Raw genomic sequence first — 55687 nt, forward strand, 5'->3', positions numbered from 1 at the left:
GCTCGACTTGCATGTATTAGGCATGCCGCCAGCGTTCGTCCTGAGCCAGGATCAAACTCTCCATTAAAGTTGCGAATACTTTCGCGACCGCGACTCTAAATGTGAACCCCTGCAGGCACTCATTTAGACCAAGCGATCACTACCGGTCTTCGCTTTAAAAGAAAGCACCATGTGCTCGTTTAAAACGTGGCGGTCCTTAATTGCTCAAGAACCTTTATTTCTTACGACAACCGAAGCTATCGTAACTCCTCATTCACTATCCAGTTTTCAAAGAACAAACTCGGTATTTGATGTTTCTTTCGTTCATCACCGCATCTCAGCGGCGACTTTTATATCCTATCACAGTCTCAAGCAGTTCGTCAAGCACTTTTTTTAACTTCTTTTTCAGCGCTTATTTTCTTATGAACTTCTTTCGAACGTACCGGCCTTCTCTCGAAGAGCCGTTTATTAATGTATCATAAGCCCAGTCAGCGAGTCAACACTTTTTTCACGATTAAATCCTCGGGTTTTTCTTGGATGGCATTTAGGCGGTTGATGCATCAAAAGCGGTCCGGTTGATACCACCGGCCGCTTCTACATCATACTATATGACAGGCTGCGCGTTTGCCAAAGGTTATCTTTCTCCCGTACTCCGTTTATCGCGAACATACTTGGATAACTCCTTAGAAGGCGCAACTCTCGCATACATTTGAAAGATCGTCTGGTAGCGTTTAGAAATGGCGATGCGCATATCCTGGTCCAGGCGCTTGTCGCCCAGATCGAACAGCATTTCATCCAGCTCTTTGCGCAGCACATAACCGAATTCCTTACACTCCATCTCGTTGAACATCATGCCGAGCATTACAGTCCCTCCCTTCCTGCGGCCGTCTTCATTGAATGCCGTATTCTCATTTCAAGTTTGATTAACCCAAAATGCGTCGGAAGTAACTGTTCTGCCTATAAAACTTTAGGTTTTCTATCCCAGCAGATAAAGAGTAAGGGTACTTTCGATCACGGCCGCGACCAGCAAAAGAATCACAACCCAGAAAGCCGCCCCCAGCATTTGCAGCATCCCATTCTCCCAACGGACGCCCAGAGCGGCTCTTTTCGAAGCATTCCCGAGACTGAACAAACTGCCCAGTACAAGCATACCGAACTTGAGTCCGTAGGCGCAGGCGATCACGATTGCCGGGATCTCGATAATGCCGTGCGGAAGCAGGCCCTGAAAAATAAGCTTCGATACATCCTGTCCCTGGTCTCCATACAGCATGACGATAAAGCCGATCACGCCTCCGTTGATAACCAGGAACACAAAAGGCGCGATTCCGAAAAAGGCCCCCAGTAGCATCACCATAACGGCTTTGATCGCATTGTTCAGAAAAATGAACCGGAAAAAGCCGAACTGCGCGTTATCCGTTTGTTGAATGGACTGCGCGACCGTTTGCAGACCTTCAAGCTGCGAGGAAAGAAGACGCTGTAAAGATCCCGCATTCAGCGTTCCCAGCACGATCCCCGCCACAAACAGCAGCGAGGCTGCCAGCATATATCTTTTGTTCTCCGCCAAGCCTCTCATAAAACGTCCGAACGACAGCGTCTTCATACTCCGCCTCCTTTAATTGGCATACGGCCGTTTCCGTGCTTTCTTCTTAACGAACGGACGTTTTGTCGATAAGCGCCCGCGCCACTTCGTTGTACATCGCTCCGGTTTCGGTACGCTCTTTATATACCGACGGCGAGAAATCCGGTTCCGAAATGTGGTTGTCCGGCACGCCCAGCGGAATCTGCGCCAGCAGCTCGGTATGCAGAGTCTCCGCCAGCCGGCCTCCGCCTCCGCGCCCAAATACGTAATCGCGTTCGCCGTTTTTCTCGTAGTACGCCATGTTTTCGATTACGCCGAGAATCTCGTGCCCGGTCTGCAGCGCCATTGCGCCCGCTCTCGCCGCGACAAAAGCCGCCGTGCCGTGCGGGGTGGTCACTATGATCTGTTTGCTCTGCGGCAGCATCTGATGCACGTCCAGCGCCATATCGCCGGTTCCCGGCGGAAGGTCGAGCAGCATGTAATCGAGTTCGCCCCATTCGGTTTCCTCGAAGAACTGTCTCAGCATTCTCCCCAGCAGGGGACCGCGCCAGACGACCGGATTATTTTCGCGGATGAAAAAGCCCATCGACATGACTTTGACGCCGAAACGCTCCACCGGCCGCAGCAGTCCGTCCACCACTTCCGGTCCTTCTTCGATCCCCATCATATCCGGCACGCTGAATCCGTAGATGTCCGCGTCGATCAAGCCGACCTTTTTGCCCAGCCGCGCCAGCGCGACCGCCAGGTTGACCGCAGCCGTGGATTTGCCGACACCGCCTTTGCCGCTCGCGATCGAGATGAATACCGTCGGCGAATCGGGACTCAGCAGCGGCAGATTTTCCAGGCCGGCCGCATGACCTTTGACGAGGACCGGGTCCGGTTCCTCTTCTTCGGGAACGCCGCCGCGGTTGTCTTCGATAATGGCCCGGCTGCGTTCCCTCTCCAGCTCCGTCGCTTCCTTGAAGCGGATATGGACGTCCTCGACGGCCAGCGACTGCAAAATGGACCGAACCTGCGTCTCCAGGCCGTTCCGGCTTTCTTCCTCCGTATCCAGGCACACCACCGTCAGCGATACCCGGTTCTCCCGAATCACGACGTCGCGAATCAATCGCAGGTCGGACAAACGCACACGGTATACGGGATCCATCACCGCTTCAAGCGCTTCCACAACTTCCTCTCTCGTTACCATGCTATACTGTTCATCCTCTCTCCCTCTAGAGCGTACGCGCCCTAGTAACGGGGAATCTTCCTTCATTATACATGCGCCGCTATCCGTCCACAAAAAAAACGTCGAATCCCGTCCGCATGGCGCGGCGATTCGACGTTTATTTATTGCAGTAAAAGGGGCGGTCCGGTTTATACCTGTTCCGCCACGCGGTCCCGCATCCCTTCGATTAACACCTCCGCCACTTCCGGTCGCGTAAACTGCGGAGGCGGACATTCGCCGCTGCGCAGCAGAGCGCGTACTTTGGTGCCGGACAGGGTCAGATGCTTTTCTTTGTCGTGCGGGCACGTCTTGCTGGTCGCCATATTGCCGCAGTGCGTGCAGAAGAAGCTGTGTTCGAAAAAGAGCGGCGTAATCTCCAGTTCTTCCGGCCGGAAGTTGGAGAAGATCTCCTGCGCCTCGTACGTGCCGTAGTAATCGCCTACGCCGGCATGGTCGCGCCCCACGATAAAGTGGGTGCAGCCATAGTTTTTACGCACAATCGCATGGAAAATCGCTTCGCGCGGTCCCGCATAGCGCATCGCCGCCGGAAATACGCCGAGGAACGTGCGTTTGGACGGGTAGTAATTCTCCAGCAGTACCAGGTAGCTCTTCATCCGGATATCGGCCGGCACATCGTCGGATTTGGTTTCGCCGACGAGCGGGTTCAGGAACAGCGCATCGACCGTCTCCATCGCGGATTTCTGAATGTACTCGTGGGCGCGGTGCACCGGGTTGCGCGTTTGGAAGCCGACTACGGTTTTCCAGCCTTTTTCCGCAAACAATCGTCTCGTCTCCGCCGGATCGAAGTAAAATTCGTCAAAACGTTCCGGCTGCGGACGGTTCAGCACCTGTACAGGGCCGCCGATCCGCTCCAGCGGACGCTCGTACAGCTTCTTTACGCCGGGATGCTCGGAGTCGTCCGTTTTGAACACATTGACGGCTTCTTCGCGGCGATCGACGCTGTAGACGCTCTGAACGTCCAGCACCGCGTAAACGACGCCGTCCGCCTCGCCCACAAGCGCCACGCGTTCGCCGACCAGCGAAGGATCCGCCCCTTCCAGCGGCAGCGTGATCGGAATACTCCATACCGTACCGTCTGCAAGGCGCATTCCGCTTACAACGCTTTTATAATCGTCTTCGTTCATGAATCCGGTCAAAGGAGAAAAAGCGCCTACCGCGATCAGATCGAGGTCGGATACCGTCCAGGTGTTAATCGGGATCCGGCGCAGCCCTTTCGCTTCTTGAAGCAGTTGCTCTCTTTGCTCGCCCTCGGCGAGAAGGTTGATCAAAGTGCCGCCGTGCGGCTTAATGGAAGTCATAGTCGGCAGTCGCTCCTTTAGTCGATTGGTCGATAGATGCGCGTTCTTTTACTTATGCAGTCCGCATTCGGTCTTGTCGTTGCCCGACCAGCGCCCGGCCCGTGGATCTTCGCCCGGCATCACTTCACGCGTGCACTGTTGGCAGCCGATACTCGGAAAGTTGCGGTCGTGCAGCGGGTTGTAAATAATGTCGTTGTCGCGGATATACTTCCAAACGTCTTCGCTGGTCCAGTCCGCAAGCGGGTTGAACTTCATCAGGCCGAACTTGTAGTCGTATTCGACTTTCTTGGAGTTTGCCCGCGTCGGAGCCTGGTCGCGCCGAATCCCGGTGATCCACGCATCGTAACGGGACAGATTGCGGGTCAGAGGCTCGACTTTGCGGATATTGCAGCACAGATTCGGATCGGAGGTCCACAGCTGAGGCGCATGCTGTTTCTCCTGCGCTTCAGGCGACAGCAGCGGGGAGACTTTCACAAAGTCCAGGCCGTAACGGTCCGCCATCCGATCGCGCGTCTCGTAGGTTTCTTTGAAATGAAAATCGGTGTCCAGATAAAAAATGTCGGTCGACGGACTGATTGTTTGCAGCATATCGACGATGACCACGTCTTCCGCCCCGAAGCTGCAGGCAAACGTCAGGCTCGAATATTGTTCGGTCGCAAAACGAATCACTTCTTCCGCCGTCAGGCTTTCCAGCTCTTCCGCTTTCGAGCGGGCAAATTCTTCTTTCTCCAGCAGGTTCATGTTTGTGCACTCCCTATCTCCCGATATAAGTAAGAAACCGGTTCTCAACATACTAAAGCCGACTATTCAAATAAGAATTATACATAAGTATAAAACTTCCCGCGTCCGGTTTCAACACTTAATTTCAAAATGAGATAAACATTTCACCGTTGTAAAGAAAATAAAGCGATAAACGCAAAAAAGCCTCCGGCCAAAAGGCCGAAGGCTTGATTCCTGAAAAGCAGGAATTAACGTTTCGAGAACTGTGGAGCGCGACGTGCGGCTTTGAGACCGTACTTTTTACGTTCCTTCATGCGTGGGTCACGCGTCAGGAAGCCCGCTTTTTTGAGCGAACCGCGCAGCTCAGGGTCTGCTTTGAGCAGAGCGCGAGCGATGCCGTGACGGATTGCGCCGGCTTGGCCCGAAGTGCCGCCGCCGTGTGCCAGTACGATTACATCGTACTTGCCAACCGTTTCAGTCAGGTTCAGCGGTTGGTTGACGATCAGTTTGAGCGTCTCCAGACCGAAGTATTCGTCGATTTCACGTTTGTTGATGACGATGCGTCCTTCACCCGGTACGAGGCGAACACGAGCTACCGAATGTTTACGACGACCAGTCCCATAGTATTGTACAGTTGCCATGAAAGGGTCCTCCTTTTAATTAGCCGCGAAGTTCGTAAACTTCAGGTTTTTGTGCTGCATGTGGATGTTCTGCTCCGGCGTATGCTTTGAGTCTCAGCTTCATTCTGTCGCCCATGCGAGTCTTAGGCAGCATGCCCGCAACCGCGAGTTCCAGAAGGCGCTCAGGCTTGTTCTTGATCATTTCGCCTGCACTCGTAACTTTCAGGCCGCCCGGGTGCATCGAGTGACGGTAGTATTTCTTGTCCTGCAGTTTTTTGCCTGTCAGGTGGATCTTCTCCGCATTGATAACGACAACGAAGTCGCCGCCGTCAACGTGTGGAGTGAATTGAGTTTTGTGCTTGCCGCGGATCAGCGCAGCCGCTTCGCTGGCCAGACGGCCCAGCGTTTTGCCTTCAGCGTCGATGATGTACCAGTTGCGCTCAACTTCGCTCGGCTTAGCCATGTAGGTAGTACGCATGAGTAAGTGCCTCCTTCTAATCATTGCAATAAAATTTCGTTTTCGGTGTCAAGAGCACTCCCGCCTCCGGGCTAAGAACCGTGGCCGATCGGAGTGCGTTTATGTTTGCGATCATGAATGGTAAAAGTTTAAATCCGTTGGTACGGTGCGTTTTTCTTGATTGGGGGCCGTGGGAAGCCTTCAAGAAAACACAACTTTTATTCTACATGATCGAAGATCAAACTGCAATACATTTTTAAAGCATTTCCACAAGAACTTTTCGTTATTCCGGCAGCAGATCGCCATAGTCCACATTCCACAGCGCGAGCCCCTTGCCTACGGCCGTCGGTCCGGCCGCCGCGCGGTCGCATGCGAGCAGAATAGTCTTCATTTCCCCCGGGTCCCGCTTCCCTTCTCCCACCTGAAGCAGCGTCCCTGTGATAATGCGGACCATATGCTGAAGAAAGCCGGTCCCGGTCAGGAAGATATGGATAAAGCCCTGGTCGGCCGTTCCCGGCCGGCAGGTGCTGCGGTCCACTTCGATCCGGGCTTCGAGCAGCGTACGTACGTGGTTGGTCTTCTGCGAATGCCTGGAAGCGAACGACGTGAAGTCGTAAGTGCCCACCAGATGCCGAAGACCTTCGCTCATCGCTTCGATATCGAGCTTTGGCGCCGGATGATGAAACTGCATATGACGCTGAAACACATCCGGATAGCGGTTGGCGTTAATCGTATAGCGATACGTTTTGCGTTTGGCCGCATGCCGGGAATTGAATTCCGGAGGCACCTCCCAGGAACGGGTAAGCACAATGTCCTGCGGCAGCCGCGCATTGAGCGCCAGCGGCCAGCGGTCTGCCGGAATGAACGAAGCCGTATGGAAGTTGAATACCTGGGCATACGCGTGCACGCCGGCGTCCGTACGGCCCGAGGCGATGATCTTCGGCTTCTCGCCGGTTAATGCCAGAATGGAAGCCTCCAGCTCGTCCTGAACGGTCTTGCCGATCGGCTGAGTCTGGAAGCCGTTGTAGTTTGTGCCGTCGTAAGCGACGGTCATGCATAGATTGCGCAGGGAAATCACCTCCATAGGCTTGATCGGCTCAAATCGGATAACGCAAGTTCCAAAAAAAAAGAAACGGCTCTGCCGCCCCGTTAAAAGGCGGCATACGTTTCTTGGAAATCCAGGTAAGCGGGATCAGATCCCGACCGGATGGCCGACGCGACTAGGCGCGGTCAACCAGTTCCAGATAGACCATAGGCGCTGCGTCGCCGCGGCGAGGTCCCAGTTTGAGGATACGAGTGTATCCGCCCGGACGATCCGCGTAGCGCGGTGCCAGATCGGCAAACAGCTTTTGGATTGCATCCTGTTCACCGTCAACCGTTTCGCGACGAACGTATGCAGCCACTTGGCGGCGTGCATGCAGATCTCCGCGTTTGGAAAGGGTGATCAGTTTTTCGGCAACGGAGCGGGCTTCTTTCGCTTTCGCTTCCGTCGTTTCGATGCGCTCATACAGGAACAGGTCGGTTACCAGGTCGCGAAGCAATGCTTTACGAGCGCTGGAGTTACGTCCCAACTTTTGGTATGCCATTGTTTTCCCTCCTTCACAGAATGCTCTTCGTTCTTAGTCTTCCTGACGAAGACCGAGTCCGAGCTCTTCGAGCTTTTCCTGAACTTCTTCCAAAGACTTGCGGCCCAGGTTGCGGACCTTCATCATGTCTTCTTCCGACTTCGTGGTCAGCTCTTGCACCGTATTGATACCGGCACGCTTCAGACAGTTATAGGAACGTACGGAGAGATCGAGTTCTTCGATCGTCATCTCCAGCACTTTTTCCTTTTTGTCTTCTTCTTTTTCGACCATGATCTCCGCGTCGCGAGCTTCGTCGGTCAGACCTACGAAGAGCAGCACGTGCTCGGTCAAAATTTTGGCGCCCAGGCTGACCGCTTCTTCCGGACGGATGCTGCCATCGGTCCAGACTTCAAGCGTCAGCTTGTCGTAGTTCGTGACTTGTCCGACCCGTGTGTTTTCCACGGCGTAGTTTACGCGGGAAATCGGGGTGTAGATCGAATCGATCGGAATGACGCCGATCGGCTGATCGTCACGTTTATTTTTGACGGACTGAACATATCCGCGGCCGCGGCCTGCGAAGATGCGCATGTGCAGTCTCGATCCCGGTGCCAGAGTGGCGATATGCAGATCCGGGTTAAGGATCTCCACATCGCTGTCGGCGCGAATGTCGCCGGCCGTTACCAGGCCGTCGCCTTCCGCGTCGATCTCCAGAACCTTTTCTTCGTCGGAATGAATCTTCAGCGAGAGAGCTTTCAGATTCAGAATGATTTCCGTTACGTCTTCCGTAACGCCGGGGATCGTCGAGAATTCGTGCAGAACGCCGTCGATTTGAACCGATGTAACCGCTGCGCCGGGAAGCGACGACAGCAGGATGCGGCGAAGCGAGTTCCCAAGCGTCGTACCGTATCCGCGTTCCAGAGGCTCAACGACGAATTTACCATAAGTGCCTCCGTCGTTGATGTCCACGGTCTCAATTTTCGGCTTTTCGATTTCTATCACTACAATACCCCTCCTTCAAAACGTCGCTTCCATAAAACCAAGCATACTGAATGCACAATGCTTATGATTACTATACGCGGCGACGTTTAGGAGGACGGCATCCGTTGTGAGGAACCGGAGTTACGTCCTTGATCAGGTTGATTTCCAGACCTGTTGCTTGCAGCGAGCGGATTGCCGCTTCACGGCCTGCGCCAGGACCTTTAACCATAACTTCAACGGTTTTCAGACCGTGTTCCATTGCGGCTTTCGCAGCCGTTTCAGCAGCGAGCTGAGCGGCAAACGGAGTCGATTTACGGGAACCTCTGAAACCGAGACCGCCCGAGCTTGCCCAGGAGATCGCGTTTCCGTGCGGGTCCGTAATCGTGACGATCGTATTGTTAAACGTGGAGCGGATGTGCGCCACGCCGGATTCGATATTTTTACGGTCGCGACGTTTCGTACGTACGACTTTTTTCGGTTTAGCCATTGTGAGTTATCCCCCTCTCTTACTTCTTCTTGTTCGCTACAGTACGACGAGGACCCTTACGAGTACGAGCATTCGTTTTCGTACGTTGTCCGCGTACCGGCAATCCACGACGATGACGGATACCGCGATAAGAGCCGATCTCGATCAGACGTTTGATGTTCAGAGAAACTTCGCGACGCAGGTCGCCTTCTACCTTAACATTAGCGTCAATCGCTTCACGCAGTTTGCTAACCTCATCCTCAGTCAGATCGCGAACACGAGTTTCGGAGCTGATTCCTGTTTGGCTCAGGAGTTTTTGGGAAGTCGTTCTACCGATTCCGAAAATATAAGTCAAGGCGATCTCAACGCGTTTGTCGCGTGGTAAGTCAACACCAGCAATACGAGCCATTACGCTACACCCCCTTCAATTATCCTTGTTTTTGTTTGTGTTTCGGATTTTCGCAGATTACCATGACATTCCCTTTGCGACGAATGACTTTGCATTTTTCGCACATTGGTTTGACCGACGGTCTAACCTTCATGATTATTCCCTCCTCAAAAGCATTCGGTTTGATATCATGCAGAAGAACGACCGCTGACCGGTTCGACTCTGCACCAGAACATTGTATATCCAAAAAGCGTCGTATCCTTATTTACGGTAAGTGATACGGCCGCGAGTCAGATCGTAAGGCGATAACTGTACGACCACTTTGTCTCCCGTCAGAATACGGATAAAGTGCATACGCAGCTTTCCGGAAACATGAGCGAGAATTTGATGACCGTTCTCGAGTTCCACCTTGAACATCGCATTCGGCAGCGGTTCGATAACCACGCCTTCGATTTCAATGACATCTTCCTTGGCCACAATTAGTCTCCTTTCTGCTTAGCGTCTTGTGCGTCGGATTCCATAAATACGTTCACTGCGTGACGCAGCTTTGCATTTGTAACCCTGCCGCTCTCCTGCAAACTGTTTACAACTTCGCTGCTGATCGCCGTCTGGGGTTCGAGATGAAGAGGATTCTTCTTCTTAGGGCGGTCAAACTTGCGTTTATTCCCATCCGCGATCCAGATACCCTGTTCTTCGTCAAGTCTTACGACCACCGCAGCCTGCCCGGCATTGCGGCCTTTCCGGATCTTCACGACTTGACCGATCTGCAGGGGATGTTCCTTTTTCAAGTGTATCACCTACGCGCTCAATTTTGTGAAAATTTCCAGTCCGTCCTGCGTAACGGCAACTGTATGCTCGAAGTGAGCGCACAGCGATCCGTCCATCGTCACGACGGTCCAGTTGTCCTCGAGCGTCCGCACACGGGGGCCGCCGAGGTTGACCATCGGTTCGATCGCCAATGCCATACCGGGTTTAAGCTGCGGGCCGCGACCTTCGATGCCGTAATTCGGGATATTCGGTTCTTCGTGCAGATCCCGGCCGATGCCGTGACCGACGAATTCCCGAACGACCGACATGCCGGCATTTTCGATATGTCGCTGTATCGCATGCGAAATGGTAAACAGACGCACATCCGGCTTCACCAGAGCCAGTCCTGCGTACAGAGAGCCTTCCGTAACGTCCAGCAGCCGCTGCGCTTCGGACGAGATGCGCCCTACGGGATACGTCCAGGCGGAATCGCCATGGAAGCCTCCGTACTGTGCTCCGATATCGAAAGTTACGATATCGCCTTCCCGAAGCCTGCGCGCGCCGGGGAATCCGTGAACCAGCTGGTCGTTGACCGACGCACATATGCTGGCCGGAAAACCATTATAGCCTTTGAAAGACGGCACCGCATCCTGGCTGCGGATGTATTTGTCGGCAAGTCCGTCGAGTTCGGCCGTCGTAACGCCCGGTTCGATGTGCTGCGCCAACAAACGGTGAGTCTCAGCCACAATCCGTCCCGCTTCCCGCATAAAGCCGAGTTCCGTTTCGGACTTACAAATGATCATTACAGTTAACCTCGCAGCACGGACAGGATTCCTTCCGATACCGTACCGATCTCCTGGTCTCCGTCGATCTGCCGCAGCAAGCCTTTGTTTGCATAGTAATCGATCAGAGGCGCCGTTTTGCTTGAGTATTCCCCAAGCCGCGTGCGTACGCTCTCTTCATTGTCGTCCGGACGTTGGTAAAGTTCACCGCCGTCTTTGTCACACACGCCTTCTTGTTTCGGCGGGTTAAAGATTACATGATAAGTCGTTCCGCAAGTTTTGCAGATCCGGCGTCCTGTAATTCGGACAAGCAGCTTTTCCGGGTCGACGTTCAGATTGATCACATGATCAAGCTGGCGTCCCGTTTCGAGCAAAAGTGCATCCAAAGCTTCGGCCTGCAGAAGAGTTCTCGGAAAACCGTCGAGCAAGAAACCTTTTTCGCAATCCGGCTGGCTCAGCCGTTCGCGGACGATACCGTTCGTTACGTCATCCGGTACGAGCAGTCCCTGGTCGATGTATTCTTTGGCTTTGACTCCGATCGGAGTTCCTTCTTTGATCGCCAGACGAAACGCGTCGCCTGTCGAGATATGAGGAATGCCGAATGCATCGACGATGACCTGCGCCTGTGTTCCTTTACCTGCCCCGGGAGGCCCCATGAATAGAATGTTCACGTATGTCCCACTCCTTACGTCTTACCCATGCACGAAACAGCACAAAAGGCGCCGGGCGAGCGCATGGAGTCGGACCCGTCCGGAACCTGAGCTATTTATTGATAAAACCTTTATAGTGACGTTTGATCAACTGGCTTTCGATCGTTTTCATCGTATCAAGCGCAACCCCGACGACGATCAGCAGCGATGTGCCGCCGATTTGAACCGACTGGGGAAGACCCGACAGCGAACCGAATGCGATCGGCAGCAGAGAGATGACCGTCAGGAACAGCGCGCCGGTAACCGTCAACCGCGACATCACGCGAGTGATATACTTCTCGGTTGCTTTACCCGGACGCACGCCCGGAATATAACCGCCGTTTTTCTTCATGTTCTCCGCCATCTGCTGCGGATTAATCTGCACGAAGGTGTAGAAGAACGTGAATCCGATGATCATGACCGCATAAAGCACCATGCCCAGCGGCTGGCTGTAGTTCAGGTTGTTCTGCACCCAGGTGGCCCAAGCGTGGGTCGACCAGAAGTTTGCCAGAATAACCGGGAACTGCAGCAGGGATACGGCGAAGATAACCGGAATGACACCCGCCGCGTTAACTTTCAGCGGAATATGGGTGTTTTGACCGCCATACATTTTGTTGCCGACGACTCTTTTCGCATATTGAACCGGAACTTTCCGGATCCCCTGCTGAATAAAGATAACACCGACAATAATCAGAATCAAGACAAGAGCGATAATCACGGTCTTCATCGCGTTCAAGAACGTTTGTCCCTCTTGAATGAAATCCGACTGAATGGTAGTCGTGATATAACCCGGGATGTTGGCTACGATCCCGGCAAAGATAATGATCGAGATCCCGTTGCCGATGCCCTTTTCCGTGATCTGCTCGCCCATCCACATCAGGAGGGAAGTACCCGCGGTCAGAACAATCGCAATCAGGATATAGTCGACGATCGTTGCGTTCGGAATCATTTCCGCATTATAAATACGGTTGAAGCCGATCGCCGTGGCGAACGCCTGAATCAAACCCAGAACAATGGTGCCGTACCTTGTAACCTGCGCCAGCTTTTTCTTTCCGTGTTCCCCTTGCTTCGACCATTCGGTGAATTTCGGGATAACGTCCATCGACAGCAGCTGTACGATAATGGACGCCGTTACATACGGATAGATGCTCAGTGCGAAGATCGAGAACTGCTTCAGCGCTCCCCCGGAGAAAGTGTTCAGCAGTCCCATCAATTGGTTGCCGGCCTGGTTAGTCGACTCCAGTACCGATTTGTCCACGCCCGGAACGGGAATGAAAGCACCGATACGGTAGATAACCAGAACCATCAGCGTAAACAAAATCCGTTTACGCAGGTCTTCGACCCGCCATATATTCTTCAGGGTGTTGAACATTAGATCACCTCGGTTTTACCGCCGGCAGCCTCGATTTTCTCCACCGCAGATTGAGAGAACTTATTTGCTTTGACAGTCAGTTTCACCGTCACATCGCCATTGCCGAGGATCTTGATACCGCTCTTGGCATCTTTGATGATGCCTTGTTCCTTCAGCAGTTCAGGAGTGATTTCGGTGTTTTCTGCAAAGTTGTTCAGTTCTTCGATGTTCACGATGGCATATTCTTTACGAGTCGGATTAACAAATCCGCGTTTTGGCAAGCGACGATACAGCGGGTTCTGACCGCCTTCGAAGCCTGGACGAACACCGCCGCCGGAACGAGAGTTTTGGCCTTTATGACCGCGTCCGGAAGTTTTCCCCGTACCGCTACTCGTACCGCGACCGATGCGTTTCCGCTCTTTAGTCGAACCCGGAGCTGGAGAAAGCTCATGTAACTTCATCGTTCGTTGCACCTCCTTGATTTATTCTATTGGTTCGCTCCTGTCGGAGCGCTGGATTAAGCTTCGATTTCTTTGACGGAAACCAGGTGCTTGACTTGGTTTACCATACCGCGGATCGCGGCATTGTCGTTTTGAACAACGACTTGGTTCGTTTTACGCAGTCCCAGCGTGTTGACGGTCGTGCGTTGGTTTTTCGGACGTCCGATCAGGCTGCGTACGAGGGTGATTTCCAATTTAGCCATTGCTTTTCCCTCCTTAGCCTCTCAGTTCTTCGACGGTTTTGCCGCGAAGCTTCGCCACATCTTCGGCACGCTTCAAACGGTTCAAACCTTCCAAAGTCGCATTGACCATGTTCATGGAGTTCGAAGAACCCAGGGATTTTGTCAAAATGTCGCCTACGCCTGCAAGTTCCAGTACTGCACGTACCGGACCGCCGGCGATAACGCCGGTACCTTCGGATGCCGGTTTCAGCAGCACGCTGCCCGCTCCGAATTTACCTGTGATCAGGTGAGGAATCGTAGTGCCGACCAGCGGCACGCGGATCAGGTTTTTCTTGGCATCTTCGATGCCTTTGCGGATCGCGTCCGGCACTTCGCCGGCTTTACCAATCCCTGCTCCGACGTTGCCGTTGCCGTCGCCCACGACAACCAGTGCGCTAAAGCTAAAGCGGCGTCCGCCCTTTACAACTTTAGCTACGCGGTTGATGTGTACAACGCGTTCTGTCAGTTCTCCTACAGTGCTCATATCTACACGCAAGTCGTTAACCTCCTTTGTCGATGTTTAGAATTCCAGACCGGCTTCGCGAGCTGCGTCGGCCAGTGCTTGAATGCGTCCATGGTACAGGTATCCTCCGCGGTCGAATACGATAACCGCGTAACCTTTTTCCTTGGCGCGGTTTGCAACCAGCGTGCCGACTTTACGGGCAGCTTCTACGTTTCCGCCGTTCGTGATTTCGCTCTTCAGATCTTTGTCCATAGTCGATGCGGAAACGATAGTTACACCGTTTACGTCGTCGATCAGTTGGGCATAGATGTGTTTTTCCGAACGGTACACGTTCAGACGAGGACGTTCTACCGTACCCTGAATTTTCTTGCGCACGCGCAAGTGTCTTTTCAGGCGGCCTTTATTTTTATCACCTTTGGTAATCATGAGTACTTTCACTCCTTCCCATCTGCTTATTAAGCAGCTTCACATGAGCAAGCTAAGGGTAATGCGAAGGAAAGCGGCTTATTTCTTCTTGCCGGCTTTACCTTCCTTGCGGATGATGCGTTCGCCTTCGTACTTGATGCCTTTGCCTTTATACGGCTCAGGTTCACGTACCGAACGGATCTGTGCCGCATACGCGCCTACGCGTTCTTTGTCGATGCCGCGAACGATGATCTTCGTGTTCGAAGGAACTTCGAATTCGATGCCCGCTTCCGGAGTGATTTCCACCGGGTGGGAGTAACCTACGTTCAGAACGATCTTATCTCCCGATTTGCTGGCACGGTATCCGACCCCGACCAGTTCGAGCGACTTCGAAAAGCCCTCAGTTACACCACTTACCATATTGTTGACAACGCTGCGTGTCGTTCCGTGCAGGGAACGGTGCGTTTTGTTATCGGAAGGACGTTCTACCGTAATCGTGCTGCCTTCAACCGTTACTTTCATATCGCGATGAAGAGCACGGGAAAGCGTACCTTTCGGTCCTTTGACCGTGATTTGCGTATCGTTGACGCTGACCTCTACGCCGCTTGGTACTTCAATTGGTTTGCGACCAATACGAGACATGTGTGTTGCACCTCCTTATGTTCTGACGTGATTACCAAACGTAGCAGACAACTTCGCCGCCGGCTTTCGCCTGACGAGCTTCTTTGTCGGTCATAACTCCCTTGGACGTGGAGATAATCGCGATACCCAGGCCGCCCAGTACGCGAGGAACTTCATTGCTCTTCGTGTATACGCGCAGGCCCGGCTTGCTGATTCTTTTCAGTCCGGTGATAACGCGTTCGTTATCTTGACCGTATTTCAAGAAGATACGGATGATGCCCTGCTTGTTATCCTGTACGAATTCCGCGTCGCGGATAAAACCTTCGCGTTTCAGGATCTCAGCAATTTGCTTTTTCATCGCCGAAGCCGGCATTTCAACCTTCTCGTGACGCACCACGTTCGCGTTGCGAATGCGTGTAAGCATATCTGCAATCGGATCAGACATAGTCATAGTGTGTGAACCTCCTTCCTTGTTATGCGGTAATTACCAGCTTGCTTTTTTAACGCCAGGAATCTGACCTTTATAAGCCAATTCGCGGAAGCAAATACGGCAGACTTTGAACTTTTGCAATACCGAGTGTGGACGACCACAACGCTCGCAGCGCGTATATGCACGCACTTTGAATTTCGGTGTGCGTTGTTGTTTAACTTTCATCGAAGTTTTTGCCACTTTAGCCTGACACCTCCTGGATAGTTTCGGAAGAACAGGGTCATAGAACATGGCCCCAGATACTGGCCGATATTATTTTGCGAAAGGCATTCCGAGTCCGGCGAGCAGTTCGCGGCCTTCTTCGTCCGATTTCGCTGTTGTTACGATAACGATATCCATACCGCGGACTTTGTCCACTTGATCGTATTGGATTTCAGGGAAGATCAGCTGTTCTTTCAGACCCAATGTGTAGTTTCCCCGGCCGTCGAAAGCCTTGTTGGATACACCTTGGAAGTCACGTACGCGCGGCAGCGCCACGTTGAACAGCTTGTCGAGGAATTGGTACATGCGCTCGCCGCGAAGAGTAACCTTCGTTCCGATCGGCATGTTCTCACGCAGTTTGAAACCTGCGATCGATTTTTTAGCACGAGTGATAACCGGTTTTTGACCGGCAATCTGTTCGAGCTCCGCTACGGCAGTGTCCAGAACTTTCGAGTTGGATACGGCTTCGCCGACACCCATGTTGATGACAACCTTCTCCAGCTTAGGAACTTGCATCACTGTCGTATAGTTGAACTTCTGCATCAATGCAGGAGTGCTTTCGTTCAAATAACGTTCTTTCAGTCTTGTTACCATGAAAGATGAACCTCCTTTCCGTAAAGATGATATTATTCGATAACTTCTCCGGATCTTTTCGCAACGCGCACTTTTTTGCCGTTGTCCAGCGTCTTGTAACCTACGCGGGTTACTTTGCCGCCGTCTTTCGGGTCAACGTGCATTACGTTGGATACGTGGATCGAAGCTTCTTGCTCAACGATTCCGCCCTGCGGATTCACTTGGCTAGGCTTCTGGTGTTTTTTCACCATGTTCACGCCTTCGACGAGTACACGGTTCTCACGCGGATAAGCAGCGATGATCCGACCTTTTTTGCCTTTGTCTTTACCGCTGATTACGATGACGACGTCATCTTTTTTCACGTGAAGTTTATTGTTATGGGATTCCAGAACTTTTTTCACTCTTGCCATCAGGTACACCTCCTATAACTTACCGGCCGGGCAGGCCGACAAGAAAATCGCGCAACGATATATTAGATAACTTCCGGTGCCAAGGAAACGATTTTCATGAAGTCCTTGTCGCGAAGTTCGCGGGCTACTGGTCCGAAGATACGCGTACCGCGCGGGCCGCGATCGTCTCTTACGACTACTGCCGCGTTTTCGTCGAATGCGATGTACGATCCGTCTTTACGACGTACCGAACGCTTCGTGCGAACGACTACCGCTTTTACTACGTCGCCTTTTTTGACAACGCCCCCTGGTGTTGCTTGTTTTACCGAGCAAACGATCAGATCGCCGATGTTAGCTGTACGACGTCCCGTACCACCGAGTACGCGGATACACATCAGTTCCTTCGCACCGGAGTTATCGGCTACAGCCAAACGTGTAAATGGTTGAATCATTACGAATGTCCTCCTTTCGGACGAGCTTTATGAGTCAATTAGATGATGATTGCTTTGTCAGTGACTGCTGCCAGTCTCCAGCGCTTGTCTTTGGACAGCGGACGAGTTTCAACGATTCTTACCGTATCGCCGATTTTCGCTTCGTTGTTCTCATCATGCGCTTTGAACTTGTTCGTGGATTTGATGCGTTTGTGGTAGAGATCATGTTTTTTGTAAGTTTCTACAGCAACGACGATCGTCTTGTCCATTTTATCGCTCACGACTTTACCTACCAGCACTTTACGCGAGTTGCGTTGTTCGGTCATGGTTAGCCTCCTTCCTGAATAACGGGTTCACCACCCTAAAGGTTCAAAGGAATTACGAAGTAATTCCGAGTTCTCTTTGACGCAGAACCGTTTTGGCACGAGCGATTTCCTTGCGGACTGCGCTGATGCGTGTCGGGTTATCGAGCTGACCGGTAGCGAGCTGAAAGCGCAGATTAAAGAGTTCTTCTTTAAATCCGGAAACCTTCTGTTCGATTTCAGCAGTGGTCAGGTCACGCAGTTCCTTAGCCTTCATTTGCTTCACCACCCACTTCTTCACGTTTCACAAACTTGGTTTTGACAGGCAGTTTGTGAGCAGCGAGGCGCATCGCTTCGCGAGCGATTTCTTCCGATACACCGGAAAGTTCGAACATGATCTTACCCGGTTTTACGACTGCTACCCATTTCTCAACGTTACCTTTACCGCTACCCATCCGAACCTCGAGAGGCTTTTGGGTGATCGGCTTGTCAGGGAAAATTTTGATCCAGACTTTACCGCCCCGTTTGATGTAACGGGTCATGGCGATACGTGCCGCTTCGATCTGACGGTTCGTGATCCACGAAGGTTCAGTCGCTTGCAGGCCGAATTCGCCGAAGTTCAGTTCAGTACCGCCTTTAGCACGACCGGCCATGCTGCCGCGTTGCTGTTTACGGTGTTTTACACGTTTAGGTACCAACATGATTAGTTGCCTCCTTCCTGAGCAGCTTGTTGTTTCTTAGCTGGGGGAAGAATCTCTCCACGATAGATCCATACTTTAACGCCGATACGACCGTAAGTCGTGTGCGCTTCAGCTGTACCGTAGTCGATGTCGGCACGCAGGGTATGAAGTGGAACAGTTCCTTCGCTGTAGCCTTCCGAACGGGCGATTTCCGCGCCGCCGAGACGACCGCTAACCGCAGTTTTGATTCCTTTTGCGCCCGAACGCATCGTTCGTTGAATCGCTTGTTTCAGAGCACGACGGAACGATACGCGACGTTCCAGCTGTTGTGCAATGCTTTCTGCGACCAGGATAGCGTCAAGCTCTTGGTTCTTGATTTCCGCAATGTTGATGTGTACTTTTTTGCCGTTCGAAATCTTAGTGATTTCGCCGCGCAGTACTTCAACTTCCGCTCCGCCTCTACCGATAACCATACCCGGCTTGGCAGTGTGGATTGTTACGTTAACGCGATTTGCCGCTCTTTCGATCTCGATCTTGGAGACAGCGGATTCTTTCAGTTTCGTTTTGAGGTATTCGCGAATTTTCACGTCTTCCATCAGCAACGTACCGAAATCTTTACCAGCGTACCATTTGGATTCCCAGTCACGGATGATTCCTACGCGGAGTCCGACCGGATTTACTTTTTGTCCCACACGTGTCCCTCCTTACTTTTCGGATACAGCCAGAGTGATATGGCTGGTGCGTTTATTGATCCGGCTTGCGCGTCCCATTGCCCGCGGGCGGAAACGTTTCAAAGTCGGTCCTTGGTTAACGTAAACCTGCGTGATTACGAGTTTGTTTACGTCCATCGAATGATTGTGCTCCGCATTGGCGATAGCCGAGTTGAGCAGCTTTTCCAAAATCGGCGATGCCGCTTTCGGAGTGTGGCGCAGAATCGCAATCGCTTCGCCTACCTGCTTGCCGCGGATCAAATCAGCGACCAGTTGGGCTTTACGAGGAGCGATGCGGGAATATTTCAAATACGCTTTTGCTTCCATTCTATCATAACCTCCCTTCGGACTTTAATGACGTCCGTTTAGCGTCTTGTTTTCTTGTCGTCGTCGGTATGGCCTTTGTAAGTACGCGTCGGCGCGAACTCACCCAGTTTGTGTCCAACCATGTCTTCCGTTACGTACACCGGCACGTGCTTGCGTCCGTCGTAAACGGCGAAAGTATGTCCGATGAATTGCGGGAAAATCGTGGAGCGTCTGGACCAAGTTTTGATAACGGCCTTTTTACTAGCTTCGTTCATGACTTCTACTTTTTTCAGCAGGTATCCGTCAATGAAAGGGCCTTTCTTGAGACTGCGTGTCATCGATTGTAGTCCTCCCTTCAGCTGGCTTCGTTCATAATCCCGGCCGTGAAGCAATGCGGGATAAGCGCATTACTTCGTGCGGCGACGGATGATGTATTGATCCGAAGATTTGTTTTTCTTACGCGTTTTGTAACCGAGCGTCGGTTTGCCCCAAGGCGAGAGCGGGGATTTACGTCCGATCGGAGCACGACCTTCACCACCACCGTGTGGGTGATCGTTCGGGTTCATAACTACGCCGCGGACTTCAGGGCGTTTGCCCAACCAGCGGTTACGACCGGCTTTACCGATCTTCACGAGTTCGTGATCCTGGTTGCCTACCGAACCGATTGTGGCGCGGCAAACTTTAAGGATGCGGCGAACTTCGCCCGAAGACAAGCGGATCGATACGTAGCGTTCTTCTTTACCCAGAAGCTGAGCTTCCGTGCCGGCTGCGCGAACGAGTTGTCCGCCTTTGCCAGGCTTCAATTCGATATTGTGGATAACCGTACCTACCGGAATGTTTTCCAGCGGCATTGCGTTACCCGTTTTGATGTCCGATCCTGGACCGGAATAGATCGTGTCGCCGACTTTCAGACCTTTAGGCGCGATGATATAGCGCTTTTCGCCATCCGCATAGTTGATCAGCGCGATGTTCGAAGTCCGGTTCGGATCGTATTCGATCGTAGCAACGCGGCCTGGAATTCCATCCTTGTCGCGCTTAAAGTCGATAATCCGGTATTTACGTTTGTGTCCGCCGCCTTGGTGACGAACCGTAATTTTACCTTGGTTGTTGCGGCCCGCTTTGTTGTACAAAGGCGACAGCAACGATTTCTCCGGCTGATTCGTGGTAATTTCTTCGAACGTCGACACGCTCATTGCGCGGCGAGCCGGGGATGTCGGTTTATACTTTTTGATTGGCACGTTGGTTTCCCTCCTTACTCTGCAGATTCAAAGAATTCGAGCGATTTGCTGTCAGGAGTCAGCGTCACGATCGCTTTTTTCCATTCGCTCGTATAACCGGAGTGACGGCCGTAGCGTTTCGGCTTAGCCGGCACGCGCAGAACGTTGACTTTCGACACTTTTACGCCGAAGATCGATTCTACTGCCTTTTTCACTTCCGTTTTATTGGCACTAGTTGCCACTTCAAACACGTACTTCGATTGACTCATCGCTTCAGCCGTACGTTCCGTAATAATCGGACGTTTGATAAGGTCGCGAGGATCTTTCATTATGCGAATACCTCCTCTACCTTCTGAACTGCGTCCTTCGTGATGATCAGTTTATCATGCACGAGAACGTCGAGAACATTGATGCCATCAGCCTGGACGAATTTTACGCCCGGGATATTGCGCGCGGACAGAGCCACGTTGTTGTCGTATTCCGGAGCCACTACCAGGGCTTTACGGTCTACGTTCAGTTTGCTCAGGATTCCTGCAAACTCTTTGGTCTTCGGAGCGTTCAGGCTCAGAGCGTCGAGAACGATAATTTCGTTCGCGATGACTTTCGAAGACAGTGCCGATTTGATCGCCAAACGACGAACTTTTTTAGGCAGTTTGTAGGAGTAGCTGCGCGGAGTCGGTCCGAAGACGATACCGCCGCCTTTCCATTGCGGAGCACGGATCGAACCCTGACGAGCGCGTCCCGTACCTTTTTGTTTCCAAGGTTTACGACCGCCGCCGCGAACTTCCGAACGTCCTTTGACTTTGTGCGTACCGGAGCGCAGGGATGCTTGCTGCATCACTACCGCCTGGTGAAGAACGTGTCCATTGGGATTGATTCCGAATACCGAGTCGCTCAGTTCGATCTCGCCGACCTGGCTGCCTTCGATATTATAGACTGCTACTTTAGGCATTTCATGTTCCTCCTTTCTTTAAGCGTTATATTATTTCTTCACCGATGCGCGAACTTTAACGAAGGCGTTTTTAGGACCCGGGATGGAGCCTTTAACGAGCAGTACGTTGCGTTCCGCGTCGACTCTTACGATTTCGAGGTTTTGGACAGTGATCGAGTCGTGGCCCATGTGTCCTGGCAGGCGTTTGCCTTTCGGCACGCGGTTAGCCTGGATGGAACCCATCGAACCCGGTCTACGGTGGTAACGCGAGCCGTGCGCCATTGGTCCGCGGCTTTGTCCCCAACGTTTGATAACGCCGGCAAAACCTTTACCTTTGGAAACGCCGCTTACGTCAACGAATTCGCCTTCTGCGAACACGTCCGCTTTAAGCACTTGTCCAACCTCGTAAGTTCCGAGGTCAACACCGCGAAGTTCGCGAATGTAGCGCTTAGGTGCAGTGTCCGCTTTCTTAGCGTGTCCTGCCTCCGGTTTGTTGGAACGGCTGGCTTTCTTGTCCGCGAAACCGATTTGTACCGCTTCGTATCCATCGTTCTCCACGTCTTTCTTCTGCAGCACCACGCAAGGGCCTGCTTCGATGACGGTTACCGGAACGACGTTACCTTCAGCGGTGAACACTTGGGTCATACCCAGTTTTTTCCCTAAGATACCTTTCATGTTGACACCTCTTTTCATTTATGTCCTTATTCAGGAGTCTTACAGTTTGATCTCGATATCTACACCGGACGGCAGGTCCAAACGCATCAGTGCGTCCACGGTTTGTGGAGTCGGGTTCACGATGTCGATCAGACGCTTGTGCGTACGCTGTTCGAACTGTTCGCGCGAGTCTTTGTACTTATGCACCGCACGGAGAACAGTAATGATTTGTTTTTCGGTAGGCAGCGGGATCGGTCCGGAAACACCGGCACCCGAACGCTTAGCTGTTTCAACGATTTTTTCGGCGGATTGATCCAGAACTCTGTGATCATATGCCTTCAAACGAATACGAATTTTTTGCTTTGCCATTTAATATTCCCTCCTTCTATCGCCCAATTTGGTATCGGACATACTCCGCGAAAATTTTCCTCACACGCCCTCTATGGCAAAGGAGCCGGGTGTGTCGGTAACCTCTCGCATCATCGCAACGTCTCAGAACAACATTCATTATTATATAGAATATGACGAGACAATGCAATACTTTTTTCAATTTGCACAAAAAGAAAGCGAGGCCCCATCCCGTCTCCGGGATAAACGCCCCGCTTCCGCTCTTTCGTTTACAATACGCCGTTGCTCGTTCCAGTACACTGTTGCTTGTTTTGCTCTATTTAAGAAGATTTAAACCTTCTTATTTTTGGATTGTTGCTACGGCGCCGGCGCCTACTGTACGTCCGCCTTCACGAATCGAGAACTTCGTTCCTTCTTCGATAGCGATCGGAGCGATCAGTTGAACGGTAACCGTGATGTTGTCGCCCGGCATTACCATTTCCGTACCTTCCGGCAGGTTGATGATGCCCGTTACGTCAGTTGTACGGAAGTAGAACTGAGGACGGTATCCTGTGAAGAAAGGCTTGTGACGGCCACCTTCTTCTTTAGTCAGGACGTAGATTTGAGCTGTGAATTCCGTGTGCGGCTTAACCGAACCCGGCTTCGACAGAACTTGTCCACGCTCGATTTGCTGACGGTCTACACCGCGCAGCAGGGCGCCGATGTTGTCGCCGGCTTGAGCGGAATCCATCAGTTTACGGAACATTTCAACGCCCGTAACAACGGATTTCTTGGACTCTTCAGCGATACCTACGATTTCGATTTCGTCGCCGATTTTAACTGTACCGCGTTCGATACGGCCAGTTGCTACCGTACCGCGGCCAGTGATCGAGAACACGTCTTCGACCGGCATCAGGAAAGGCTTCTCGGTGTCGCGTTCCGGAGTCGGGATGTACTCGTCGATGATGTTGAACATTTCAACGATTTTTTGAGCCCATTCGCCGTCCGGGTTTTGCAGAGCTTCACGAGCCGAACCTTGGATGATCGGAGTGTCGTCGCCCGGGAAGTCGTACTCGCTCAGCAGGTCGCGAACTTCCATTTCAACGAGTTCCAACAGCTCTTCGTCTTCAACCATGTCGCATTTGTTCAGGAATACGACGATGTAAGGAACGCCTACTTGGCGGGAGAGAAGGATGTGTTCGCGAGTTTGCGGCATTGGGCCGTCAGCTGCGGATACAACCAGGATCGCTCCGTCCATTTGGGCAGCGCCGGTGATCATGTTTTTAACATAGTCGGCGTGTCCTGGGCAGTCTACGTGAGCGTAGTGACGAGCTGGAGTTTCATATTCAACGTGTGCCGTCGAGATCGTGATACCACGTTCTCTTTCTTCCGGAGCCTTGTCGATTTGGTCAAATGCGACAGCGGCGCCACCGTAAGTTTTGGACAGTACAGTTGTGATTGCAGCAGTCAGGGTCGTTTTACCATGGTCGACGTGACCAATAGTACCGATGTTAACGTGCGGCTTATTACGTTCGAATTTAGCTTTAGCCATTTGAAACAGTTCCTCCTTAATATAGAAAGATTATAGTTTGTTAAACAACGCCGGAAGTCGATATCCCGAAGGACGCTTCCCTCCGGCGGTAAAAACGAGGATTACTCCCCTGCTTTGTTTTTGGATACGATTTCTTCGGCAATCGACTTCGGAACTTCTTCGTAATGAGAAAGTTCCATCGAGAATACGCCGCGTCCTTGCGTACCCGAACGCAGAGTCGTCGAGTATCCGAACATTTCGGACAGAGGCACCTTCGCACGGATAATTTGAGCACCGCTGCGTGTATCCATACCTTCGATACGGCCGCGGCGGGAGTTCAGCATGCCCATAACGTCGCCCATGTACTCCTCAGGCACGGTTACTTCGACTTTCATGATTGGCTCGAGCAGGACGGGCTTACACTTTTCCTTCGCTGCTTTGAGCGCCATCGAACCGGCGATTTTGAACGCCATTTCGTTGGAATCGACATCGTGATAAGAGCCGTCGACAACGGTCGCTTTAACGTCTACCAGCGGGAAGCCCGCGATAACGCCGCTCTTCATCTGTTCTTCGATCCCTGCAAGTGCCGGTTGAATATATTCGCGCGGTACGGAACCACCGACAACTTTGCTCTCGAATTGGCTGCCCGTGCCCGGTTCCAGAGGTTCGAATTCAACCCAGACGTGACCGTATTGACCGCGGCCGCCGGATTGACGAACGAACTTACCTTCTACGCGGGCTGCTTGACGGAACGTTTCACGGTAAGCAACCTGCGGTTTACCCACATTGGTTTCTACCTTAAACTCCCGGCGCATCCGGTCGATAATGATATCAAGGTGAAGTTCACCCATACCCGCCAGAATCGTCTGGCCGGTTTCTTCGTCCGTATGAGCGCGAAGAGTCGGATCTTCTTCGGTGAGCTTGCCCAGAGCTACGCCCAGTTTATCTTGGTCGGCTTTAGTTTTCGGCTCGACCGCGATTTCGATAACCGGATCAGGGAAGTTCATCGATTCCAGAATGACCGGGTTCTTCTCATCACACAGTGTATCACCTGTGCCCGTATCTTTCAAACCAACCGCTGCCGCGATATCGCCCGAATAAACGACGCTGATTTCTTGACGGCTGTTGGCGTGCATCTGAAGGATACGTCCGATCCGCTCGCGTTTGCCTTTCGTTGCATTCAGCACGTACGAACCGGATTGAAGCATACCGGAGTACACGCGGAAGAACGTCAGCTTACCTACGTAAGGGTCGGTCATAATCTTGAATGCCAGTGCGGAAAACGGCTCTTCGTCCGAAGAATGACGAACCGCTTCCGTACCGTCTTCAAGGTGACCTTGAATAGCAGGTACGTCGACCGGAGCCGGCAGGTAATCAACAACGGCATCCAGCATCAGCTGAACCCCTTTGTTTTTGTAGGAAGATCCGCAGATAACCGGGAAAATCTTAACGTCGATAACGCCTTGACGCAGAGCCGCTTTCAGCTCGTCGATGGAGATTTCTTCTCCTTCAAGGTATTTCATCATCAAGTTTTCGTCCAGTTCGGCGACTTTCTCTACGAGTTCCGCACGCAGTTCTTCAACCTGAGCTTTATACTCTTCAGGCACTTCAACGACTTCGATGTTTTGACCGAGATCGTCTTTGTACATGTGAGCTTTTTGCTCAACCAGGTCGATGATACCGATGAAATCGTTCTCTGCGCCGATCGGAAGTTGAATCGCTACCGAATTGGCTTGGAGACGCTCGCCCATATCTTTAACCACGTTCAGGAAGTCCGCACCGATAATGTCCATTTTGTTGACGTAAGCGATCCGCGGAACGCCGTAACGGTCAGCCTGTCTCCATACGGTTTCAGACTGAGGTTCGACACCTTCTTTGGCACTGAATACGCCTACTGCCCCGTCCAATACACGAAGGGAACGTTCAACTTCGACCGTGAAGTCAACGTGTCCCGGAGTATCGATGATATTGACGCGGTAACCGTGCCATTGAGCGGTCGTAGCGGCGGAAGTGATTGTAATCCCGCGCTCTTGTTCTTGTTCCATCCAGTCCATCGTCGCAGCGCCTTCGTGAACTTCACCGATTTTGTGCGTGATGCCCGTGTAGAACAGAATCCGTTCAGTAGTCGTCGTTTTACCGGCGTCAATATGCGCCATGATACCGATGTTACGTGTATTTTTCAAGGAGAACTCTCTTGCCATGAATGGGATTCTCCCTTCAAAATTCTGTAGTGGTTACTAGGTTGTTAAGCCGAAATCCTACCAGCGGTAGTGTGCGAACGCTTTGTTCGCTTCAGCCATTTTGTGCGTGTCTTCGCGTTTCTTCACGGATGCGCCTGTGTTGTTCGATGCATCGATGATTTCAGCCGCCAGACGCTCTTCCATTGTCTTCTCGCCGCGGTTGCGGGAGTAGTTAACGAGCCAACGGAGACCGAGAGCCGTCCGTCTTTCAGGCTTAACTTCGATCGGCACTTGATAGTTGGCGCCGCCTACACGGCGGGCTTTAACTTCGAGAACCGGCATGATGTTCTTGATTGCAGCCTCAAATACTTCCATCGGGTCGTTGCCCGTGCGTTCTTGAATCAACTTGAACGAGTTATACAGGATGTTTTGAGCTACACCGCGTTTACCGTCGATCATGATGCGGTTGATCAGACGAGTAACCAGTTTGCTGTTGTACACCGGATCCGGCAGTACGTCTCTTTTGGTAACTGGACCTTTGCGTGGCATGGATATCCCCCTTTCTCCGATATGAGAAACGCCCTCAGGCGCTCAAATTAATTTTTCTTTTCTTTCGGACGCTTAGCGCCGTATTTCGAACGAGCTTGCATACGTCCGTTTACGCCTGCAGTATCGAGAGCGCCGCGAACGATGTGATAACGCACACCCGCCAAGTCCTTTACGCGACCTCCGCGAACCAGCACTACGCTGTGTTCTTGCAGATTGTGTCCGATACCCGGAATGTAAGCAGTCACCTCGATACGGTTCGTCAGACGAACACGGGCATACTTACGAAGCGCGGAGTTCGGTTTACGTGGAGTCATCGTACCTACACGAGTGCAGACACCGCGTTTTTGCGGGGCGCTCAGGTTTGTTTCCTCACGTTTCAAAGCGTTGAATCCCTTTTGCAAAGCCGGGGATTTCGATTTGACGACTTTCGCTTGACGTCCTTTACGGACGAGTTGGTTAATAGTTGGCATTGTCATTGCCACCCCCTTCCCATATTGGTGAACATCCTTGTTACGAACTGCTTTTCCAAGTCCACAGACCCAGGCGGTTCATAAAAGAACAAATGAAAGTTTTTGCCTCAGCCGCTTGCCGCACCTGAAACAAAAACGTTCTTACACAGTTATGACTTCCTCATTTTAGCACCGCAGCCATCGCCGCACCGACTTCGATTCCGCAGGCTTTACCGAGCTCTCGCATCGTATCCACCTCGGTGACCTTCACGTCGGCTTTGGCACACAGCGCGGTGATCTTCGCGATCATACGCTGGTCCGCGTCCAAGGCCACATAAACTTCGGAAGCTAGTCCAAGTTCAACCGCTCTCGCAGTCTGCTTGGTACCGATTTTGACATGAGCATCCTGGAGTCCTTTATCATTAGACATTCGGCATATCCTCCAAAAGACAGGATTATCAATTCCCGCTCACGCACCTTTGCTATATTAGCACCTGACGCAGCGGTGTGTCAAGCAAAGAATTTCGGGGCGACGGGAAAGATTTCTCGTCCCCCACACCCCGATTCCGCTGTCCGCTCCGGCCTTATTCGGTCGTTACGGGCTCCAGCGTTTCTTCGTCGCTTTCCAGACCTTCCGGCTCTTCGAACCGTACGTTGCGGTAGCGGCTCATGCCGGTACCGGCAGGAATCAGCTTACCGATCAGCACGTTTTCTTTCAAGCCGAGCAGTTGGTCGACTTTGCCTTTGATCGCCGCGTCGGTAAGCACGCGAGTCGTTTCCTGGAAAGAAGCCGCCGACAAGAAAGAGTCGGTTTCCAGGGACGCTTTGGTGATACCGAGCAGGACCGGTTTGGCGACAGCCGGATCTTTGCCGTTCAGCATAGCTTCTTTGTTGGCCTTCTCGTATTCGTGAAGGTCGACGAAAGAGCCCGGCAGCAGCGTCGTTTCGCCCGCGTCCACGATGCGGATCTTGCGCAGCATCTGACGGATCATGACTTCGACGTGCTTGTCGTTGATTTCTACGCCCTGGTTCCGGTATACGCGCTGAACTTCCTGAAGGATATAGTTCTGCACGCCGCGGATGCCTTTGATGCGCAGCATTTCTTTCGGGTCGATCGAACCGTCCGTCAGCTCGTCCCCGGCTTCGATGGTCATGCCTTCGCGTACGCGCAGACGGGATCCGTAAGTGACCGAGTACGTTTTGCTTTCGGCTTCGCCCTGAACTTCGATCTCGCGGCGGTCTTTCGCTTCGCGGATCTCTTTCACGACGCCGTCGATCTCACTGATCGTAGCCTGACCTTTAGGGTTACGGGCTTCGAACAGCTCCTGAATACGCGGCAGACCCTGCGTGATATCGTCGCCGGCTACGCCGCCGGTGTGGAAGGTACGCATGGTGAGCTGGGTTCCCGGTTCGCCGATCGATTGAGCGGCGATGATGCCGACCGCTTCGCCGATTTCGACGTGTTTACCCGTAGCCAGGTTGCGTCCGTAGCACTTCTTGCATACGCCGTGACGGGCGCGGCAGCTGAGCACGGAGCGAATTTGCAGTTTTTCCACGCCCGCTTTGATGATTTCCTCCGCTTTGTCGGAAGTAATCAGTTCGTTGCGGGTCGCGATGACTTCGTTCGTTTCCGGATGACGGACGGTCTCGAAGCAGTAACGGCCTTCGATACGGTCGTACAGGTCTTCGATGACTTCCTTGCCGTCCTGGATGCGGCTTACCATGAAGCCTTTATCCGTTCCGCAGTCGTCTTCGCGCACGATGACGTCCTGGGCCACGTCGACCAGACGACGGGTCAGGTAGCCCGAGTCGGCGGTACGCAGCGCGGTATCGGCCAGACCTTTACGCGCGCCGTGCGTGGACAGGAAGTATTCGAGGACCGTCAGGCCTTCGCGGAAGTTCGACTTGATCGGGAGCTCGATGATCCGGCCCGACGGGTTGGCCATCAGGCCCCGCATGCCGCCCAGCTGGGTGATCTGCGATTTGTTGCCCCGCGCCTTGGAATCGACCATAAGCATGATGGAGTTGTAACGGTCCATGGATTTCATCAGAATATCACTGATTTGATCCTTGGCGTGCGACCAGATTTCGATAACCCGGTCATACCGTTCTTCGTTGGTAATCAGGCCTCGGCGGTACTGGTTGGTAATGACCGCTACCTTCTTATCCGACTCTTCCATCAGGTCTTTCTTTTCCGGAGGCACGACAACGTCGGAAACGGCTACGGTTACGCCCGAGCGGGTCGAATACGTAAAGCCGAGCTGTTTGATCTCGTCGAGGATCATCGATGTTTGAGTAGTCTGGTAAACCTCGAAGCAGCGTCCGATGATTTCGCCCAGATACTCTTTGCCGATGCCCTTCGTTTGCGGAGCGTTCATGATGCGTTCGGTGACGTCCTCGCCTTTTTCATAAATGAAGAAGTCTTCGGCTACGCCTTCGAACAGGTTGGCGCGGGTTGCGTCGTTGATATACGGGAACGATTCCGGGAAGATCTCGTTGAAGATAATCCGGCCGATCGTCGTAATCAGCAGTGCGCCCTGTTGTTTCTCGATGAAGCTGGTCTTGTTCAGCGCTTTGACCGGAATGGCCACGCGCGCGTGAAGTTCCGCCGTACCGCGCTGGTAAGCGGACACCGCTTCGTTGATATTGCGCAGAATCATGCCCGCGCCTCGGCCTTCTTTGTTGTCCATGGTCAGGTAATAAGTACCCAATACCATATCCTGGGAAGGCGTAACGACAGGCTTGCCGTCTTTCGGGTTCAGAATGTTGCCGGAAGCCAGCATCAGGATGCGCGCTTCGGCCTGCGCTTCCGCAGACAGCGGAACGTGCACGGCCATCTGGTCGCCGTCGAAGTCGGCGTTATAAGCCGTACATACGAGCGGGTGAAGGCGGATCGCTTTGCCTTCGACCAGGATCGGTTCGAATGCCTGGATGCCGAGACGGTGAAGCGTAGGGGCGCGGTTCAACAGAACCGGGTGCTCCTTGATGACTTCTTCAAGCACGTCCCACACTTCGGCGCTTACGCGTTCGACTTTGCGCTTCGCGCTCTTGATGTTGTGGGCCAGCCCTTTGTTGACCAGCTCTTTCATCACGAAAGGCTTGAACAGCTCCAACGCCATTTCCTTCGGAAGACCGCATTGGTACATCTTCAGGTTCGGACCCACGACGATAACGGAACGGCCGGAATAGTCGACCCGTTTACCGAGCAAGTTCTGGCGGAAACGTCCTTGTTTACCTTTGAGCATATGACTGAGGGATTTAAGCGGACGGTTGCCCGGGCCCGTAACCGGACGGCCGCGGCGGCCGTTGTCGATCAAGGCATCTACCGCTTCCTGCAGCATGCGCTTTTCGTTTTGTACGATAATGTCCGGAGCGCCCAGATCGAGCAGTCTTTTCAGACGGTTGTTCCGGTTGATGACGCGGCGGTACAGGTCGTTGAGGTCGGATGTCGCAAAACGTCCGCCGTCCAACTGAACCATCGGACGCAGTTCCGGCGGAATAACCGGCAGCACGTCGAGGATCATCCAGTCCGGATTGTTGCCCGAACTTTTGAATGCTTCGATCACTTCCAGGCGTTTGATCGCCCGGCTTCTGCGCTGTCCCTGCGTCGTCCGCAGTTCTTCTTTGAGGAATTCCAATTCTTTGTCGATATCCATATCCTGCAGGAGCTTTTTGACGGCTTCGGCGCCCATGCCGGCCTGGAATCCGTAACCGTATTTTTCACGGTAGCTGCGGTATTCCTTTTCCGACAAAAGCTGCTTTTTCTCCAGCGGGGTTTCGCCCGGATCGGTTACGACGTAAGAAGCGAAGTAAATGACTTCTTCGAGCGAGCGCGGAGACATATCCAGCGCCAGACCCATACGGCTCGGAATTCCTTTGAAGTACCAGATGTGGGAAACCGGAGCGGCGAGCTCGATATGGCCCATCCGCTCGCGGCGTACTTTCGCGCGGGTAACTTCGACGCCGCAGCGATCGCAGACAACGCCTTTATAACGAACCCGTTTGTACTTGCCGCAATGGCATTCCCAGTCTTTGGTCGGTCCGAAGATCTTTTCGCAGAAAAGACCTTCTTTCTCCGGTTTGAGCGTACGATAGTTGATCGTTTCCGGCTTCTTCACTTCACCGCGGGACCAAGAACGAATCTTGTCCGGCGAAGCGAGCCCGATCTTGATAAACTCGAAGTTGTTTACATCCAACAAGGAGCAACCCTCCCTATATGCGGTTCCTGATTTTTGAAACTTATTGTTCTGCGCCGACTTCCGAACCTTCCAGATTGAGGCCCAGCTTGTCGCCGCCGGTCGGTTCGTCTTCGTCGTCCAGTTCTTTCATTTCGATCTCTTCTTCGTCTTCGCTCAGGATCTTGACGTCCATGCCCAAGCTTTGCAGTTCCTTGATCAGGACCTTGAACGCTTCCGGCACGCCCGGTTCCGGCACGTTTTCGCCTTTGACGATGGATTCGTACGTTTTCACGCGGCCCACCACGTCATCGGATTTGACGGTCAGAATTTCCTGCAGCGTGTATGCCGCGCCGTAGGCTTCCAGCGCCCATACTTCCATTTCCCCGAAACGCTGTCCGCCGAACTGGGCTTTACCGCCCAAAGGCTGCTGCGTAACGAGCGAGTAAGGACCCGTGGAACGGGCGTGGATCTTGTCGTCGACCATGTGCGCCAGCTTGATCATGTGCATGACGCCGACCGTGACTTCGCGCTCGAAGCGCTCGCCGGTACGTCCGTCGTACAAGATCGTTTTGCCGCTGCGCTGCATGCCGGCTTCTTCCATCGTGTCGAATACGTCGTACTCGTTCGCTCCATCGAAGACCGGAGTCGCCACGTGAATGCCGAGACGCTGAGCCGCCATGCCCAGGTGGACTTCCAGGATTTGTCCGATGTTCATCCGCGAAGGTACGCCCAGCGGGTTCAGTACGATCTGAACCGGCGTGCCGTCCGGCAGGAACGGCATATCTTCTTCAGGCATGATGCGCGATACGACGCCCTTGTTGCCGTGACGTCCGGCCATCTTGTCGCCCTGGGAGATTTTACGTTTTTGCGCGATGTACACGCGAACGAGCTGGTTAACGCCCGGAGGCAGCTCGTCGCCGTTTTCGCGGGTAAAGACTTTGACGTCCACGACGATCCCGTCCGTACCGTGAGGCACTCTCAGGGAAGTATCGCGCACTTCGCGGGCCTTCTCGCCGAAGATCGCGTGCAGCAGGCGTTCTTCCGCCGTCAGTTCGGTTACGCCTTTAGGCGTGACTTTTCCGACCAGGATATCGCCGGCGGCAATCTCCGCTCCGATACGGATAATACCGCGGTCGTCCAGATTCTTCAGCGCTTCTTCGCCGACGTTCGGGATATCGCGCGTGATTTCTTCCGGTCCGAGCTTGGTATCGCGGGCATCGGATTCGTATTCCTCGATATGGATCGAAGTGTATACGTCTTCCTTGACCAGCTTCTCGCTCAGCAGGATGGCATCCTCGTAGTTGTAACCTTCCCATGTCATGAAGGCTACGACGACGTTGCGGCCCAGAGCCAATTCGCCCATTTCGGTCGAAGGACCGTCCGCCAGGATATCGCCTTTCTTGATGATATCGCCCGAACGGACGATCGGACGCTGGTTGATGCACGTGCCTTGGTTAGAACGCATGAATTTGTGTAATTTATAAGTGACCAAGTCGCCTTTGACTTCCTGGCCGTCGACGTTCTCGACGCGGCGCAGCGTAATTTCGCTGGCTGTCGAACGCTCGATGTAACCGTCGTATTTGGAAACGATACATACGCCGGAGTCCTTCGCCGATTTGTGTTCCATGCCGGTGCCGACGAGCGGCGCCTTAGGAATCAGCAGAGGAACGGCCTGACGCTGCATGTTCGATCCCATCAGCGCGCGGTTGGAGTCATCGTTCTCGAGGAACGGAATGAGCGCCGTCGCGACGGACACGACCTGTTTCGGCGAAACGTCCATATAGTCGACGCGATTGCTCGGCATCGGCAGGATGTTGTCGGCCTGTTTGTTGTAACGGACGATAACCATTTCGTCGGCGAAGGAATCGTCTTCGGTCAGCTGGGCGTTTGCCTGAGCCACCACGTAGTTATCCTCTTCGTCGGCCGTCAGGTAATCGATATGCTCCGTGACTTTGTTGGTCTTCGGATCGACTCTGCGGTAAGGCGCTTCGATAAAGCCGTACTCGTTGATCCGCGCGAACGTGGACAAAGAGTTGATTAGGCCGATGTTCGGTCCTTCCGGCGTCTCGATCGGACACATCCGGCCGTAATGGCTGGCGTGAACGTCTCGGACTTCGAAGCCGGCGCGTTCGCGGGTCAGACCGCCGGGTCCGAGAGCGGACAAACGGCGTTTGTGCGTCAGTTCGGCCAGCGGATTCGTCTGGTCCATGAACTGGGACAGCTGCGAACTGCCGAAGAACTCCTTGATCGATGCGATGACCGGACGTATGTTGATCAGAGCCTGCGGCGTGATAACGTTGGCGTCCTGAATCGACATCCGCTCGCGCACGACGCGTTCCATCCGGGACAAGCCGATCCGGAACTGGTTCTGAAGCAGCTCGCCTACGGAACGCAGACGACGGTTGCCCAGGTGGTCGATATCGTCGGTGTCGCCGATGCCGTGCAGCAGGTCGATAAAGTAGCTGACCGATGCGATAATATCGGCCGGCGTGATATTTTTAACCGTTTTGTCGATCTGTCCGTTCGCGATGACTTTGACCACTTTGCCGTCTTCAATCGGCGAGAACACGTCGATGGACTGCATCGGAATGTCGTTGGCTTCGAGTACGCCGCCCGCGACATGATACGTCTTCACGCTGTGCTCGCCTTCCAGATACGGCAGGATCTCGTCCAGGAGACGACGGTCCACCATTTGCCCCGCTTCCGCGATGATCTCGCCCGTTACGGTGTCGATTAGCGTTTCGGCCAGGCGCTGGTTGAACAAACGATTCTTAATATGAAGCTTTTTGTTGATCTTGTAGCGGCCTACATTGGCGAGATCGTATCTCTTTGGGTCGAAAAAGCGAGCGATAAGCAGGCTTTTCGCGTTATCCAATGTCGGCGGTTCGCCCGGACGCAACCGCTCGTAGATCTCGATCAGCGCTTTCTCCGTCGAGTCCGTGTTGTCTTTGTCCAGCGTATTGCGGATATACTCGTCGTTGCCGAGCAGATCCAGGATTTCGGCGTCGCTGCCGAAACCGAGCGCGCGCAGCAGAACCGTAACCGGGATCTTCCGGGTACGATCGATACGAACGTAAATGATGTCTTTGGCGTCCGTCTCGAGCTCGAGCCATGCGCCGCGGTTCGGGATCACAGTCGCGCTGTATGTTTTCTTTCCGTTTTTGTCCACTTTGGTATTGAAGTAGACGCTTGGAGAGCGAACCAACTGACTGACAATAACCCGTTCCGCACCATTGATGATAAACGTACCGGTTTCGGTCATCAGCGGGAAGTCGCCCATAAATACTTCCTGCTCTTTGACTTCGCCCGTTTCCTTGTTGATCAGGCGGACTTTCACACGCAGCGGCGCCGCGTACGTTACGTCACGCTCTTTGGCATCGTCTGTCGTATATTTCGGCTCCCCGAGGCTGTAATCGATAAATTCCAAAATGAGATTGCCGGTGAAGTCCTGGATCGGCGAGATATCGTGAAACATCTCCCGAAGGCCTTCTTCGAGAAACCATTCGTAAGATTTCTGCTGAATCTCGATCAGATTCGGAACTTCGAGCACCTCATGAATTCGCGAATAACTCCGCCGAGTGCGTCGACCATATTGAACAAGATGTCCCGTCAACTATACTCACCCCTCAATGTCTACTCAACTTTAGGCACTTTTTTGAATGAAAAATGCCGAGTTTAAAAATTCCATTGCGACCCTTACTTTGAATCACGTATAATGAGACCAAGGCGGGCGCCCGACCCTTACATGCAGAAAAGCCCTTATCGATTGGTTTCGAAAAAAGAGCGTCGCATGCCGGATCAAAATGAATCGAAGCTTGAAATGAAACGTCGCTGCACATCTTTCACAATGCCGTCAAAAATACCCGTAGCGTTGCATTTCGCACATCAAAATACTAAGCCCCAAACAAAACCGCGCTTCCTTTGCTGTTTTGCGGAGCCTCTTGACATTTTAATATGCTAAAGCCACGTAGGGCATTCTATACTGACATTTTATAACTATATCACGGCTCCGCAAGCAAGTCAATCCCTTTTCTTTATGAAAAGGTTAGACTTCCTCTCGCTTTGTCGCTTTGTAAATTCGGTACCCTTTGTCCTTCGTTACTTCTTCCACAGACTCGAACAGCGATTCCAGTTTGGCTTTCGCCGACGGAGCTCCCTGCTTTTTCTGAATGACGATCCACAGTGCCCCTCCGGGATTCAACTGCGCGTGCGCCTGCTCGAACAATCGGTGTACGGTTTCTTTGCCTGCGCGAATCGGGGGGTTGCTGATGACGATATCGAAACGTTCCGCCGCTACCGCTTCCAGCAAATCGCTTTGCAGCGCTCTGGCCTGCGCAATTCCGTTCGCCGCCGCATTTGCCGCAGCCAATTCGATCGCGCGCTCGTTTACATCCAGCATAGTTACTCGGGATGCGCCAAGCAGCCCGGCCGCGATGCCGATCGGTCCGTAACCGCAGCCGACGTCCAGCACCGAAGCCCCTTCCGGAATCTCCAGCGCCTCGATCAGCACATGACTGCCGTAATCGAGACCGCCTTTCGAAAAAACGCCCGAGTCCGTAACCAGTTTGATCGTTCTGCCGCGAAGCCGCACCTCGATCGTTTTGCGATCGTGCGCCGCCGACGGACGATTTGAATAATAATGGTCCGACACGTCTTCAACTCCTTTCCATCTTTCGAAAAGTTGCCCGTTGAAGGCTTATATACGCGAACAGACCCCCGAAGCAGGATAACTTCGAGGGTCTGCCCTGTATAACGCTTTTGTTAAAAAGCGATTACTTCACTTCTACGGAAGCGCCAGCTTCTTCGAGCTTTGCTTTTACAGCTTCTGCGTCTTCTTTGGAAGTTTTTTCTTTGATTGCTTTTGGAGCGTTGTCTACAACTTCTTTTGCTTCTTTCAGGCCGAGACCTGTGATTTCGCGAACGACTTTGATAACGTTGATCTTCGAAGCGCCAGCGCCTGTCAGGATAACGTCGAATTCAGTTTGCTCAGCTTCAACCGCTGCGCCGCCGCCTGCTGCTGCTACCGGAGCTGCTGCAGTTACGCCGAATTCTTCTTCGATTGCTTTAACCAGGTCGTTCAGTTCCAGTACAGTCATGCCTTTGATGGCTTCAAGGATTTGCTCGTTGCTCATGATTGAACCTCCATTTGGGTATGTGGGATCAGCCCGTTAAGGCTGTCGATTTTGTAAAACGGATTGAGAATTTGTGCATAAGACCGCTAAGCGATCTTATGCGCTCTGCTGCTCGTCTTTTTCCGCAACGGCTTTGACTGCCAGTGCGAAGTTGCGCACCGGAGCTTGGAGCACGCTGAGGAGCATGGACAGCAAACCTTCGCGGGAAGGCAGGGAAGCCAGTGCTTTCAGTTCGTCGGCACTTACTACGCGTCCTTCTACTACGCCGCCTTTAAGTTCCAGAGCTTCGTTCGTTTTCGCGAAGTCGTTCAGGATCTTAGCAGGCGTGACAGCGTCTTCCGTACCGAATGCGATTGCAGTCGGGCCGGCAAGAACGGCGTCGAGTTCGCTCAGCTCGGCAGCAGCCGTTGCGCGGCGAACCAGCGAGTTTTTCAGAACCTGAAACTCGACGCCCGCTTCGCGAAGCTGTTTACGCAGCTCGGTAACTTGAGCAACGTTAAGACCACGATAGTCGACAACCACGGTCGATACGCTTTCGCGCAGTTTACCGGCGATTACGTCTACCGACTCTTGTTTGGATTGAATCACTTTTGCGTTAGCCAAATCGTACACCTCCTGTTGAATTCGAGTGAAGCGCCGGACCGCCGCTGCGGACGATTCGGTCGCCTCCACTTTTGCCACATTCAAGTCTGACTTAACGTGCGGCGCATGCAATAAGAAAAGCCTCCGCAGAAGTCTACGAAGGCTTGACGAATCAGCAGAGCTGAAATTCTATCACACACCTCGGTAGGGAATTAAGCCCGAAAGCACCTACTGTCTACGGTAAGCATATTCAAATTTAGCAAACCGTCCAATTGAGAACGGAATGGAACAACTTCTACAGCTTATCGAAAAGTTCGACCGAAGTCAACCCTTTTTTATCTGTACGAAGTTGTGTTAACGCGAATGCTCGGTCCCATCGTTGCGGACACGGCTACGCCTTTCAGATAAACGCCCTTGGCAGCAGCCGGTTTAGCGCGGTTCAGCGCGTCCATCAGTGCTTTCAGGTTTTCGTTCAACTGATCCTCACTGAACGACGCTTTGCCGATCGGTGCATGGATTTGGCCCGCTTTGTCCAGACGGTATTCGATTTTACCGGCTTTGATTTCTTGCACAGCCTTGGTAACGTCGAATGTAACTGTACCGGCTTTAGGGTTAGGCATGAGGCCTTTACCGCCGAGCAGACGACCCAGTTTACCGACTTCGCTCATCATGTCAGGCGTCGCTACGCAGACGTCGAACTCGAACCAACCTTGTTGGATCTTGTTGATCATGTCCTGATCGCCTACGAAATCCGCTCCGGCAGCTTCCGCTTCCTTCGCTTTATCGCCTTTTGCAAATACCAGTACGCGCTGCGTTTTACCCGTGCCGTGTGGCAGGACAACGACGCCGCGGACGGCTTGGTCTTGTTTACGCGGGTCTACGCCCAGACGTACTGCCGCTTCGACGGTTTCGTCGAATTTAGCTGTAGCGGTTTTCTTGACGAAACCTACAGCTTCGGCCGGTTCGTAAGTTGCTTCGCTGTCGAACAGCTTGGCAGCTTCTACGTATTTCTTACCGTGTTTAGCCATTGTGTATTCCTCCTTTGTGGTGTTAGCGGGTAACCCTCCCACATATGCCGCACTTCCTATGAGGCTCGGCTTTGGAACGAGGTCCAAGAATTAGTCTTGGATCGTGATGCCCATGCTGCGAGCAGTACCTTCGACCATGCGCATAGCGGACTCGACGTTCGCAGCGTTCAGGTCGGGCATTTTTTGTTCGGCGATTTGACGAACGGTATCGCGGTTAACCGTTGCCACTTTCTTTTTGTTCGGTTCGCCCGAACCTTTCTCGATCTTCGCGGCGACGCGCAGCAGAACTGCAGCCGGCGGAGTTTTCGTGATGAAAGTGAAAGAACGGTCTTCAAATACGGAGATCTCGACCGGAATGATCAGACCTGCCTGGTCGGCTGTGCGAGCATTGAATTCTTTACAGAATGCCATGATGTTCACACCTGCTTGACCCAGTGCCGGACCTACCGGAGGCGCCGGGTTGGCTTTGCCTGCAGGAATTTGAAGTTTCACCATTTTAATGACTTTCTTTGCCATTGAGAAACACCTCCTTGCGTTAATTAAATCTTCTCGACTTGCGTGTAATCCAGCTCAAGCGGAGTTTCGCGCCCGAACATGTTGACGTGCACCTTCAGCTTGCTTTTCTCCAGCAGAATTTCTTCCACCGTTCCGACAAAGTTTGCAAAAGGTCCCACTTTGATACGCACGGATTCCTTCAGATCGAATTCGATCTTCGGTTTCGGCTCGTCCATGCCCATATGCTTCAGAATTTGTTCGACCTCTTCCGGAAGCAGGGCTGTCGGCTTGGAACCGGAACCCGTCGAACCTACGAATCCGGTGACGCCCGGCGTGTTGCGGACAACATACCAAGAATCATCGGTCTGGATCATTTCCACCAAGACGTAACCGGGATACACTTTGCGCATGACGGTTTTTTTCTTGCCGTCTTTGTCGACCAGTTCTTCTTCCATCGGAACAAGAACCCGGAAAATCTTGTCTTCCATGCCCATGGATTCTACGCGCTTTTCCAAATTGGCTTTGACTTTGTTCTCATACCCGGAATAGGTATGAACGACGTACCATCTTTTTTCCATATCAAGCCACCTACAGGCCCTTCCTTAAATTATCGCTTCAATCGCATAGGAGAGTCCAATGTCGATTACCCAAAAGAATACAGCCATCACAACAATCGTTCCCAAAACAACAAGCGTGTAATTGGTCAGTTCTTTGCGATTGGGCCAGCGAACCTTTTTAAGTTCAGCCCAGCTTTCGGAGAAAAAGGAAAACATAGACTTGAAGCTATTTTTCACGCCTACGACACCTCCAACAAACTATCTGGTTTCACGATGAGGAGTTTGCGAGTTACAGTACTTGCAATACTTCTTCATCTCCATGCGGTCAGGGTGATTACGTTTGTTTTTCATCGTTGTATAATTGCGCTGCTTGCACTGCGTGCATGCCAACGTGATAATAACCCGCATAGATTTACACCTCCCGAAGATATCCTTCAACTAAGAAGAACTCGTATTGAGCCTAAAATCATGATTTTAGGCCTACCTAAAACACTTTAGCATAGCCGGTATATGCTGTCAACGAAAAAGCTTGAACAGACGCGGTTTTATTGGCCTCCATAAGAAAAAGACTCCGCTGCCGGAGTCCCGTTCGTTGTTCTCGTTGTCCACGCTCCGTCCAAAACGCTTTCGCATCGGGCGGAAGGTAAAATGCACGGCGGCGCGGAAGTCCCGTCAGACCTGATCGCGAACTTCCAGATAACGTTCAAGCTTGCGCTTGACGCGCTGCAGGGCGTTGTCGATCGACTTGACGTGCCGGCGCAGATCGACGGCGATCTCCTGGTAGGAGCGCCCGTCGAGATACAGCATCAGGACCTTGCGCTCCAGATCGCTGAGAATCTCCGACATCTTGTCTTCCAGACCGTTGAATTCCTCGCGGTTGATAATCAGTTCTTCCGGATCGCAGACCTGCGACACGCAGATCACGTCGAGCAGCGTGCGGTCCGAATCTTCCTCGTAAATGGGCTTGTCCAGCGAAACGTACGAATTCAGCGGAATATGCTTCTGCCGGGTCGCCGTCTTGATCGCCGTGATGATCTGGCGCGTGATGCACAGCTCGGCGAACGCTTTGAAAGAAGCCAGCTTGTCGCCGCGGAAATCGCGGATCGACTTGTACAGGCCGATCATCCCTTCCTGGATGATATCCTCGCGGTCCGCCCCGATCAGGAAATACGAGCGGGCTTTGGCGCGAACGAAGTTCCGGTACTTGTTGATCAGATACTCCAGCGCTTCGCTGTCTCCGGTACGGACCGCTTCCACGATCTCTTCGTCGCTCTGGAAATCGAAAGGTGACACTATGACGTCTTTGAGATCTACACTCACCAGCAATCCCTCCGGCCGCGGCGCAAGTTTCGAGCCTGTCGTAAAAGTTAGCCTCAGTATATATTATGTCACCTTACACCGTCAACCGCAGATCGTCCAAAAGAGGGTCGCCGTGCCGAATAATTCCTTTTTGTACACCGAGTTGTAAAAAAACGCTTACTTCGCCTCAACGAAGGGGCTCGGCGCCGCAGCGTTCACTGACGGCGCCAGCGTTCGAACAGCCGAAGCTGTTCCGGCGTGAGTTTCCCGTCGATGGTGTTGCGGCTTCCCTTCTGCGTCTGCTCGGCAATCTTGCGCCCGATCTCCCGCTCGCTTTGCTCGACGTCGACCAGCAGCTCGAGCGCGGGAACCCGCAGCGCGCCCTGGGCGAAAGCGACGCTTTGTTCGACAAAGTCGCTCGTCGCGACGTACACCAGGCGACGTTTGCGCCCGCCCAGCTCGGCGGCGAAGCGCTCGATCGCTTCGTCGGCCGTTTCCTTTTCCCGCGTAAAGTACACTTCCACTTTTCCGTACTCGAACGTTTTGCCTTTGCCCGGCACCCGATAAGCGTCGAACACGGCGATGACCCGCCGCCCCGTGAACGCTTGATAATCGGCCAGACGCTCCAGCAGGCGGTCGCGCGCCTCGTTCATATCGATTTGCGACAGCGGAGCCAGGTCGGGCCAGGCTCCGATCATGTTGTAGCCGTCCACCAGAAGCACATCCCGCAAATCGGCCATAAGTTCACGCTACTTTCTTCCGCTGCGCTGGCGCAGCACTTCGTACATCACGACGCCCGCGGCCACCGAAGCGTTCAGCGAGTTGATTCGGCCCTGCATCGGGAGCTTGACGAGCACGTCGCATTTCTCGCGCACAAGCCGTCCCATGCCTTCGCCTTCGTTGCCGATTACCAGCGCAAGCGGTCCTTTAAACACGCTGGCTTCGTAGATTTCTTCTTCGGCGCGCACGTCGGTGCCCGCGATCCAGACGCCGGCTTCCTTGAGCTTCTCGATCGTCTGCGCCAGGTTCGACACCCGCGCGACCGGCACGTATTCCGCCGCTCCCGCGCTCGTTTTGGAAACGGTGGCGTTGACCTGCGCCGAGCGCCGCTTCGGAATAATGACGCCGTGCACGCCCGTGCAGTCGGCCGTCCGAAGAATCGAACCCAGATTGTGAGGATCTTCGATCTCGTCGAGGATCAGCAGGAACGGGTCTTCGTCTTTGGCCGCCGCCGCGGCGAGCAGGTCTTCGACCTCCGCGTAGATGTACGGAGCCGCCTGGGCGACAACGCCCTGATGCTGGATGCCCGGCACCAGCGTATCGAGCTTGCGCTTGTCCGCGGACTGCACCACGACGCCCCGTTTCTTGGCTTCCGCGAGAATCGGCTGCATCTGCTTCTGCTGCGCGCCCTCCGCAACCCAGATTTTGTTGATGCTGCGTCCGGCTTTCAGCGCCTCGGTGACCGAGTGCTTGCCGGCGATCAGATCTTCTTCCATATCGTTTTTCCCTTCCTGCCGGCGGCGCGCGGCCGCCTCTTTATTTGCCCTGCTTCGCTTTGAAATCCGTTATTCAATCCCGTTCCGGTTCCCGCGCTTCGGCCGCCGCGTCTTTGCCCGCGGACAGCCCGATCCGGATCAGCTCTTCGAGCCGCCCGTGTTCGCCTTTGTAGTACAGATAGCCGGCCAGGCACTCGAGCGCCGTCGCATGCCGGTAATCGATCACATTGGCGTTCTTCGGCATCGTGCCCGACTTGGCGTTGCGGCCGCGGCGGACGATATCCGCTTCTTCTTCGGTCAGCACGCCTTCCAGCCGGAACAGCAGCCGTGCCTGCGCGCCCGCCGAAACGAGCTTGGTCGCTTCGCGGTGCAGATAGTGCGGCCGCAGGTTGGCTCCCGTGATCAGATACTGGCGGATCGCCAGCTCGAATACCGCGTCGCCGAGATAAGCGAGCGCGATCGGCGGAAGCTGCCCCGCCGGTTTGGACGGGGGAAAATCGAACAGCAGCCGTTCTTCGCCCGGCGCGTTTTTGTTTTCGTGTCCGGTCATCTTATTTTCTCCGCCATCTCATGCCCTGAGGCGTATCTTCCAGCGCGATGCCGCGCTCGGCCAGCAGGTCGCGGATTTCGTCGGAACGGCTCCAATTTTTCGCTTTGCGGGCTTCGGCGCGTTCTTCGATCAGACGCTCCACTTCCTCGTCCAGCAGTTCTTCGCCCGGCTGCGCCGCGATGCGCAGCACGCCGTTCATTTTTGCAAAAGCCTCAAGCAGCGCTTCGAGATCGGCTTTGCGCGCCACTTCTTCGCGCAGGATCAAGTTCGCTTCGTTCACCCATTCGAACACGGCCGTTACCGCGTCCGGCGTATTGAAGTCGTCGTCCATTTTCGCGTAGAACTCGCCCAGTACCGCATCCAGGCGCTCGCGCAGCAGATCCGATACGCCTTCGCCGCCCGCTGCCGTTTTGAGACGGTGATGCAGGCCGGAAACGGCGTTTTCGATCCGCTCCACGCTGTTCAGCGACTGCTGCATATTGTCGGCGCTGAAGTTGAGCGGATTGCGGTAATGCGTCGAAAGCACGAAATAGCGCAGCGCTTCTTTTTTATACCGTCCGCGCAGTTCCTGCACCGTGATGCCGTTGCCGAGCGACTTGGACATTTTCTCGTTGTCGATATTGACGTAGCCGTTGTGCATCCAGTAGTTGGACAGCGAATGGCCGGTCAGCGATTCGGACTGGGCGATCTCGCACTCGTGGTGCGGGAACTGCAAATCCTGTCCGCCGCCGTGGATATCGAGCGTGTCGCCGAGATAGCGCCGGGCCATCGCCGAGCATTCGATATGCCAGCCCGGACGTCCCGGTCCCCACGGGCTTTCCCAGAAGATTTCGCCCGGCTTGGCGCCTTTCCAGAGCACGAAATCTTCCTGGTTTTCTTTGCGCGCGTCCACCTCGATCCGTATGCCGAATTGAAGCTGCTCCAGGTTCTGGCGCGACAGTTTGCCGTACTCGTCGAAGCTGGAAGTGCGGAAATAAACGTCGCCGCCGCTCGGATACGCGTGCCCCGTGTCGACCAGCTCGCCGATAAAGGCGACGATATCGTCCATATTTTCGGTTACTCTCGGATTCAGCGAAGCTTTTTGCACGCCGAGCCCGTCCAGATCTTCGTAATAAGCCGCGATAAACTTCTCCGCCACTTCCGGCACGGTCGTGTTCATCGCTTCCGCTTTGCGAATGAGCTTGTCGTCCACGTCCGTGAAGTTGACCACGTAATTGACCTCGTAGCCGCGGTCTTCCAGATAAGCGCGCACCACGTCGAAAAAAATCACCGGACGCGCGTTGCCGATATGGATATAGTCGTATACGGTCGGGCCGCAGACGTACATATTGACTTTATCCGGATTGACCGGCACAAACTCTTCCTTCGCTCTCGTCATCGTATTGTAGATTTGCAGGGCCATCTTTTACACAATCCTCTCTCGATTCGTTCCGCAATCACTTGTTCACTTGCATCTTTCCGCGTTTCCGGCCGCTCGCGGCGGTTCTTCGAATCCTCCGCGGCGCGTCCGCTCCAGTTCCGCCTGAAGCTCGCGCACCTGCCGCTGGAGCTCGCAGATCGCGTCGTGCGAAGGGTCCGGCATCTGGTGGCTCAGCCGGTCGACCTTGCGCCCGTGCTGGCGGACGATTTGTCCCGGAATGCCCACCACCGTGCTGTTCGGGGGCACCTGCTTCAGCACGACGGAGTTCGACCCGATATTGCACTGGTCGCCGATCGTGATGGAACCGAGAATCTTGGCGCCCGATCCCACGACCACGTTGTTGCCGATCGTCGGATGGCGCTTTCCTTTTTCTTTACCCGTACCGCCGAGCGTGACGCCCTGGTAAATCACGACATCGTCGCCGATCTCGCACGTCTCCCCGATCACCACGCCCATCCCGTGGTCGATAAACAGCCGACTGCCGATCGTGGCGCCCGGATGAATCTCGATGCCGGTAAAAAAACGGCTGGCCTGCGAGATCACTCTCGCAATCGTAAAGCGCCGCCACCGGTAAAAGCGATGCGCGACCCGGTGCGCCCAAATGGCATGCAGCCCCGAATACGTAAATACGACTTCAAACATGCTTCTCGCCGCCGGATCGTTGTCGAATACCGCCCGGATATCGGACTTCATGGATTTGAACATCCCTTTTTCTCGCCTCGCTCCCCTTGCCGCAAATGTAAAAAAGCCCCCGCAGCATAAATGCTGCAGAGGCGTTAGACCGCGGTTCCACTCTGCTTGGACTCCGAACAGGCCGGAATCTCTCTCGTTTAAAGTCCGTAACGGGGACTGTCCGGCGGACTCTAGCCCCGCGCCCGCAAAAGCGAAAGGTTCGAATCCGCAGCTCCCAGGCGCATTTCCGTCTGCCGGCTCCGGACGGTTCCCAGCCCGCGCCTTCGGCCCGAATGGGCTTACCGGCGTTCGGCCGTCCTCTCTGGGGGATTCGGCGTACGACGTACTTCTCCTGATCTTCGCTATAGAAATATTCGATTGAAGACGATGTTCGATAGATCTTGTTTAGCCATTATAAACGAATCCCCCCGGTCTGACAATCATCCCGGGAGTGAAATTACGCGCCTTGAACCTGCGACCGCAGGCGTTCGATCACGCGATCGCGGCCCAGCAGGTAGATCGTCTGGTTCAGGTCGCGGCCGTGCATCTGTCCGGTCAGCGCGACGCGGATCGGCATGAACAGCTGTTTGCCTTTGATGCCGTTCTCTTTTTGCACTTCCTTGATCAGCGCGGCCATGCGTTCGGGCGAGAACTCGTCGGAAGCTTCGATCTTCGCCAGGAACGCGCTCAGCGCAACCGGCGCTTTCTCGTCGGCCAGCACTTCGCGCTCTTCGCCGCCGAACTGCACGTCGTCGCGGAAGAACATCTCCGACAGCGCCACGATATCGGAAGCCGAGTTCAGCTGCTCCTGGTACAGCGCCACGAGGCGCTGCGCCCAGTCCTGCTGCGAAGCGTCCAGCGGCTCCGGCAGACGGCCCGCTTTTTGCAGATGGGGAATCGCCAGGTCGGCAATCCGCCGCGGCTCGGCGTTCTTGATGTAGTGATTGTTGATATGCGCCAGCTTATGCGGATCGAACACGGCGGGGCTTTTGGACAGACGGTTCGAGTCGAAGATCGAGATCAGCTGCTCGCGGCCGAAGATCTCTTCTTCGCCTTCCGGGGACCAGCCGAGCAGCGCGATAAAGTTGAACAACGCTTCCGGCAGATACCCCAGTTCCTCGTACTGCGAGATAAACTGGATAATCGATTCGTTCCGTTTGCTGAGCTTCTTGTGGTCGTCGCCCACGATCAGCGTCATATGGCCGAACCGCGGAGGCTCGAAGCCCAGCGCTTCGTAGATCATCAGCTGGCGCGGCGTGTTGGAGATATGGTCTTCTCCGCGCAGCACGTGCGAGATCTTCATCAGGTGATCGTCGAGCACGACCGCGAAGTTGTACGTCGGGATTCCGTCGCGCTTCACGATGACGAAGTCGCCCGTGTCTTCCGTGGTAAACGAAATCTCGCCTTTGACCATATCGTCGAACGTATACGTCTTGTTCGCCGGCACGCGGAACCGCACGCTCGGCACGCGGCCTTCGGCTTCGAACGCACGGCGCTGCTCCGGCGTCAGATCGCGGTGCTTGCCGGAATAGCGCGGAGTCTCGCCGGCCGCCATCTGCTGCTCGCGTTCCTGTTCCAGCTCTTCTTCCGTACAGTAGCACAGGTAAGCCAGCTCTTTGTCCAGCAGCTCCTGCCAGTACTTTTTGTAAATATCCAGCCGTTCCGTCTGTCGGTAAGGGCCGTACTGCCCGCCGATATCGATGCTTTCGTCCCAGTCGATGCCGAGCCACCGCATATATTTCAGCTGGCTTTCTTCCCCGCCGGCCACATTGCGCTTCACGTCGGTATCTTCGATCCGGACGATGAATTTACCGCCCTGGCTGCGGGCAAACAGATAGTTGAACAGCGCCGTTCTGGCGTTGCCGATGTGCAGATGGCCCGTCGGGCTCGGCGCATAACGTACGCGTACTTCCTTGCTCATGATTGTCTTCCTCCCGTATCGTTTCTACAACTCTTTCAAGATGATAGCATACCCTTCGTCAGACAGACAACGGCCTGCGCCGCAATGCCTTCGCCGCGTCCGGTAAAGCCGAGCCACTCGGTCGTCGTCGCTTTGACGTTGACCCGCGACTCGTCCGCGCCGAGCGCTCCCGCGATCACCGTCACCATCTGCGGGATATAAGGCGCCATTTTGGGCTGCTGCGCGATAATCGTCGCATCGACGTTGCCGAGTTCGTAACCCCGCTCCCGCGCCATTTTCCAAACGTGCTCCAACAGCTTCAGGCTGTCCGCGTCTTTGAACGCAGGGTCCGTATCGGGAAAATGCCGTCCGATATCGCCCAGCGCCAGCGCGCCCAGAATCGCGTCGCTGATCGTATGCAGCAGCACATCGGCGTCGGAGTGCCCGAGCAGCCCTTTGTCGTGCGGAATCGTAACGCCGCCGATAATGCAGGGCCTGCCCTCCGTCAACTGATGCACATCGAATCCCTGACCTATCCGAATCATGATTTGTTCCCCTTCCGCTCCGCCAGAAGCCTGTATTCCGCATAATCCAGATCCTCGGGCGTCGTAATCTTGATATTCGTATAATCGCCGTGAGTCACCGATACCGGCACGCCCAGACGCTCGACCAGCATCGAATCGTCGGTGCCGACGAAGCCTTCGCCGGCCGCGCGTTCGTGCGCCCGGCGCAGATCGTCGGTCCTGAAGCCCTGCGGCGTCTGAATCGCCCACAGCGCGCTGCGGTCCGGCGTATCCGCGATAATGCCGCTTCCCCCGTCTTGCGTCCGCTCGACGCGCTTAATCGTATCTTTGACCGGGACCGCCAGCACGGAGGCTCCGGTGCTTAGCATCTCGCCGTAGCAGGCCGCGATCTCCTCCACCCGGACAAAAGGCCGCACGCCGTCGTGCACCATCACCCAAGGCGCGGACACGCGTTTCAACCCTTCGTACACGGAATGCTGCCGCTCGGCTCCGCCGGCGACCACCGCGGCCACCTGCTTGCAGCCGGCTTCTTCGATATACCGGCCGCAGCGCTCCACATCGGCGGCGCCGGTCACGACGACGATCTCGGCGGTCGCTTCGAAGCGTTCGAACGCCCGGATCGCGCGGATAAACAGCGGATGCCCGTCCAACTCCAGGAACTGCTTGCTTTCCTGCGTTCCCATGCGCGTGCCGCGGCCGGCCGCGACCACGATCACGCTCAAATTCCGTTCCATACGTTGACAGCCCCCGCTTTTGCGTCCGTTTCGCTTTTTTTCGCGTCTTTCTAGTATACCCTCGTACAGCCTCGAAAACTAGAGCTTGTACGCAAACTCCGAAGGATACGGACGCTGCGCGCATGACCTGCAATCGCGCCCGGAAAGCTGGCAGGACGCCGAAAAAGTCAAAGAACCTTCTTTCCCGCCCGTGTCGCGGTATCGAAGGTTCTCCGTCATGCGTATGCGCCATAGACTGTCGAAAACGTCCGGGCGTGCTTTTTAAACCTGGCGATCGATCAAGACCTGCTCCTGCAGACGGCGCAGTCCTTCCTTGATCGTGCGCGCCCGCGCTCCGCCGATTCCGTCCACCTCGTCGAGCTCTTCGAGCTCGGCTCTGGCCACCCGGTTCAGCTCGCCGAAATGCTCGGTCAGATTGTGCACGATCACGTTCGGCAGCCGCGGAATCTTGCTCAGCACGCGGTAGCCGCGCGGCGTGAGCATCTCGTCGGCCGTCGACGTTTGGGCCGGATAACCGAGCAGCCGCACGGTATGGACGGTGTCGAGCAGTTCGTCGTCCGTGGAGCGCCGCAGCGAAGCCAGAATCTCCTTCGCTTTATCGTCGCCCTGCTGGACGGTGTAGTCTTTGAGCAGCAGCAGCACTTCGCGCTCGGTGTTGCCGACCAGCTCTTCCATCTGCATGGAGATCAGGCGGCCTTCATTGCCCAGCTCGCTGACATAGCGCTGGATCTCCGTCTTGATGCGCAGCACCATGTCGACCCGGCGGATTACGCCGACGACTTCGGCCAGCGTGACCAGCTCTTCGAATTCCGAAGCGGTCAGGTTGGTCAGCGCCTGCGTCAGCACCGCTTTGTACTTCTCGAGCGTCTGGATCGCCTGGTTCGCTTTGGTCAGGATGACCCCGATCTCCTTGAGCGTATAGCGAAGATTGCCCAGATACAGCGTGATGATATTGCGCCGCTGGGAAATGGAAACGACCAGCTTGCCGGTCTGCTTGGCGACCCGCTCGGCGGTCCGGTGCCGGATGCCCGTCTCCGACGACGAAATCGCCGGATCGGGAATCAGCTGCGTGTTGGCGTACAGAATGCGCTTCAGATCCTCGCTGAGGATAATCGCGCCGTCCATCTTGGCCAGCTCGTACAGATAATTGGGCGAAAAATCGCAATTGATGGAAAACCCGCCGTCGACCACTTCCATTACTTCCGGGCTGTACCCGACGACGAGCAGCGCGCCGGTCTTGGCCCGCAGCACATTCTCCAGGCCGTCGCGAAAAGGGGCTCCTGGTGCGACGAGTTTGAGCAGTTCATTCATTTTTACCGATTCCGAGTCCTTCATTGGCTGCCTCCCCTCGCGTTGACCGCCTCTCGGCCAACGCCCTACTCTAGCGCCGCTTTGAGCGCCTGCGAAACGGTCTCGACGCCGATCAGCTCGATCCCTTTGGGATGCTTCCATCCCTTCAAACTTTTCTCCGGCAGGATCACCCGTTTAAAACCGAGTTTCAGCGCTTCCTTGACGCGCTGTTCCGCCCGCGCCACCGCGCGGACTTCGCCGGTCAACCCGATCTCGCCGAATACGGCGTCGTAAGGCCGCGTCGGCTTGTCCTGCACGCTGGACGCGATGCAGACGGCTACCGCCAGATCGACCGCCGGCTCGTCCAGCCGTACGCCGCCCGCCACGTTGACGTAAGCGTCCTGCGTTTGCAAATACATGCCCATCCGCTTCTCCAGCACCGCGATAATCAGGTTCAGCCGATTATAGTCGATGCCGGTCCCCATTCGCCGCGGAGAAGGAAAATGCGTCGTCGCCACCAGCGCCTGAAGCTCGACCAGCACCGGCCGGGTTCCTTCCATGCTGGCGACGACCGTCGTGCCCGATACGCCCATCGCCCGCTCCGACAGGAACAGCTCAGACGGATTGGTTACTTCGTCGAGCCCTTCTTCGCGCATTTCGAAAATACCCATCTCGTTCGTCGAACCGAATCGGTTCTTCACCGCGCGCAGAATGCGGTACGTATGATGGCGCTCGCCTTCGAAATACAGGACGCAGTCCACCATATGCTCCAGCATGCGCGGACCGGCGATCGCGCCTTCCTTCGTCACGTGGCCGACCAGTACGGTCGCGATGCCGCCGTTCTTGGCGATGCGCATAAATCTCGCGGTGCATTCGCGCACCTGCGACACACTGCCCGGCGCGCTCGTCACATCCGGCTGATACACCGTCTGGATGGAGTCGATGACCAGAAAGTCCGGCGCGATCTGCTCGATCGACAGTTCGATCTGTTCCATATTGCTCTCGCAGAGCACGTACAGCTGCGCCGACAGCGCACCCAGCCGCTCCGCGCGGAGCTTGGTCTGCTTCACCGATTCTTCCCCGGAAATATACAGCACCTTGAGGCCCGAAGCGGCCAGCGAGTGCGACGTTTGCAGCAGCAGCGTCGATTTGCCGATACCGGGATCGCCGCCGACCAGGATCAGCGATCCCGGCACGACGCCGCCTCCCAGCACGCGGTTCAATTCCCCGATCTTCGTATCGACCCGCGGTTCCTGCCCGCCTTCGATATCGGTGATCGGCAGCGGCTTCTGCGTTCCCTGCAGCAGAGACGAGTTCATGCCGCCCATCCCCTGGGTTTTGACGCTGCTGCTCACGGTTTCTTCCACCATGGAATTCCACGACTGGCAGCCCGGGCATTTGCCGTACCATTTCGGCGATTCATAGCCGCATTCGGTGCAATAAAACTTGGTTTTTGTTTTTGCCATGGATCTCCCTTCTAACCGGCTTACCGGACGTGCGGATTTCTTTCTTCGCTCCTACGTGATGATCCGGCGCTTGCGGAAAGCTCTTCCCTAAAAGTTTATCATTTATTTCCTGCAAAAGTAAGGCCCGGCGCACGCAAACGAAAGAAGCAGACAAAAAGCCGAGCCGCGCAGTTCAAGCATGCGCGGTCCGGCTTTTTGCGTCGGCCGGAGCGGCCGCTTCAAAGGTTGCCCTTTTTCCGCTGGAGCTCCGTTCCGTTTTTCGATTTCCTTACGGTTCAAGCGGCTGCCCGAGGGCAGCGATAGGAATCACTGTTCGGACTTCTCGACCGAGACCGCCGGCTGCTCTTCCGTCTTCTCGACGGTCAATGCGCCGTCTTTCTCGTCGATAAAGAGCGAATCACCTTTGGCTACGCGGCCGGTCAGCAGTTCTTCGGACAAACGGTCCTCGATATGCTTCTGGATCGCCCGGCGCAGCGGACGCGCGCCGTAAGCCGGATCGTACCCTTCTTTTGCCAGGAACGCTTTGGCTTCGTCGGTCAGCGTAAAGTTCACGCCGTATTCGTTGAGGCGTTTGCGCAGTTCCTCGGACATGAGCGAAACGATCTGGCCGATATGCTTTTCTTCCAGCGAGTGGAAGACGATCACTTCGTCGATCCGGTTCAGGAACTCCGGACGGAAACTTTTCTTCAGCTCGTCCATGACTTTGCCCTTCATATTGCTGTATTCCGCGCCGCTGTCGGACGTAGCGGCGAAGCCCAGCGTCGAGTTGCGGCGGATGGAATCCGCGCCGACGTTCGACGTCAGGATAATCAGCGTGTTGCGGAAGTCGACGACGCGGCCTTTGGAGTCGGTCAGACGTCCGTCTTCCAGCACCTGCAGCAGGATGTTGAATACTTCCGGGTGAGCTTTCTCGATCTCGTCCAGCAGCACGACGGAGTACGGTTTGCGGCGGACTTTCTCGGTCAGTTGGCCGCCCTCTTCGTAGCCCACGTATCCCGGAGGCGCGCCGACCAGACGGGAAGTCGAATGCTTCTCCATGTATTCGGACATATCGATTCGGATCACGGCGTTCTCGTCGCCGAACATCGCTTCGGCAAGGGCTCTTGCCAGCTCGGTCTTGCCGACGCCGGTAGGGCCGAGGAAAATAAACGAGCCCATCGGACGCTTCGGATCTTTCAGACCCGCGCGTGCCCGGCGGATTGCGCGGCTGACCGCGACAACGGCTTCGTCCTGACCGATTACGCGATCATGCAGCAGGGCTTCCATATTGAGGAGACGTTCCGTTTCCTCTTCCTTGAGCTTGGTTACCGGCACGCCGGTCCAACTGCTGACAACGTCCGCGATATCTTCCGGCGTTACTTCGGAATCGGTACGCCCCTGTTTTTCTTTCCACTGATTGCGCGTCGTTTCCAGCTCTTCGCGAATCTTCTGCTCGGTATCGCGCAGAGCGGCCGCTTTCTCGAACTCCTGGCTTTGAACCGCGGAATCTTTTTCCTTGCGGATATCTTCCAGACGGTTCTCCAGCTGCTTGAGATCCGGCGGTACGGTATACGTGTTCAATCTTACTTTGGAACCCGCTTCGTCGATCAAATCGATCGCTTTATCCGGCAGGAACCGGTCGGTGATATAACGGTCGGACAGCTTGACGGCCTGCACGATCGCTTCGTCCGTAATCTTGACGCGGTGATGCGCTTCGTAGCGGTCGCGCAGTCCCATCAGGATCTGGATCGCTTCGTCGACCGAAGGCTGATCCACCGTAATCGGCTGGAAGCGGCGTTCCAGCGCGGCGTCTTTCTCGATATATTTGCGATATTCGTCCAGCGTGGTCGCTCCGATGCACTGGAGTTCGCCGCGCGCAAGCGCAGGCTTCAGAATATTCGAAGCGTCGATCGCGCCTTCCGCGCCGCCCGCGCCGATCAGCGTATGCAGCTCGTCGATGAACAAGATGACGTTGCCGGCCTGACGAATTTCGTCCATGATCTTTTTCAAGCGGTCTTCGAATTCGCCGCGGTATTTCGTACCCGCCACGACGGAACCCATATCGAGCGTCATGACTCTTTTCTCGCGCAGCGTTTCCGGAATCTCGTTATTGATAATCTTCTGCGCCAGACCTTCGGCGATTGCCGTCTTGCCGACGCCCGGTTCGCCGATCAGCACCGGATTGTTCTTCGTCCGGCGGCTGAGCACCTGGATAACGCGTTCTATTTCTTTGCTGCGGCCGATAACCGGATCGATATTGCCGTCTTTGGCATAAGCGGTCAGGTCGCGCGCCAGACTGTCCAGCGTAGGCGTGCTGACATTGGCGGGCGTACCGTGATGGCTCGATACCGCTTCGCTGCTGCCGAGCAGCTGGAGAACCTGCTGGCGAGCCTTGTTCAGGCTGATGCCCAGGTTATTCAGCACGCGCGCCGCCACGCCTTCGCCTTCGCGAATCAGGCCGAGCAGGATATGTTCCGTACCCACGTAAGTGTGGCCCAGCTTGCGCGCTTCGTCCATCGACAGCTCGATAACTTTCTTGGCGCGCGGGGTGTATGCGATATTCGTCGGCTGTTCCTGCCCGCGTCCGATCAGCGTTTCGACTTCGTTCTGGATCTGCTCGAGTCCGAGACCGAGTCCGATCAAAGCTTTGGCCGCGATGCCTTCGCCTTCGCGAATCAAGCCAAGCAGAATATGCTCCGTTCCGATATTGTTATGTCCGAGCCTTACCGCTTCTTCCTGGGCGAGAGCCAGAACTTTCTGCGCCCGCTCCGTAAATCTGCCAAACATCATATGCCAAGCACCTCCACTAAGTAGTAAGCCCGAACCGGTCAGTCACCGTCCCGTCGAACCGGGGGTTATTCCATTCCTTTAACCAATTTGTCCCGGATCAACTGCGCCCGGTACATATCTTTTTCCGATGCACTCATTGTAGCACCGAATGTTTTCTGAAGGAAATGCGGTTGTGTCAAAATCGTGAGCTCGTTCAGCAGCGTCAGCGGAAGCTTGTCGATCCAACCGAGATCCACGCCGAGCCGGACGTCGGACAGCCGCTGCGCGGCTTCCTTGCCGTCCATAATCGCGGCGTGCGTCAGGATGCCGTACGAACGCATGACCCGGTCGTACAGCCGGATCTTCGATTCGCCGACCAGCCGATTGCGCGCCTGCCGTTCGTACTCGATGATCTGGGCCACGATGCCTTCCAGATTGTCGACGATCTCCCGCTCGCTCTGTCCGAGCGTAATCTGGTTGGACACCTGGAACAGGTTGCCCTGGGCTTCGCTGCCTTCGCCGTAGATGCCCCGCACCGTCAGGCCGACCTGCGAAACCGCGTTCAGAATGCGGCCCAGCTGATGGGTCATGACCAGCGCCGGAAGATGAATCATCACCGACGCCCGCAGACCGGTTCCCACATTGGTCGGACAGCTGGTCAGGTAGCCGCGCCGGTCGTCGAATGCGTAGTCGATGTGCTCTTCCAGCACATCGTCCACTTCGGTCGCCCGCTCCCAGGCGCTTTTGACCTGAAAGCCGGGATACAGACATTGAATGCGAATATGGTCTTCTTCGTTCACCATAATACTGAGCGATTCGTCGTCGCTGAGTACGACGGCCGCTTCCTGCGACTCGTTCGCAAGCGTCGGACTGACCAGGTGCTTCTCCACCAGAACCTGACGATCGGTCTCGTTCAGTTCGTCCAGTTCAATCGGATGCAGCGGCCCCAGCTGATCCGAAGCCCGCTCCGCCGCTTCGACGACCAGACGCTGCACTTCTTCGGCCTGCTCGCCGCTCGCCACGAGCGGAAAAGGCAGCGCCCGAAGATTGCGCGCAATGCGTACCCGGCTGCTGATCACGATATCGGAGTCCTTGCCTTCCGAACGCATCCAGCCGCTGAGCGCGTGTTCCGTAAATGCAAAATCCGACATGATCGGTCCCCTCCTTTACCGCTGGGCCCGCTGCAGCTCAAGTTCGCGAATCTTGTCCCTGAGCTGCGCGGCCGTTTCGAATTCCTGCTTCTCGATCCGTTCCTGCAGTTCCTGCTTCAGCGCGTCGATCTCTCGCTGCACCTGCAGGTCGGCGCCGCCCCGTTTGGGAACTTTGCCCGTGTGCACGGTGCCGCCGTGAACGCGTTTGAGCAGCGGATCGATCTTGCCGTCGAAATACTTGTAGCAGGAGCTGCATCCGAAACGCCCGATTTTACGGAACTGCGCATAAGTCATCCCGCATTCCTCGCAGTGAAGCGGGAGGCTCTGCTGTACGTTCGCTTCGCCGGACTGCGCTTTGCCGGACATATCGAAATCGAGAAAGCCCGACAGCAGATTATGGATCGAGAAACCTCCGGAAGTGCCCGGGATCATCTCGCCTTTTTCCCTTGCGCAGTGCTCGCAAATATGGAACTCGTTCTTCTCGCCGTTGATAATCTTCGTAAAATGCAGAGTTGCGGGCCGCTGCTGACATTCCTGGCACAGCACTCGCCCCACCTCCTTTAAGAATAAACGTTAAAAAAGACCTGTACCCGTCAGCTCTGCCGGCCCATCAGCGCGATCAACATCGCCTTCATGATCCGCGCCCGCATCTCGTCCCGGTAAGGGAGCTTGAGCAGCAGCACGTCCCTGGCAATCGCAGAGCGCATTAGCGCCGCCTCGCGGCTCGTAATCAGGTCCGCTTCCTCCAGCCGGTAAATCAGCCCTTCGGCCGCCGCCTGGCTCATTTGCGTTCCGATCGTTTCGTGTACGTGGGCGTGCAGTTCGGAATGCGTCGGCATTTCGATCCGCTGAATGCGAATGTATCCGCCGCCTCCGCGTTTGCTTTCGACCAGATACCCTTTTTCCAGTGTAAAACGCGTACTGATAACGTAATTGATCTGGGAAGGCACGCACGAAAAGCGGTCGGCCAGATCGTTTCGCTGAATCTCGATCCTGCCCTGGCTTTCCTGCAGCACGGCCTTCAGATATTGCTCGATGACATCGGAAATATTGCGCATCGACCCAACCTCCATAATATGCCCGAGCCGCCGCCCGGCTTATTTTCCGGATGTGGAGCCTACTCTTAAAATAACCCTTCCGCAAAAGGGAAGAAACGTCTGGTTGTTTCGAGGCACCGTCCGTTTGCGGCGAATCGTAGGGCTTAGTCTGTATTTGCTTCTCGTTGACTTTGACTTTCTTTGACTTTATTTATATTATAGCATATTTTTTTCGATTGCCAAGCGTAAAAGCCCGATACGAAAAAGACCGCTCCGAAGAGCAGTCTCGCCTTTGGGGTTACCGTATCAATTCGTCCGCCAATGCTTAAAATCCGCTGTTGCTCTGGGAGTGGATCTCGCCCGATTTGAAGATTGTGGCGTTGTTGGCCGAATTTTTGACCTGATTGGACGTGAAGTAAATATCTCCGATATTTCCGTTCCCCCATACGCC

70 protein-coding genes, 1 rRNA gene and 1 other annotated feature (1 of these 72 cut by a window edge) are annotated in these 55687 nt (G+C 54.6%); all 71 genes read right to left on the reverse strand.

What is annotated here, in order from left to right; all coding sequences use genetic code 11:
- Positions 1–67 (reverse strand): 16S ribosomal RNA (locus QWJ34_RS24405); the annotation flags it as partial.
- A gap of 546 nt (positions 68–613) precedes the next feature.
- Positions 614–841 (reverse strand): hypothetical protein, encoded by a 228-nt coding sequence (locus tag QWJ34_RS24410; protein ID WP_302731719.1) that lies wholly within the window; start codon positions 839–841, stop codon positions 614–616.
- A 114-nt stretch (positions 842–955) separates the two neighbouring features.
- On the reverse strand, positions 956–1579 hold the full coding sequence (locus tag QWJ34_RS24415) for a stage II sporulation protein M (RefSeq protein WP_302731720.1): 624 nt from the start codon (positions 1577–1579) through the stop codon (positions 956–958).
- A gap of 46 nt (positions 1580–1625) precedes the next feature.
- Positions 1626–2747 (reverse strand): P-loop NTPase, encoded by a 1122-nt coding sequence (locus tag QWJ34_RS24420; protein WP_302731721.1) that lies wholly within the window; start codon positions 2745–2747, stop codon positions 1626–1628.
- Positions 2748–2914: 167 nt separating this feature from the next.
- Positions 2915–4084 (reverse strand): sulfate adenylyltransferase, encoded by a 1170-nt coding sequence (gene sat, locus QWJ34_RS24425; protein WP_302731722.1) that lies wholly within the window; start codon positions 4082–4084, stop codon positions 2915–2917.
- 48 nt (positions 4085–4132) lie between these two features.
- Positions 4133–4825 (reverse strand): phosphoadenylyl-sulfate reductase, encoded by a 693-nt coding sequence (locus QWJ34_RS24430; RefSeq protein WP_302731723.1) that lies wholly within the window; start codon positions 4823–4825, stop codon positions 4133–4135.
- Between the two features lie 227 nt (positions 4826–5052).
- Complete coding sequence (rpsI, locus tag QWJ34_RS24435) at positions 5053–5445, reverse strand: 30S ribosomal protein S9 (RefSeq protein ID WP_087801903.1); 393 nt, start codon at positions 5443–5445, stop codon at positions 5053–5055.
- Positions 5446–5464: 19 nt separating this feature from the next.
- Complete coding sequence (rplM, locus tag QWJ34_RS24440) at positions 5465–5902, reverse strand: 50S ribosomal protein L13 (RefSeq protein ID WP_302731724.1); 438 nt, start codon at positions 5900–5902, stop codon at positions 5465–5467.
- A gap of 262 nt (positions 5903–6164) precedes the next feature.
- Positions 6165–6950 (reverse strand): tRNA pseudouridine(38-40) synthase TruA, encoded by a 786-nt coding sequence (truA, locus tag QWJ34_RS24445; protein WP_302731774.1) that lies wholly within the window; start codon positions 6948–6950, stop codon positions 6165–6167.
- A 151-nt stretch (positions 6951–7101) separates the two neighbouring features.
- Positions 7102–7467 carry a 50S ribosomal protein L17 gene (gene rplQ, locus QWJ34_RS24450; RefSeq protein WP_302731725.1) on the reverse strand — a complete coding sequence of 122 codons (366 nt, stop codon included), beginning with the start codon at positions 7465–7467 and terminating at the stop codon, positions 7102–7104.
- A gap of 33 nt (positions 7468–7500) precedes the next feature.
- Positions 7501–8445: a DNA-directed RNA polymerase subunit alpha gene (locus QWJ34_RS24455; protein ID WP_302731726.1), complete on the reverse strand. Its 945-nt coding sequence runs from the start codon at positions 8443–8445 to the stop codon at positions 7501–7503.
- A 70-nt stretch (positions 8446–8515) separates the two neighbouring features.
- The gene (gene rpsK, locus QWJ34_RS24460) at positions 8516–8911 is read right to left on the reverse strand and encodes a 30S ribosomal protein S11 (protein WP_037291530.1); all 396 of its coding nucleotides are present in this window, start codon (positions 8909–8911) and stop codon (positions 8516–8518) included.
- Positions 8912–8930: 19 nt separating this feature from the next.
- On the reverse strand, positions 8931–9299 hold the full coding sequence (gene rpsM / locus QWJ34_RS24465; RefSeq protein WP_302731727.1) for a 30S ribosomal protein S13: 369 nt from the start codon (positions 9297–9299) through the stop codon (positions 8931–8933).
- A 19-nt stretch (positions 9300–9318) separates the two neighbouring features.
- Positions 9319–9432 (reverse strand): 50S ribosomal protein L36, encoded by a 114-nt coding sequence (rpmJ, locus tag QWJ34_RS24470; protein ID WP_037291536.1) that lies wholly within the window; start codon positions 9430–9432, stop codon positions 9319–9321.
- Positions 9433–9539: 107 nt separating this feature from the next.
- Positions 9540–9755 carry a translation initiation factor IF-1 gene (gene infA, locus QWJ34_RS24475; protein WP_018978345.1) on the reverse strand — a complete coding sequence of 72 codons (216 nt, stop codon included), beginning with the start codon at positions 9753–9755 and terminating at the stop codon, positions 9540–9542.
- Between the two features lie 2 nt (positions 9756–9757).
- Positions 9758–10066: a KOW domain-containing RNA-binding protein gene (locus QWJ34_RS24480; protein WP_302731728.1), complete on the reverse strand. Its 309-nt coding sequence runs from the start codon at positions 10064–10066 to the stop codon at positions 9758–9760.
- Between the two features lie 9 nt (positions 10067–10075).
- Positions 10076–10828, reverse strand: a complete 753-nt coding sequence (gene map, locus QWJ34_RS24485) for a type I methionyl aminopeptidase (RefSeq protein ID WP_302731729.1) — start codon at positions 10826–10828, stop codon at positions 10076–10078.
- Positions 10829–10833: 5 nt separating this feature from the next.
- Positions 10834–11478, reverse strand: coding sequence for an adenylate kinase (locus QWJ34_RS24490; protein ID WP_302731730.1), 645 nt, complete (start codon positions 11476–11478; stop codon positions 10834–10836).
- Between the two features lie 91 nt (positions 11479–11569).
- On the reverse strand, positions 11570–12868 hold the full coding sequence (secY, locus tag QWJ34_RS24495) for a preprotein translocase subunit SecY (RefSeq protein ID WP_302731731.1): 1299 nt from the start codon (positions 12866–12868) through the stop codon (positions 11570–11572).
- Entirely contained in the window at positions 12868–13308 is a 441-nt protein-coding gene (rplO, locus tag QWJ34_RS24500; protein ID WP_302731732.1) for a 50S ribosomal protein L15, read from the reverse strand. Before rplO ends, secY begins: the two co-directional genes overlap by 1 nt.
- A gap of 56 nt (positions 13309–13364) precedes the next feature.
- Positions 13365–13550, reverse strand: a complete 186-nt coding sequence (gene rpmD / locus QWJ34_RS24505; protein ID WP_037291550.1) for a 50S ribosomal protein L30 — start codon at positions 13548–13550, stop codon at positions 13365–13367.
- A gap of 13 nt (positions 13551–13563) precedes the next feature.
- A complete protein-coding gene (gene rpsE, locus QWJ34_RS24510; RefSeq protein WP_302731733.1) occupies positions 13564–14064 on the reverse strand; it encodes a 30S ribosomal protein S5 in 501 nt (166 codons plus the stop codon).
- A 24-nt stretch (positions 14065–14088) separates the two neighbouring features.
- Positions 14089–14457, reverse strand: coding sequence for a 50S ribosomal protein L18 (gene rplR / locus QWJ34_RS24515; protein WP_302731734.1), 369 nt, complete (start codon positions 14455–14457; stop codon positions 14089–14091).
- 78 nt (positions 14458–14535) lie between these two features.
- Positions 14536–15078, reverse strand: coding sequence for a 50S ribosomal protein L6 (gene rplF / locus QWJ34_RS24520; RefSeq protein WP_302731735.1), 543 nt, complete (start codon positions 15076–15078; stop codon positions 14536–14538).
- Positions 15079–15109: 31 nt separating this feature from the next.
- Positions 15110–15508: a 30S ribosomal protein S8 gene (gene rpsH, locus QWJ34_RS24525; RefSeq protein ID WP_302731736.1), complete on the reverse strand. Its 399-nt coding sequence runs from the start codon at positions 15506–15508 to the stop codon at positions 15110–15112.
- Positions 15509–15541: 33 nt separating this feature from the next.
- Entirely contained in the window at positions 15542–15727 is a 186-nt protein-coding gene (locus tag QWJ34_RS24530) for a type Z 30S ribosomal protein S14 (protein ID WP_006037933.1), read from the reverse strand.
- Between the two features lie 72 nt (positions 15728–15799).
- Positions 15800–16342 (reverse strand): 50S ribosomal protein L5, encoded by a 543-nt coding sequence (gene rplE, locus QWJ34_RS24535; protein WP_302731737.1) that lies wholly within the window; start codon positions 16340–16342, stop codon positions 15800–15802.
- Positions 16343–16374: 32 nt separating this feature from the next.
- Positions 16375–16731, reverse strand: a complete 357-nt coding sequence (gene rplX, locus QWJ34_RS24540; protein ID WP_302731738.1) for a 50S ribosomal protein L24 — start codon at positions 16729–16731, stop codon at positions 16375–16377.
- Positions 16732–16793: 62 nt separating this feature from the next.
- Positions 16794–17162: a 50S ribosomal protein L14 gene (rplN, locus tag QWJ34_RS24545; RefSeq protein ID WP_166279669.1), complete on the reverse strand. Its 369-nt coding sequence runs from the start codon at positions 17160–17162 to the stop codon at positions 16794–16796.
- Between the two features lie 38 nt (positions 17163–17200).
- A complete protein-coding gene (gene rpsQ, locus QWJ34_RS24550; protein ID WP_302731739.1) occupies positions 17201–17467 on the reverse strand; it encodes a 30S ribosomal protein S17 in 267 nt (88 codons plus the stop codon).
- A 52-nt stretch (positions 17468–17519) separates the two neighbouring features.
- A complete protein-coding gene (gene rpmC / locus QWJ34_RS24555) occupies positions 17520–17720 on the reverse strand; it encodes a 50S ribosomal protein L29 (protein ID WP_302731740.1) in 201 nt (66 codons plus the stop codon).
- Positions 17710–18144 carry a 50S ribosomal protein L16 gene (gene rplP / locus QWJ34_RS24560; protein WP_302731741.1) on the reverse strand — a complete coding sequence of 145 codons (435 nt, stop codon included), beginning with the start codon at positions 18142–18144 and terminating at the stop codon, positions 17710–17712. The genes rpmC and rplP overlap by 11 nt, the downstream gene beginning before the upstream one ends.
- Positions 18145–18146: 2 nt before the next feature.
- Complete coding sequence (gene rpsC / locus QWJ34_RS24565) at positions 18147–18815, reverse strand: 30S ribosomal protein S3 (RefSeq protein WP_302731742.1); 669 nt, start codon at positions 18813–18815, stop codon at positions 18147–18149.
- A gap of 12 nt (positions 18816–18827) precedes the next feature.
- Positions 18828–19160: a 50S ribosomal protein L22 gene (rplV, locus tag QWJ34_RS24570; RefSeq protein WP_302731743.1), complete on the reverse strand. Its 333-nt coding sequence runs from the start codon at positions 19158–19160 to the stop codon at positions 18828–18830.
- A gap of 38 nt (positions 19161–19198) precedes the next feature.
- Positions 19199–19477 carry a 30S ribosomal protein S19 gene (gene rpsS, locus QWJ34_RS24575; RefSeq protein WP_018978364.1) on the reverse strand — a complete coding sequence of 93 codons (279 nt, stop codon included), beginning with the start codon at positions 19475–19477 and terminating at the stop codon, positions 19199–19201.
- Positions 19478–19546: 69 nt separating this feature from the next.
- Positions 19547–20377, reverse strand: a complete 831-nt coding sequence (gene rplB / locus QWJ34_RS24580) for a 50S ribosomal protein L2 (RefSeq protein ID WP_302731744.1) — start codon at positions 20375–20377, stop codon at positions 19547–19549.
- Positions 20378–20391: 14 nt separating this feature from the next.
- The gene (rplW, locus tag QWJ34_RS24585) at positions 20392–20685 is read right to left on the reverse strand and encodes a 50S ribosomal protein L23 (RefSeq protein ID WP_302731745.1); all 294 of its coding nucleotides are present in this window, start codon (positions 20683–20685) and stop codon (positions 20392–20394) included.
- On the reverse strand, positions 20685–21308 hold the full coding sequence (gene rplD, locus QWJ34_RS24590) for a 50S ribosomal protein L4 (RefSeq protein ID WP_302731746.1): 624 nt from the start codon (positions 21306–21308) through the stop codon (positions 20685–20687). The genes rplW and rplD overlap by 1 nt, the downstream gene beginning before the upstream one ends.
- Before the next feature lie 30 nt (positions 21309–21338).
- The gene (gene rplC, locus QWJ34_RS24595) at positions 21339–21962 is read right to left on the reverse strand and encodes a 50S ribosomal protein L3 (protein WP_302731747.1); all 624 of its coding nucleotides are present in this window, start codon (positions 21960–21962) and stop codon (positions 21339–21341) included.
- Positions 21963–22001: 39 nt separating this feature from the next.
- Complete coding sequence (gene rpsJ / locus QWJ34_RS24600; protein ID WP_172199121.1) at positions 22002–22310, reverse strand: 30S ribosomal protein S10; 309 nt, start codon at positions 22308–22310, stop codon at positions 22002–22004.
- A gap of 319 nt (positions 22311–22629) precedes the next feature.
- Complete coding sequence (gene tuf / locus QWJ34_RS24605) at positions 22630–23820, reverse strand: elongation factor Tu (RefSeq protein ID WP_302731748.1); 1191 nt, start codon at positions 23818–23820, stop codon at positions 22630–22632.
- A 101-nt stretch (positions 23821–23921) separates the two neighbouring features.
- Positions 23922–26000, reverse strand: a complete 2079-nt coding sequence (gene fusA / locus QWJ34_RS24610) for an elongation factor G (protein WP_302731749.1) — start codon at positions 25998–26000, stop codon at positions 23922–23924.
- A 57-nt stretch (positions 26001–26057) separates the two neighbouring features.
- Positions 26058–26528 carry a 30S ribosomal protein S7 gene (gene rpsG, locus QWJ34_RS24615; protein WP_018978372.1) on the reverse strand — a complete coding sequence of 157 codons (471 nt, stop codon included), beginning with the start codon at positions 26526–26528 and terminating at the stop codon, positions 26058–26060.
- A gap of 47 nt (positions 26529–26575) precedes the next feature.
- Positions 26576–26998 (reverse strand): 30S ribosomal protein S12, encoded by a 423-nt coding sequence (gene rpsL / locus QWJ34_RS24620; RefSeq protein WP_026293957.1) that lies wholly within the window; start codon positions 26996–26998, stop codon positions 26576–26578.
- A gap of 160 nt (positions 26999–27158) precedes the next feature.
- Complete coding sequence (locus tag QWJ34_RS24625) at positions 27159–27407, reverse strand: ribosomal L7Ae/L30e/S12e/Gadd45 family protein (RefSeq protein ID WP_302731750.1); 249 nt, start codon at positions 27405–27407, stop codon at positions 27159–27161.
- A gap of 154 nt (positions 27408–27561) precedes the next feature.
- Positions 27562–31176 (reverse strand): DNA-directed RNA polymerase subunit beta', encoded by a 3615-nt coding sequence (rpoC, locus tag QWJ34_RS24630; RefSeq protein WP_302731751.1) that lies wholly within the window; start codon positions 31174–31176, stop codon positions 27562–27564.
- Between the two features lie 40 nt (positions 31177–31216).
- Positions 31217–34768, reverse strand: a complete 3552-nt coding sequence (gene rpoB / locus QWJ34_RS24635; protein ID WP_302731752.1) for a DNA-directed RNA polymerase subunit beta — start codon at positions 34766–34768, stop codon at positions 31217–31219.
- 432 nt (positions 34769–35200) lie between these two features.
- The gene (locus QWJ34_RS24640) at positions 35201–35806 is read right to left on the reverse strand and encodes a class I SAM-dependent methyltransferase (protein WP_302731753.1); all 606 of its coding nucleotides are present in this window, start codon (positions 35804–35806) and stop codon (positions 35201–35203) included.
- A gap of 121 nt (positions 35807–35927) precedes the next feature.
- Entirely contained in the window at positions 35928–36287 is a 360-nt protein-coding gene (gene rplL, locus QWJ34_RS24645) for a 50S ribosomal protein L7/L12 (RefSeq protein WP_302731754.1), read from the reverse strand.
- A 96-nt stretch (positions 36288–36383) separates the two neighbouring features.
- A complete protein-coding gene (gene rplJ, locus QWJ34_RS24650) occupies positions 36384–36890 on the reverse strand; it encodes a 50S ribosomal protein L10 (protein WP_302731755.1) in 507 nt (168 codons plus the stop codon).
- A 104-nt stretch (positions 36891–36994) separates the two neighbouring features.
- Positions 36995–37128: a sequence feature (ribosomal protein L10 leader region), on the reverse strand.
- A gap of 76 nt (positions 37129–37204) precedes the next feature.
- A complete protein-coding gene (gene rplA, locus QWJ34_RS24655) occupies positions 37205–37897 on the reverse strand; it encodes a 50S ribosomal protein L1 (RefSeq protein WP_302731756.1) in 693 nt (230 codons plus the stop codon).
- A gap of 90 nt (positions 37898–37987) precedes the next feature.
- Entirely contained in the window at positions 37988–38413 is a 426-nt protein-coding gene (gene rplK / locus QWJ34_RS24660) for a 50S ribosomal protein L11 (protein WP_037291610.1), read from the reverse strand.
- A gap of 23 nt (positions 38414–38436) precedes the next feature.
- Positions 38437–38970 carry a transcription termination/antitermination protein NusG gene (nusG, locus tag QWJ34_RS24665; protein ID WP_302731757.1) on the reverse strand — a complete coding sequence of 178 codons (534 nt, stop codon included), beginning with the start codon at positions 38968–38970 and terminating at the stop codon, positions 38437–38439.
- A 24-nt stretch (positions 38971–38994) separates the two neighbouring features.
- Positions 38995–39186: a preprotein translocase subunit SecE gene (gene secE / locus QWJ34_RS24670; protein ID WP_302731758.1), complete on the reverse strand. Its 192-nt coding sequence runs from the start codon at positions 39184–39186 to the stop codon at positions 38995–38997.
- A gap of 21 nt (positions 39187–39207) precedes the next feature.
- On the reverse strand, positions 39208–39357 hold the full coding sequence (gene rpmG / locus QWJ34_RS24675; protein ID WP_087801972.1) for a 50S ribosomal protein L33: 150 nt from the start codon (positions 39355–39357) through the stop codon (positions 39208–39210).
- Positions 39358–39621: 264 nt separating this feature from the next.
- Positions 39622–40269, reverse strand: coding sequence for an RNA polymerase sporulation sigma factor SigH (sigH, locus tag QWJ34_RS24680; protein ID WP_302731759.1), 648 nt, complete (start codon positions 40267–40269; stop codon positions 39622–39624).
- 194 nt (positions 40270–40463) lie between these two features.
- The gene (locus tag QWJ34_RS24685; protein ID WP_302731760.1) at positions 40464–40988 is read right to left on the reverse strand and encodes an NYN domain-containing protein; all 525 of its coding nucleotides are present in this window, start codon (positions 40986–40988) and stop codon (positions 40464–40466) included.
- 9 nt (positions 40989–40997) lie between these two features.
- Entirely contained in the window at positions 40998–41744 is a 747-nt protein-coding gene (rlmB, locus tag QWJ34_RS24690) for a 23S rRNA (guanosine(2251)-2'-O)-methyltransferase RlmB (RefSeq protein ID WP_302731761.1), read from the reverse strand.
- 73 nt (positions 41745–41817) lie between these two features.
- Positions 41818–42294, reverse strand: coding sequence for a Mini-ribonuclease 3 (locus QWJ34_RS24695; RefSeq protein WP_302731762.1), 477 nt, complete (start codon positions 42292–42294; stop codon positions 41818–41820).
- Position 42295: 1 nt separating this feature from the next.
- Complete coding sequence (cysS, locus tag QWJ34_RS24700; RefSeq protein ID WP_302731763.1) at positions 42296–43696, reverse strand: cysteine--tRNA ligase; 1401 nt, start codon at positions 43694–43696, stop codon at positions 42296–42298.
- A 42-nt stretch (positions 43697–43738) separates the two neighbouring features.
- Positions 43739–44419: a serine O-acetyltransferase gene (gene cysE / locus QWJ34_RS24705; RefSeq protein ID WP_483314301.1), complete on the reverse strand. Its 681-nt coding sequence runs from the start codon at positions 44417–44419 to the stop codon at positions 43739–43741.
- A gap of 424 nt (positions 44420–44843) precedes the next feature.
- Positions 44844–46307: a glutamate--tRNA ligase gene (gltX, locus tag QWJ34_RS24710; RefSeq protein WP_302731764.1), complete on the reverse strand. Its 1464-nt coding sequence runs from the start codon at positions 46305–46307 to the stop codon at positions 44844–44846.
- Positions 46308–46342: 35 nt separating this feature from the next.
- Positions 46343–46831 (reverse strand): 2-C-methyl-D-erythritol 2,4-cyclodiphosphate synthase, encoded by a 489-nt coding sequence (gene ispF / locus QWJ34_RS24715; RefSeq protein ID WP_302731765.1) that lies wholly within the window; start codon positions 46829–46831, stop codon positions 46343–46345.
- The gene (gene ispD / locus QWJ34_RS24720; protein WP_302731766.1) at positions 46828–47544 is read right to left on the reverse strand and encodes a 2-C-methyl-D-erythritol 4-phosphate cytidylyltransferase; all 717 of its coding nucleotides are present in this window, start codon (positions 47542–47544) and stop codon (positions 46828–46830) included. The genes ispF and ispD overlap by 4 nt, the downstream gene beginning before the upstream one ends.
- 261 nt (positions 47545–47805) lie before the next feature.
- Complete coding sequence (gene disA / locus QWJ34_RS24725) at positions 47806–48879, reverse strand: DNA integrity scanning diadenylate cyclase DisA (protein WP_302731767.1); 1074 nt, start codon at positions 48877–48879, stop codon at positions 47806–47808.
- Positions 48880–48920: 41 nt separating this feature from the next.
- Positions 48921–50300, reverse strand: a complete 1380-nt coding sequence (gene radA / locus QWJ34_RS24730; protein WP_302731768.1) for a DNA repair protein RadA — start codon at positions 50298–50300, stop codon at positions 48921–48923.
- A 306-nt stretch (positions 50301–50606) separates the two neighbouring features.
- Positions 50607–53069 (reverse strand): ATP-dependent Clp protease ATP-binding subunit, encoded by a 2463-nt coding sequence (locus tag QWJ34_RS24735; protein ID WP_302731769.1) that lies wholly within the window; start codon positions 53067–53069, stop codon positions 50607–50609.
- Positions 53070–53134: 65 nt separating this feature from the next.
- A complete protein-coding gene (gene mcsB / locus QWJ34_RS24740; RefSeq protein WP_302731770.1) occupies positions 53135–54199 on the reverse strand; it encodes a protein arginine kinase in 1065 nt (354 codons plus the stop codon).
- 15 nt (positions 54200–54214) lie between these two features.
- Positions 54215–54745: a protein-arginine kinase activator protein McsA gene (mcsA, locus tag QWJ34_RS24745; RefSeq protein ID WP_302731771.1), complete on the reverse strand. Its 531-nt coding sequence runs from the start codon at positions 54743–54745 to the stop codon at positions 54215–54217.
- Positions 54746–54792: 47 nt separating this feature from the next.
- Entirely contained in the window at positions 54793–55257 is a 465-nt protein-coding gene (locus QWJ34_RS24750; protein ID WP_302731772.1) for a CtsR family transcriptional regulator, read from the reverse strand.
- A 304-nt stretch (positions 55258–55561) separates the two neighbouring features.
- Positions 55562–55687, reverse strand: the 3' portion of a protein-coding gene (locus tag QWJ34_RS24755; protein ID WP_302731773.1) for a glycosyl hydrolase family 28-related protein. It continues 1041 nt past the right edge of the window; 126 of the gene's 1167 nt are visible here — the last part of the coding sequence; the start codon falls outside the window, past its right edge — the gene reads right to left on this strand; the stop codon is at positions 55562–55564.

The sequence above is a fragment of the Saccharibacillus sp. CPCC 101409 genome (genome assembly GCF_030518235.1).
Lineage (GTDB): Bacteria > Bacillota > Bacilli > Paenibacillales > Paenibacillaceae > Saccharibacillus.

Bases quoted from the DNA above. Each gene is read 5' to 3' on its own strand.
- rplE (WP_302731737.1), bottom strand. From the start codon at position 16,342: ATGGTAACAAGACTGAAAGAACGTTATTTGAACGAAAGCACTCCTGCA.
- rpsS (WP_018978364.1), bottom strand. From the start codon at position 19,477: ATGACACGCAGTCTCAAGAAAGGCCCTTTCATTGACGGATACCTGCTG.
- rpmC (WP_302731740.1), bottom strand. From the start codon at position 17,720: ATGAAGGCTAAGGAACTGCGTGACCTGACCACTGCTGAAATCGAACAG.
- QWJ34_RS24750 (WP_302731772.1), bottom strand. From the start codon at position 55,257: ATGCGCAATATTTCCGATGTCATCGAGCAATATCTGAAGGCCGTGCTG.
- rlmB (WP_302731761.1), bottom strand. From the start codon at position 41,744: ATGGAAGAAGATCTGATCGCCGGCAAGCACTCGGTCACCGAGGCGCTG.
- rpsJ (WP_172199121.1), bottom strand. From the start codon at position 22,310: ATGGCAAAGCAAAAAATTCGTATTCGTTTGAAGGCATATGATCACAGA.
- fusA (WP_302731749.1), bottom strand. From the start codon at position 26,000: ATGGCAAGAGAGTTCTCCTTGAAAAATACACGTAACATCGGTATCATG.
- rpmD (WP_037291550.1), bottom strand. From the start codon at position 13,550: ATGGCTAAATTGGAAATCACCCTCGTACGCAGCCTGATCGGACGTCCG.
- QWJ34_RS24410 (WP_302731719.1), bottom strand. From the start codon at position 841: ATGCTCGGCATGATGTTCAACGAGATGGAGTGTAAGGAATTCGGTTAT.
- radA (WP_302731768.1), bottom strand. From the start codon at position 50,300: ATGGCAAAAACAAAAACCAAGTTTTATTGCACCGAATGCGGCTATGAA.
- rplO (WP_302731732.1), bottom strand. From the start codon at position 13,308: ATGAAGTTACATGAGCTTTCTCCAGCTCCGGGTTCGACTAAAGAGCGG.
- ispF (WP_302731765.1), bottom strand. From the start codon at position 46,831: ATGATTCGGATAGGTCAGGGATTCGATGTGCATCAGTTGACGGAGGGC.
- rplM (WP_302731724.1), bottom strand. From the start codon at position 5,902: ATGCGTACTACCTACATGGCTAAGCCGAGCGAAGTTGAGCGCAACTGG.
- rpsK (WP_037291530.1), bottom strand. From the start codon at position 8,911: ATGGCTAAACCGAAAAAAGTCGTACGTACGAAACGTCGCGACCGTAAA.
- cysE (WP_483314301.1), bottom strand. From the start codon at position 44,419: ATGTTCAAATCCATGAAGTCCGATATCCGGGCGGTATTCGACAACGAT.
- QWJ34_RS24625 (WP_302731750.1), bottom strand. From the start codon at position 27,407: ATGTCTAATGATAAAGGACTCCAGGATGCTCATGTCAAAATCGGTACC.
- gltX (WP_302731764.1), bottom strand. From the start codon at position 46,307: ATGAGCAAGGAAGTACGCGTACGTTATGCGCCGAGCCCGACGGGCCAT.
- rplC (WP_302731747.1), bottom strand. From the start codon at position 21,962: ATGAAAGGTATCTTAGGGAAAAAACTGGGTATGACCCAAGTGTTCACC.
- map (WP_302731729.1), bottom strand. From the start codon at position 10,828: ATGATCATTTGTAAGTCCGAAACGGAACTCGGCTTTATGCGGGAAGCG.
- QWJ34_RS24685 (WP_302731760.1), bottom strand. From the start codon at position 40,988: ATGGCCGATTTGCGGGATGTGCTTCTGGTGGACGGCTACAACATGATC.
- QWJ34_RS24430 (WP_302731723.1), bottom strand. From the start codon at position 4,825: ATGAACCTGCTGGAGAAAGAAGAATTTGCCCGCTCGAAAGCGGAAGAG.
- rplL (WP_302731754.1), bottom strand. From the start codon at position 36,287: ATGAGCAACGAGCAAATCCTTGAAGCCATCAAAGGCATGACTGTACTG.
- rplA (WP_302731756.1), bottom strand. From the start codon at position 37,897: ATGGCTAAACACGGTAAGAAATACGTAGAAGCTGCCAAGCTGTTCGAC.
- rpsG (WP_018978372.1), bottom strand. From the start codon at position 26,528: ATGCCACGCAAAGGTCCAGTTACCAAAAGAGACGTACTGCCGGATCCG.
- rplK (WP_037291610.1), bottom strand. From the start codon at position 38,413: ATGGCAAAGAAAGTCATTAAAATGGTGAAACTTCAAATTCCTGCAGGC.
- rpmG (WP_087801972.1), bottom strand. From the start codon at position 39,357: ATGCGGGTTATTATCACGTTGGCATGCACGCAGTGCAAGCAGCGCAAT.
- rplR (WP_302731734.1), bottom strand. From the start codon at position 14,457: ATGATTACCAAAGGTGATAAAAATAAAGGCCGCCTGAAAAGACACTTG.
- rpsQ (WP_302731739.1), bottom strand. From the start codon at position 17,467: ATGACCGAACAACGCAACTCGCGTAAAGTGCTGGTAGGTAAAGTCGTG.
- QWJ34_RS24735 (WP_302731769.1), bottom strand. From the start codon at position 53,069: ATGATGTTTGGCAGATTTACGGAGCGGGCGCAGAAAGTTCTGGCTCTC.
- rplQ (WP_302731725.1), bottom strand. From the start codon at position 7,467: ATGGCATACCAAAAGTTGGGACGTAACTCCAGCGCTCGTAAAGCATTG.
- rplF (WP_302731735.1), bottom strand. From the start codon at position 15,078: ATGTCTCGTATTGGTCGCAAACCAATTGAAGTACCAAGCGGCGTAGAG.
- rpsM (WP_302731727.1), bottom strand. From the start codon at position 9,299: ATGGCTCGTATTGCTGGTGTTGACTTACCACGCGACAAACGCGTTGAG.
- nusG (WP_302731757.1), bottom strand. From the start codon at position 38,970: ATGGAAAAAAGATGGTACGTCGTTCATACCTATTCCGGGTATGAGAAC.
- QWJ34_RS24415 (WP_302731720.1), bottom strand. From the start codon at position 1,579: ATGAAGACGCTGTCGTTCGGACGTTTTATGAGAGGCTTGGCGGAGAAC.
- rplN (WP_166279669.1), bottom strand. From the start codon at position 17,162: ATGATTCAACCATTTACACGTTTGGCTGTAGCCGATAACTCCGGTGCG.
- QWJ34_RS24695 (WP_302731762.1), bottom strand. From the start codon at position 42,294: ATGACCGGACACGAAAACAAAAACGCGCCGGGCGAAGAACGGCTGCTG.
- rpsL (WP_026293957.1), bottom strand. From the start codon at position 26,998: ATGCCAACTATTAACCAACTCGTCCGTAAAGGACGTCAAGCGAAAGTC.
- ispD (WP_302731766.1), bottom strand. From the start codon at position 47,544: ATGGAACGGAATTTGAGCGTGATCGTGGTCGCGGCCGGCCGCGGCACG.
- rpmJ (WP_037291536.1), bottom strand. From the start codon at position 9,432: ATGAAGGTTAGACCGTCGGTCAAACCAATGTGCGAAAAATGCAAAGTC.
- rplD (WP_302731746.1), bottom strand. From the start codon at position 21,308: ATGCCTAAAGTAGCAGTCTATAATATCGAAGGCAGCCAGGTCGGCGAG.
- cysS (WP_302731763.1), bottom strand. From the start codon at position 43,696: ATGGCCCTGCAAATCTACAATACGATGACGAGAGCGAAGGAAGAGTTT.
- sat (WP_302731722.1), bottom strand. From the start codon at position 4,084: ATGACTTCCATTAAGCCGCACGGCGGCACTTTGATCAACCTTCTCGCC.
- rplP (WP_302731741.1), bottom strand. From the start codon at position 18,144: ATGTTGGTACCTAAACGTGTAAAACACCGTAAACAGCAACGCGGCAGC.
- rplX (WP_302731738.1), bottom strand. From the start codon at position 16,731: ATGGCAAGAGTGAAAAAAGTTCTGGAATCCCATAACAATAAACTTCAC.
- QWJ34_RS24420 (WP_302731721.1), bottom strand. From the start codon at position 2,747: ATGGTAACGAGAGAGGAAGTTGTGGAAGCGCTTGAAGCGGTGATGGAT.
- rpsH (WP_302731736.1), bottom strand. From the start codon at position 15,508: ATGACTATGTCTGATCCGATTGCAGATATGCTTACACGCATTCGCAAC.
- rpsI (WP_087801903.1), bottom strand. From the start codon at position 5,445: ATGGCAACTGTACAATACTATGGGACTGGTCGTCGTAAACATTCGGTA.
- rplW (WP_302731745.1), bottom strand. From the start codon at position 20,685: ATGAAAGATCCTCGCGACCTTATCAAACGTCCGATTATTACGGAACGT.
- rplV (WP_302731743.1), bottom strand. From the start codon at position 19,160: ATGGAAGCAAAAGCGTATTTGAAATATTCCCGCATCGCTCCTCGTAAA.
- disA (WP_302731767.1), bottom strand. From the start codon at position 48,879: ATGAAGGACTCGGAATCGGTAAAAATGAATGAACTGCTCAAACTCGTC.
- secY (WP_302731731.1), bottom strand. From the start codon at position 12,868: ATGTTCAACACCCTGAAGAATATATGGCGGGTCGAAGACCTGCGTAAA.
- tuf (WP_302731748.1), bottom strand. From the start codon at position 23,820: ATGGCTAAAGCTAAATTCGAACGTAATAAGCCGCACGTTAACATCGGT.
- mcsB (WP_302731770.1), bottom strand. From the start codon at position 54,199: ATGTCGGATTTTGCATTTACGGAACACGCGCTCAGCGGCTGGATGCGT.